Below are 54,185 nucleotides of genomic sequence, written 5' to 3' on the forward strand. Positions count from 1 at the left end.
GGCGTAAGCGCTAACGACGAGTGCCAGCACGACAGGACTGTGTCCGCTTTTAGGTGGGTCTAAAAGCTCGCTAGATGACTGAGTTTGGGCGCGAGCGGAATGGCCGGACTTGGTGGATAGCGGACGTTGCGACCCGCAGCGTCTTCTGACAGCATAGGCTATGGCGAAGAGCATCCAACTGCATCGTGGGACCGCATTCTGGGTGGTGCGCTTCTACACGCTTAACGCTGTCGCCGTCGCTGTCTGCCTCATCTGCTTCATGGTGATGTTTGGCATTTTGACAGCGTCCCTCAGGAATGGGCTGACGTTCCCATTAGCCGTATTCAGCATGGCGGCAGAAGGAAGTCTGTGGGGAGTTTGGATGCTGCCGCCTTTTTACCTCCTGCCGATCGCAATTCTGGCATGGTATCTGCGGCGGCAGGATGATGGCTCCCCTCGATCGACATAAGCTCTGCAGCGTCGGCCATTGGCCCCTTGCCGAAGTCCGCTTTCGGCGTACGCTTTCCTGATCGCGAATGCCGCGATCTGGTGGAGTGCAGACCGTCCGCTTGTGAGTCGCACAGCGTAAGTAACGCCGCAGCCTGATCCCGCGATATCATAGCTAGCGGGAGTGCTGTAGTTCTTTGGGAAGTTATCTGTCGACGAACTCGATTTCTATGGAGACTGGATATCTGCCGCCGTTAATGTTTCGATGATCCCCCATATCGCTCTCACGAAAGGTCAAGAAATCGGCAACTAGAGTTTTGCTGATTCCCATCGAGGCCAGCTGAGACTCCTGACTAGGATGCCATTCCACCGTCCAAACGACCACCCACTGCTGCGGCGCATTTTGTTCAGCCAAACCACTCGCTGGGTCCACATACTTCCATGCACAGTATATGCGTTTGATAACTTCCCTGTTAACGTTACGGAATAGCAAAGATGTCCCGTCGCGCTGAATGTCGAGTTTTAGGAACAGTCGGGGTTCATCACCTGTTGCGTAATCCCAATCGTCGGTTCTCTCAAACATGGTCGCAGGCGGGCCTTTGTTGTTGAGCAACAAGCTGCCACCCATGTCCGGTAACAAGCAAGTCTTCAACCGTCTTAAATGTCGCGTTTTGGGCGCAAGCCGACCGACGGCTTTTGCCAGTAATCCGGCTCCCCGCGAAGACAAGGAGCCGGCGATGGTTATACCTCTACGCCCTCTGCGAGCGCCAACGCATCCTCGACGTCAACGCCGAGGTAACGCACGGTATTCTCGATCTTGGCGTGACCGAGAAGGATCTGAACCGCTCGCAGGTTGCCTGATGCTTTGTAGATGATCGATGCTTTGGTCCGCCGAAGCGAATGCGTTCCGTATTCCTCGCGACGAAGGCCTACACCGGCTACCCATTCATCTACGAGCCGAGCATACTGGCGAGTGCTGAGCGGACGAGCATGATCTACGCGGCTCGGAAACACATAATCGTTTAGAGAACCGCCACGGCGCTCTAGCCAAGCGAGCAGGCTGGCCCGGGCGTCCGGCATCAATTCGAACTGGACCGGTTTGCCTGTTTTCGCCTGAACCACGATCGCTCGGCTGCGGACCTGAGCGCCTAACACAATGTCGCCGATCCTGATCTTAACGACATTGCAGCCACGCAACTTGCTGTCGATCGCTAGGTCGAACAACGCCCGGTCGCGCAAGCGGCGGTGCTGATCAAGGAAGAAGCGGATGGCCCAGACCTGCCGGGGCTTCAACGCACGCTTTGCCCCGATCTTCCTTCCCGCGTTCCAGGGGCGGCGGTCGCTCGCGGTCGGGTCGAACTCTGACATACCCATGTTCCTTCTCCTGCGGCCATCATGGCCAGAAAAGGAAACGGACCCTGGGACATCGCCGTCGTCGCGATCCTCAGCTTTTCGGTAGAGTTCGTAGGAAAGCAGCCGAGCGGCAGTCGCCCAGATTTTGCCGTTTGCTCACTACGAAGGGCGTGGAGCCGCGTATGTGGCTCGGCGTAGCCCGAGCAGAAGAGGAAGTACTGCTTCTCCTGCTGAGGCTTGAGGTCATGAGGACTGTCACGCCACGCGAGACCGGAGTCATCGAATTGCGGATCAGGATCGTTACCAAGGCCCACGAGTGATAACGGTAAGTTGCCATGGACTGTTGGGTGAAATCCATCGGCAGCACCGCTGCGCATAATAGCTACGGCAACTCGTTACATTTGGTAGGAAATGTCACGAGTTGCGCATGGTGACGTCGTGTCGCTCGGTTCTTCATGGTTGATTAGGGGACAGCGTTGCCGATTGGCACGTCGTAAATTTCCGGCGTCGGCTAGAGTATGCCGGCGTTGACGGATTGCGCTGGGATGCAACCCGAGTTCGGGATGAGCATCGAAAAGGCGGGCCCATGCTGCTTGGAGCCCTGCTTCGGTGTAGCCGTGGCCCCGGCTACCCTGGCGCATCACCCAGCGGCGTAAACGGGCGTTGTAGTTGGCTGCTACGGCGGCAGCCTCGGCACCAACCGCGAAAATCGCATCAGCGGGAGTGATCTGCGAGTAAATCTCTGCAAAGCGCAGTGCAGTTTTCAGGTTGAACGCACTATCATCGCCCCGCATGCGTGCTGTGCCGTCGCGCCCCAAAAATCGATGTTTCGCACTGCTAGTAGCTTTGAGAAGATAATAGCCGAGGTGTGCCATCGAGCTTGCGGTTTGATCCTGTCGCGGCTGTGGGCGTTCAAAACCGGGGTACTGGGCTGCAGAAGCCGATCGAGAAACGAACGAAACGCTTGGGGCACCCAGGAGGCTTGGAAATGCCTTTCCGCGTCTAAGCGCCCGTGCTGCACTGACCGGACGGAAGCTCCGATCCCGTGTCCAGCACACAGCGTGGACATGGAAGTGCAGCCGCCGCGCGTGTTCGCCTGCCAATGGATCCGCGAAGACGTCGATTTCGAATGAGCACACGGCGTTTAGCCCAAGCCGTTCCAGTTGCCGGCGTACAGTGCGCTCCATCGCCTCTAGGTTCACCTGGGGTGCATCTGCGAAGGTAAGTCCAGCGTCCCAGGTGAACGTGGCGAGATAGGTGTGGCTATCTGAAACTTTGCGGGTCGAGCCGTAATGATCAAGGAAGGAGTCGATCAGCGAAAAAGCTGCCGCCAAGCGGACCTCGGCATTGGCCAGCGGAAGAAACTCACAAGAGGACAGCGGCCGTGTGGAAAAAACGAGAAGCCGTTGGTCCTTGGTGGCGGGCGGGTAGAAACTTAATGCGCGGCTTAGTTTGGCTTGGAAACTTGCCTCCGCGCCGCGGGCGAAAGCGCGGGCAGCATTGCGAGCGAGGGGGAAATCCATGTGGTACGGGCTCCTGTGGAAAATGCCCTGCCCAACCCCGCAGGCACCAATGCCGGTGAGGAGGATAGGGCATTAGGCAGGGTAGGGTGGGGGTTACAGGCAACATGCTATGGTGAGGCTCTGCAAGGCAGCATGTCGCCGGGCTGGTGATCTGGAACAGCCCGGCAACAGTCGTTTACAGGTTGACGAATGGTGGCGCGTTGCGATTGTTAGCCAGGGCATCCCGCCAGAGGAGATCGATCAATTCCTCACGGCTGATAGAGCCCTCAACCTTTTTTGCGTTCTTCGCCCGCTGCACCGGCGCGGTCAGTGCGATCTTAAGGATCGTCTCTCCAGCACCGGCACCCAGAAATGCCTGTGGCAGTGGCAGCAGAAGATCCATCTGAAAGGTTCCAAGCCGCCGGGCCAGGCGATGCTCTTTGAATGCATGCGACTTGAGCGTCTTGGCGATTTCAGTAGATGCCGCGCGCAGGTATTCGCGCGCCTTATAGAAGCGAATGACGGTAGTGCGGATTGCATCATCATCTGGATCGTCAGTCGAGTGCATCTCGAGGGGTGGTTGATGAACCAATGATCCGATTGAAGTTCGAGGCGTCGTACGTTCGGCCGACGCAGAAGTTTGGCCTTCGCCCAAATCAAGCACCAGGGTTTCAATACGCGCGCAATAACCGAACGCCTCTCCTTCAATCGCTGAAACTCCAGCGGCCGTCACGATCTGAGAGATTGAATCGGGACTCTGTTTCCTGATGGCATTGAGCCTCTTCCGGATCTGCTTGATGTCCAGACGACTTTTCGACCCAGGGCTTTCCCAAGGAGCCTCGCTGCGAGAGACGACAGTCAGTCGACGGAGACGACCACAGGCTCGCAACGTGATTAGCCGCCGGGAAGTCTCCTCTGCCAAGTCTCTCATAGCGCTTCCATCAGCAGTGGACGCGTAATGAAGGAGCGGAAGGTCGTTTGGCAGCGCGGCGTACGCGGGCAACCCAACATCCGGGGTGACCGAAGGGTTCGGGATCGTGCTCATGATCAAGCTTCCCGCGAGGCATTTGCCTCGATCAGACGCTCAATGGACGCCATCGTGATCAGCGTTCGACGGCCGATCTTCACAACCTGCAAATCGCCTCGATGAATCATACCGTAGATGCTGGTTCGCGAGAGAGAAACGATCTCGCGGCATCGCGCGATCGATACTAGAAGGGGGTCCATGATCAGCTCCATTCACAGGTGAATTCCTGTGTACGCAGATGATCACAGCCACCGGCGTCAATGCACGGGGCGGGCACGGTGCCTCTGGAAATAACTCGGGCAAATCGTCCCGCTTTGCGCCTCGCAAGCTCATGGTATCTAATCTGGCGCGGCTGATTGGTGATTGAGGGGGCGACGCCGCGGTCAACGTGCCTGCCTGAGTTCATACTCATTCAGCGGGTTATGGCGGCGTTCCTGATCCATCGCGGCGTCGATCATGGAAGGCGCCGGCACGACACAATTCCTGCTGTCGAGCTAGGTTTGGGAAAGGCAACTGAGCCGCTCTCGCCGAGCTAGTTTGTACCCCGGCTCTTGGCAGACCCGTCGACCTCCGGCAGCCTGCATGTGCTTAAAGTCGGCTGTTACTATTGCAATTGCCAACTCGACTACGGGCCGTCCGCAACGATGTCCAGCCGGCTCACCAGTTAGTCGCACCGAGGCTTCTGGCCAAAGTCGCTCTTTGATTTGGTTGGTGCCGGCTGTAGTCAAAGAAGCGCGATCGAAGCCGCCGTAGAGAAGGACAGCGTGCCCGCTTGTTGGAAAAGCGCGCGCTAGTCACAAGCAATCGGCCGCACCTCTGGTCGCTCGAAGGTAAGGGCCGAGCGTTTACCGACGTCAGCAGCGTTCCGTATACTAATACTTGGCCAGCAAGATCAGCGAACGCAACGTAGCTCCGTAATGTTCGACAAACCGTCGGTGCACTATTCACTCGGACGGGGGCATGACGACGACTACCGCTGCCCTCGCCGCGAGCCAGATGCTGTTCCTGTTGCCTTTCGTGCCGCAACCACCAGCGTGCGGTGGCTGGTGGTGTCTTTATTCTTAAGAGCGCCTCCTCTCACGTCCGGCTTTAACCGCCTGTTGGACCAAGGATACCATGTCAAAATCGTCGTTTAACATCCGACCTACCTCCCAACTCGTCCCATCATAATATTGAACATATGCATGGAACACGGCATCGACATCGTCGCGAATAGTTCGCTCATCCAGTCCCTCTGGAAACATTGCAATTATTTTGGATCTAAGTTCTTGGGAAGTCGGAAATGCCAAGTTATTCAAAATCTTGTTGCGCTCAATCTCTAGCAAGCATAACGTGAGGGCGAGCCATTTGTCGGAAGCTCTGTTCCGTCCGTCCTGGCCGCTGATGGGCCAAAGTAGTTTTCTATTGAGATACGTATTTAGATCTCGATCCTTTAATTCTATTTCGGAAAGAACGTGCCAAAATTCGGGGTCGTTTGGAGGAGCGCACACGATAAATTCGTCGATGTCGATACCCCATGTCTCGTCATGATTTATACTGCGATTAGCGCTTGCCTGATCGCCGCGCTTGTAATCAAAACCACACTTTTCCGGCGGTGTTTTAGATGAACGAGCATCGTATAATGCGTAATCAACTTCATCACTAACAATAGGAATGCGTTCCCTCTGCCCTCGCATCGCGACCTCACCGCTCTTCAGAACAGCGATTAGCAAATCCTCTGGATCAATTCCGGTTGTTAGTCGTTCCGCAATCAATCTACGCGCGTCGGCAAGGCGGATCCAGCTTAATTTTGGCTTCGTCATTATGCACACTCACCTTGCGTCAGGAGGAAAACCTTGCTGACCAGAATGGGTATTTAGGTATTCCGCCCAAGCTTTCATGAGCTCGCGTCGGCGCTCTACTGCGGTGCCGCGTCTATACGCACGTTCTGCCTTATTCGAGATGGTGTGGGCCAGCGCCTGCTCGATGATCTCTCTCGGAAACTCCGTTTTATCGCCAGCCCAGTCACGGAAGGTGGAGCGAAAACCGTGTGTCGTTATATGTCCATAACCCATTCGCCGTAGCAGCATGCTCATGGCCATATTGGATCGTGCCGCCCCATTTACGGCGAATACAGGCGCCTCCAGCTGAATGTCATTTGGGATAACCGTCTTAAGTACGTCGATTGCGGTTGGTGAGAGCGGAACGGCGTGTTCTGCTCCAGCCTTCATGCGCGTAGCAGGTATGGTCCACGTCTCAGCGTCGGGATCCATTTCTCCCCATGTAGCCCCCAACGCTTCGCCGCTTCGGGCGGCCGTTAGAATAGTGAACTCAAGACATCGCGCTGCGGGAGCGTTTCGTGCCCGTAGCTGCGCAAAAAACTTAGGAGCGTCCGCGTAGGGAAGGGCCGCGTGGTGACCCCGTGCGAGCTTCGACTGGCTGGGTAGCAAAAGGGCCAAGTGGCCGCGCCAAGCTGCTGGATTTATGGAGTCCAGCTGACGTAACTTCTTCGCTTTGGCCGCATCGAGTATCTTCTCGATCCGGCCCCGAAGCCGTTTTGCGGTCTCAGCTTTGGCCAGCCAGATCGGGCGTAGTGCAGCGAGTACGTCGTCAGTTTCGATAGCGTCGACGGGCAACTTCGTCAGGTTCGCAGCGTGATCACGCAGGCTGCTACGCCATTGCCGACGATGGATGTCGCTCCTCCAGCCTTCCTCAACCCCTGCTATGTAGTCTTCAGCAAAATCACCGAAGGTCACGACTTTCTTGACTGGCGCAATCTCCGCCGGTGCCAGAACGCTTTTCGGATCCCCTCCGCTCGTGACAGCCTCGCGCATGCGCCCGGCGAGGAGCCGTGCAGATGCAAGCGATATAGAGGTAGCAGAACCCAGCCCAAGTTCGGTGCGCCTCCCATCACTGACATACATGAAGGCCCACGAGCGCGCTCCTGACGGCGAGATCCGTAGGTATAGCCCTCCTCCGTCTGCATGCCTTCCGGGCGCTTTTAGGGTCGCTGCCTCTCGGGCGGAGAGTCGGTTGAACGCACGTCCCAAATTAAGCTCCTCAGTGCTCTTCGTATCGCCGTTATGCCCACTTCCTTGCCCACTTTCAACTTGGTCCTCGCCGCATCTAGGCGACTGACCCCGAACGGATGGCCAACTCAGGTGGCTGCCAAGCCCAGAAAAAACAACGATTTCGGACATGAGCGTTCAGCGACGGACGTTGGAGACAAAGGGAGTTCTAAGGACTCCGTCTCCGCCAAATGCCGACATGCAGCCCTTTTGCATGAGCGCACTTCAGGCGCCAACGCAGCGCTACCTCCAGCATCACCTGCAACGGCCCCGCCCGGTGGTCGCGCCCGCCGGCGCGTTGGCAATGCTGTGCGGCAGCGTGAGTGCAGCCGTTCGGAGCGTGTGGTGAAGCGCCATCGCTCAGGCATAGACCAGCGCGGCGCCGGCGAGTGCTGCAAGATTGGCCGCATCGGGCCGGGCCGTGTCAGCCGCTACGGGCAAGCCCAGCAACTGATCGCTAATCGAGAAAGGCATCAAGCGCTTGCCGGAATAGCGCTGGTTGGTCGAGCATCACGAAATGGGCGGAATCACCGACGGCGACAAAGGTCACGTGCGGGGCGTCTGCATAGGCGGCGCGGTATAGCGCGTCGGCCTGCGACTTGGTGGGGCCGCTCGCCGACCAGGGGTAGACGAGCGTGATCGGCGCCACGATGGTCTTCATCGCCGGGCGCAAATCGGTGGTCATGTCTTCGTACATCGCCTGGCCCGACACCCGGGGGTCTGCCGCCTTGACCCAGGCCGCCACCAGCGCACGCGACTCCGGCTTGGCGGCAAGTCGATCAGCGGTCGCCTGTGCCAGCGCATCGCTGGCGGGTTGGCCATAGCTCGCCACCTGCGCGTCGCGCATTGCCCGGGCGCGCGGCTCGACCATGGCGACGGTCGCAGCCGGCGAAAACAGCGTGCCGATGAAAGGCAAGGAGTCGACGATCATCAGCCTGCCGGCATCGTCCGGATGCGCCTTGGCGAGCATCAGCGCGACCAGCCCACCCATCGAATGGCCGACCACCGCGGCCCCGGCGATCTTCTCCTTGGCGATCAGCCCGTGCAGGTCGTCGACGACGCCGTCGAGGATGCCCGGCGACAGATTGGCGCCCGCGGCGTCGCCGCCAAAGCCGTTGACCTGCACGACATAGACGCGGTGAGCCCTGGCAAGCTCGGGCACGACGCCGTCCCATACCGCGCGTGGGCTGGACAGGCCCGGGATCAGGATGATCGGCGCACCCTTGCCGATCGCGACGACCGACAGGTGCGCCATCTGCGTAGCGGGGGCACTCGCCGCAGCGTGACCGGCCGCGGGGTGGAATGACAGCCCCAGCGTCATGGCGACGGCGGCAAGGCGCAAGCCGAAATAGCGGATCATATCACTTCTCCTTGGATTGGCTGATGAACACGTCTTCGATGGCGAGGGCGAACAGTTCCGCGATCTTGAAGGCGAGCGGTAGCGAGGGGTCGTAACGGCCGGTCTCGATCGCGTTGACGCTCTGGCGGCTGACCTCGAGAAGATCGCCGAGGTGCTGCTGGCTCCAGCCCCGTTCCGCCCGCAGGGCGCGGATGTGGTTGTTCATGCCGCCCCCCGCTCGGCCATTCTGTTGATGCAGCGCCCGGCGCCAAGCCCGGCGAACCACACGCACGGCCAGGCATAGCCGGCCGCATGGGGCGCCAGATCAAACCCCTCGAGGAACCCCCATATTGTCGCGGCCGTCATCGCTATCCCGGTCGCGATGAGCGACTGGCGGGTGAACAGCATGCGCAGATATTCGTCATGCTCATCGACGAGGTACGTCCCCGCCGCGACAAAGAAGCCGACGACCGGCAGCGCCGGCAGAACGCCGAGCGCGATGGCCGTTGGTCCCGTCACCAGGTGACGAGAGAGCAGGAAGACGGTGGGGAAGAGCAAGGCGGCATAGACGACCGCCAGGATCAGGACACGGCGGTTGTAGCGTTGTTGAGCGGGTGAGAAGCGCAAGACGACCTCCTTCGATTCGGTGTGAAGGAAGCTTGTCATGGAAAGGAGGCTTTACGTCAAGTGTGCTTTACGTCTTTTCTACTGTACGGTGCCGATCTGCCTTGACAGCTTGGCCTAAACCACGCCGGGAAGTCGGGCCGTGAGGGCGACTTGCATGATCGATCCGGAGACTCAGCCTTCGTGACGATCAGGTGCGACGGCGTCGCCGCCGGGACGCTTCAGCGCCAAGGCAAGGATCAAGCCTGCGCCAATTTGCAGCAGGCCATACGCCCGGCGGCGTGCCGGATGAGCGGCGAACGGGCGCACGAGAACGTCGACGGCGTTGATGTCCGATCGCCAGAGGCCGACGTGACGCGTGGGTTGGAGCAAGCCCAGCAGTCCGTCCCCGATCATGAACACGGCGGCCATCTCTGCAGATCGTCGGATTCCAAGCTGTACGGCGGTCGGATCGTTCATCGCTGTTCTCCCGGGGCATCAACGCACGTCGCAGCGTCCTGGCCACAGGATTTTGGTCAAGCGACCTGCGTGTGCCGCGCCTGAAACTGTTCGGCTGATCTCAGTATGCAGAGATCGTGAGGCGCATGGCGGTCATCGGTCTACACGGTGCAGGTTCGTACCGCCTGTGTCAGCGCCGACAGCGGGTCGCCTTGCGGCACGAATTCATGCGCGACATAGCCTTGGAAGCCGAGATCGGCGATGCTGCGGGCGACCGCGCGCCAATTCACTTCCTGCGTATCGTCGAGGTTGTGGCGCCCCGGCACGCCGCCGGTGTGGAAATGACCGATCCACTGGATGTTCTTCCTGATCGTGTCGATCAGATCGCCTTCCATGATCTGCATGTGGTAACTATCGTACAGCAGCTTCACCCGCGGCGAGTTTACCTGCCGGGCGACGCTCGCGCCCCAGGCGGTATGGTCGGCCATGTAATCGGGGTGGTCCACCTTGCTGTTGAGCAGCTCCATGCAGATCGTCACGTCATGGTCTTCGGCGATGCGCTTGACCCGGTTCAGGCCGGCAACGGTATTGGCTATACCCTCCTCGTCGGAGAGGCCCCGCCGGTTGCCCGAAAAGGCGATCACGTTGGGCACGCCTGCCTTGGCGGCCTGCGGAATGCCAACACGCAATGCCCGCTCGATCGCTGCGTGATTCTCCCGCCGGTTGAGGCCATTGGGGATGGTCATGATATCGGCGGCATAACCCATGGTGCAGCGCAGCCCGTAGCGGCGTGGCGTGTCGTAATCGGCCGGGTTGAGCAGATCGATGCCTTGCAGCCCGATGCGCGCCGCGGCGGCGCACAGCCGATCAAGCGGGATATCGTTGTAGCACCAGCGGCTGACCGACTGCTTCAGCCGGCCGGCAGGCGCGGCAACGGCGGGAAGCGCCGCGATCGTCAAGGCGGCGGTGGACGAGCCGATAAGGGCGCGGCGTGTGATCATCGCTGTTGCTTCCTGTAAACGCCTAATGCTGTGGCGATCCGCGTGCAGATAGTGGAACCCGACGTTCCGGTTCGGCATTGATGCTCCAGGCTTATGGGATCGTGGATCCGAGGAGGCGTGGATGCTGGACCTGGTGATGACCGCCGCTGCCCTGATGGCGGCGACGCCCATGGTGGGCCAATCGGGCGCGCCCGACACATCGTCGAGACCCGCGGCTGATCGGGAGAAGACCCCGGTCGATGCCGCCGGCCATCCCAAGCCGCGACGCACGCCTGCGCCGACCAAGACACCGCCGCCGCGAGAACCGGACGGCGTGGTCCCGCCGGGCGCACCGGGCACCGGCAATCCAACCATCCCGGGCGCGGCCACGACGCCGCGCTGAGGGCGTCGCGGCAGGCACCTGGGTGCTATGCCGCCGTCGCGCGGAAGGTCTTCACGGCATGGTCGGCGGCGCGGGTCGTCAAGGCCATGAAGGTCAGCGACGGGTTGACGCACGCGGCCGAGGCCATTTGGGCGCCATCGGTGACATAGAGGTTGCTCGCCTCATGCGCCTGGTTCCAGCTGTTGAGGACGGAGGCGCGCGGATCGCGTCCCATGCGGGCGCCCCCCATCTCGTGGATCGAGTCGCCCGGCACGTGCTTTTCCTCGCTGCTGGTGACGTTGGTCAGTCCTGCCCCGCGCAACATCTTCTCGCCCTGCTCGCGCGCGTCCGCCATCATCTTCAGCTCATTGTCGCGGAAGGAGACATCGAACCGCATCAGCGGGACGCCGAAACGGTCGACCTTGCTCGGGTGCAGCGTGACCCGATTGTCCTCATAGGGCAGGCATTCACCGAACGCGCCCATGCCGAACTTCCAGCCACCGTAGCGGCGCAGGCCGTTCTTCATCGCGGCGCCGAACCCTACCGGCGCCGCCACCGGTCGATAAGCACCGCCCTGATAGCCATAGCCGCGCCTGAACCCGAGGCCATCGTCGGTGCCGGCCATGTTGCGGAACCGGGGGATATAGACCTGGCCGGGACGGCGGCCATATTCGATATACTCCTCCATGCCGGGAATATCGCCGCTGACGTTGACGCGGAAGATATGGTCCATGACGTAGCGGCCGAGCGTGCCGCTGGCATCGAAGTGGCTGCGCTCGCTGCCCGGCGCGCGCGAGTTCATCAGGATCTGCACCGATCCGATCGTCGACGCGCAGAGGAAGACGAGGTTGGCGCGGACCGTCTGCGCCTGGCCGGTGTTCGCATCGACATAACGCACGCCGGTGACGCGCTTGGCCGCGGCGTCATATTCGAGGTTCGTCACCACGGCATCGGATTGCAGCGTCAGCCGCCCGGTCGCGCGGGCCGCGGGGAGGGTGACCGCCTGCGTCGAGAAATAGGCGCCGAACGAGCAGCCGTTGCTGCATTGGTTGCGGAACTGGCACTTGGTCCGGTTCTGCTCGGGCTTGTCTTCGGTGATGTTGGACAGGCGCGCGTGGATCAGCTTGCGGCCGGGAAAGCTCGTCTCGAGGCCGCCTTTCATCCACTTCTCGGCGACGTTCATGGGCATCGGCGGCATGAATTCGCTGTCGGGCAGATACGGCAAATTCTCGCGTGATCCCGAGACGCCGATGTACTTCTCGACATAGGCATACCAGGGCTCGAGATCCCCGTAGCGGATCGGCCAGTCGCCGGCGACGCCCTCGCGCTTGTTGGCCTCGAAATCGTCGGGGCTCCAGCGGAAGCTCCACCGCCCCCAGATCAGCGACTTGCCGCCCACCGCCGCCGGCCGGATCCAGCGGAATTCCTTGCCCTCGTCGAACGCATAGGGGTTCAGCCGGTCGTCATTGTAGAATTGCAGGTTGCTGGTCGACACATAGCCGTATTTGGCGATGAAATAATCGCTAGCGACGACCTGCGGCGGGACGACGCCACGCGCGGGGAGCTCGAAGGCGGGCTTGCCGTCATAGGTATAGCCCTCCTGATGCTCGACCATGTGGCCGCGATCGAGCATCAGGACGCGCAGGCCCTTTTCGGTCAGCTCCTTGGCCGCGAACCCGCCGCTGACCCCGGAGCCGATGACAATCGCGTCGAACCGATCGGTCGATGCCATGATGGGTACCTTCCTTCCAGGATCAAAACCGCAGCGCGGCGAGGTTGCGGTAGCTGGTGGCGATGTCGGGAAAATACGGAGCCGGTGCCTCGTCGTTCTCGACAAAGAAGTGCCGCACGCCAGCCGCGCTCGGCAGGCGGAACAGCGCAGCGAAGTCGATCGTGCCGGTGCCCACCGCCGCCATCGATCGATCGGCGCGCATATCCTTGACGTGGAACGAGTAGAGCCGCCTGCCGAGCTTCTTTACCAGGCCCGGCAGATCAGCGCCGGCGTGCGCCGCCCAATAAAGATCGAGCTCGAACTTGACGAGCGTCGGATCGGTTTCCGCGATCAGCCGGTCGTACAGGCGCACACCCTTGGACCGGCCCGTGAACTCGAAATCATGGTTGTGATAGGCAAAGCCGAGCCCTGCCGCGCGTAACCGCTTGGCGAGGGGATCGAGATTGCGCAGGACCGGCTCGAAGCCTGCCTCCGTGCGCTGCTCGTCGGGCAGCCACGGCAGGATCACCGTTTCCGCTCCCAGGGTCTTGGCCATCGTCACCGCGGCGTCGAATCGGTCCGTCAGCATCGGATAGGGGATGTGCACCGACGGTGCCTTCAGCCCCAGCCGATCGAGCGTGCGGCGCAACATGGCATGATCCATGGTGTCATAGCCACCACCGCCGAACTCGACCTCGCGATAGCCGATGCGGGCGATTTTCTCCAAGGTGCCGACCGGGTCCTTCTCGAACACGTCGCGCACGGTGAAGAGTTGCAGGCCCACCGCACCGACCTGTTTGGCCGTGGCGCCTGATGACATGCCCAGCATCGCCAAGGCCGCGGTGCCGCCTAGGCCCATGAGAACATGACGCCGATCCATGATCATGCCGAATACACCTTGTTGACGTTGGAATAGAGGAAGGCGCCATTATACTCGGCTGGCACCGGCAAATATTCGCGCTCCTGCGTCATGCCGATCTCCGACGTGTAATAGCCGGTGATGACGAGCTGGCGGAACTTGTCGAAGAAGTCGGCGCCACCGGCGAAGCGATTGTCCATCGCCGCGGTCAGCAGCGCATCCTGCTGCGCCGGCGTGGCGCGGGCGGCCGACAGCGTGTAATTGGTCATGCTGCGCGCCTCGATGGCATCGAGCCCGGCGATGATCGGCAGGCGCTCTGCCGGCAGCGACCAATCGGCGAGCAGCTTGTCGATATAGTCGGGCACGCCCGCGGCGATCGCGCCTGGCGTGTCGGTGGTCGGGATGACACGGTCGCTGAGCGCGGTCATGGTGGCATGCTGGGCCGGCGTGAATACCCTCACGCTCGGGGCACCGATATCGATGACGGGCCGCGCGTCGCGCCCGGCGGCGCGCGCGATCGGCGCGAACAAGGTGCTGCCGAACATCGCGGCGACGCCGATCAACGCACTTCTGCGATCAATGATCATGCTTCTCTCTCCCGGCTTCCGTGTCTCTGCCGTCCACCGCCGCCGCCTCCGCTATGACGGTAGGCAAGGGGCGGCGGCCATTCGTTATTTTGCGGTTTCGGCCTTCAGATAGGCGATGATCGCGGCCCGCTTGGCCGGGTCGGCGACGCCGATCGGCATGCGTGTGCCCGGAACCAGTTTCTGCGGGCCCGCCAGGAAGGTCGACAGGGTCTTGTCGTCCCATTTGAGCCCCGCCTTCTTCAGCGCCGGCGAGTAAGTATAACCGGGCGCCGAGGCTGCCGGGCGGGTGAAGACGCCGTTGAGGTTCGGCCCGATGCCGTTGCGCCCGCCCTTCTCGACCGTGTGGCACGCGCGACATTGCCCGAACACCTGTGCGCTGGATGCGGGAGCCTGCGCGATGGACGGCGCGGTCACGAGGCCGAACACCCCGATCCCGATTGCCGCTCCGGTGAACGCCAACAGCAGCTTCATTCAGTCTCTCCTGTGTTCTTTATCACGATCGATCGCATGCCATTTGCTGTCCGACGCGGCGTTCGCCACGACCGCCTCGACGAAGCGCATCGTGCGCAGGCCATCGGCGATATCGGGAAAGCGCGGGTGCTTCTCGCCGCGAACCGCCGCAGCCAGGCCGCGGTAAATGTTCGCGAACGCCTCGATATAGCCCTCGGGGTGACCGGACGGCGTGCGGAACTGCGCGGCGACGCTCGGGTCCAGAGACGGTCCACCGGCGCGGACCTGCTCGGTCGGCCGGTCAAGCCAGCGCAGGGTGAGCGTGTTCGGCTCCATCTGCGACCATTCCAGCCCGCCTTGCGCGCCATGAATACGCAGCCTCAGCCCGTTTTCCTCGCCGGCCGCGACCTGCGTCACCTTGAGCACGCCGCGCGCACCACCCTCGAAGCGGAGCAGCGCGCTGACATCGTCGTCGAGCCGGCGCCCCGCGACATGGGTGGCAAGATCCGCGCACAGCGTGTCCGCCCGCAAGCCGGAGACATGCTCGGCCAGCTGAAACGCATGGGTACCGATGTCGCCGAGGCAGCCGCCGGCGCCGGCCCGTGCCGGATCGGTGCGCCATTCGGCCTGACGGTTGCCCTCGCGATCGATCGCCTGGCTCAACCAGCCCTGAAGATACTCCACCTGGACCAGGCGGATCGGGCCGAGATCGCCCCGGCTGACGCGCAGCCGCGCCTCCTCGATCAGCGGATAGGCGGCATAGGTGAAGGCCAGCGCGAACTGCCGCCCGCTGGCCGACACCGCTGCGGCAATCGCCTCCGCCTCCGCGACGGTCATCGCCATCGGCTTCTCGCACATCACGTGAAACCCGGCTTCGAGCGCGGCGATCGCCATCGGTGCATGAAGGTAATTGGGGGTGACGATCGCGATCGCATCGATGCGCTCGGCCGCCGGCAGGGCGTGCTCGCCGGCGATCATCGCGTCCAGCGTGGGGTAGACGCGTCGGGCGTCCAGCCCCAGGGCGTCGCCGGTGCGGGTGTTGCGGCCGGCATCGCTGCTGAACGAGCCGGCGGCCAGCCGCCAGTCGCCATCCAGCGCCGCGGCACGGCGATGCACGGCGCCGATGAACGCGCCTTCGCCGCCACCGACCATGCCCAGGCGAAGCGGCTGCCGCGGCATCAGCGGTCCTTTTCCAGGCCGAGAAGAGCACGGATCGCACCCGCATCCGCGCCGCTCGCGGCAAAGTCGTCAAACGCATGTTCCGTGCGCCGGATGATGTGGTCGCGGATGAACGGCGCGCCTTCGCGTGCACCGTCCTCCGGGTGCTTCAACGCGCATTCCCATTCGAGCACCGCCCAGCCGGCATAATCATATTGGGCGAGCTTGCTGAAGATCGCGCCGAAATCGACCTGACCGTCGCCGAGCGATCGGAAGCGACCGGCGCGGTCCACCCAGCTTTCATAGCCGCCATAGACGCCGGTGCGCCCATTGGGGTTGAACTCCGCATCCTTGACGTGGAAGCAGGCGATGCGGTCGTGATAGCGATCGAGAAAATCGAGATAGTCGAGCTGCTGCAGCACGAAATGCGACGGGTCGAACAGCAGCCGCGCACGCGGATGCTCGTTGACGGCGCCGAGGAACCGTTCCCAGGTCGCACCGTCGAACAGGTCCTCGCCCGGATGGATCTCGAAAGCGCAATCGACGCCGGCCTCGTCGAACGCATCGAGGATCGGCGTCCAGCGCCGCGCCAGCTCGGCGAACGCCTCCTCGACCAGGCCAGCGGGGCGCTGCGGCCAGGGATAGACATAGGGCCAGGCAAGCGCGCCCGAAAAGGTTGCATGGGCTGCCAGGCCGAGGTTGGCGCTCGCCCGCGCCGCGAGGGTGACCTGCTCCACCGCCCAGCGCTGCCGCTCGGCCGGACGGCCGCGAAGCTCGGCCGGCGCGAAGCCGTCGAACAGCGCATCATAGGCTGGATGCACGGCAACGAGCTGACCCTGGATGTGCGTCGACAGTTCGGTCGGCTCGATGCCGTGTCGCGCCAATCGCCCGCGCAGCTCGTCGCAATAGTCCTTGCTGCTGGCGGCGAGCGAGAGGTCGATGAGCCGTGGGTCGCACGGTATCTGCACCCCGACATAGCCCAGGCCCGCGGCCCATTCGGCGAGGTGGTCCAGCGTGTCGAACGGCGCCGAGTCGCCGAGGAATTGGGCGAGGAAGATGGCGGGGCCCTTCATCGCGGTCATGGCCTTGCCTCCATCCGCGACCTGTCCTTGAACGTCAGCTGGAACAGCAGCGCGATCGCGGCCGCGGCGATCGCGGGATACCACCACATGCCGTGCCAGTCGGCGATCGACGGCGCCGCTGGCAGCTGTGCGTAGAGCAGCCCGCCGATCTGCGAGCCGAGCAGCATGCCGACGCCATAGGTGAACAGCGTCAGCATACCCTGCGCCTGCGCGTTGACGCCCTTCGGCTCGGCGATAGTGCCGGTGTAGATCGCGCCGGCGACGAAGAAGAAGTCGTAACATACGCCATGCAGCGCCACCCCGAGGTAGACCGCCCAGAGCGATGATCCGCCGTCACCGATCGCGAACAGCGCATAACGGACTGCCCAGGCGATCATGCCGACGAGCAGCAGCGGCTTTACCCCGAACCGGCGGTAGAGCAGCGGCATCGAGAACATGAACAATAGCTCGGACATCTGCCCGATCGCCAGCGTGCCGCCGACATTGCTGATCCCCGCCGCCGCGACATAGGGCGAGGCATAGGCGTAATACATCGCCAGCGGGATCGAGATCAGCGTCGCGCAGGCGATGAAGACCAGAAACGAGCGCTGGCGCAACAGCGCGAACGCGTCGACGCAGAGCACCTGGCGAACCAGGCTGCCGCCGGGCGGCGCATCGGCGGCGACGTTGGGTAGGGTGAAGCTGTAGAGACCGAGCGCGACCGAGACGATCGCGGCGACGCGGAAGATCTCGGCGCTGGCGGACAGCTGCGCCCAGCCGATGAGCAGCCCCGCCGCGATCCAGCCAAGCGTGCCGAACGCGCGCACGAACGGAAAGCGGTCGACGCGCTCGCCGAAGCTCTTCAGCGCGATCGTGTTCGCGAGGCCGACCGTGGGCATGTAGAGGATCATATAGCCGAGCAGCAGCCAGACGAACTCGCCGCCATGCGCCGGCGTCACCAGCGCGGGCAGGTAAAACAGGATCGCGCCGCCGACGAGGTGCAGGATCACCATCAGCAATTTGGGGCTTAGATAGCGGGTCGCGGCCATGCCAAGCAGGAAGGATCCGGCGATCGAGGCGATCGGGCCCACCGAGAAGGCGTTGGCGATCATCGAGCCGAGCCCGGCCGTCTGCATGACGAGGCCGAGCGTCACGTTCCACGCGCCCCACACGAAGAACTGCATGAACATCAGCGCGCTCAGGCGGCCGGTCAGCCGCCGCGGCATGCCTTGGGGAACAGTCGAGCCCAGCGTGGCCATTCCTCACCTCTCCCGTGCGATTTGCTCGCCTCTGAAAGTTGACTATGGCGCGCAAACGCGGATGTAAAGGATTACATCTGGCGCCTGGGGGAGAGGGGAGATGCCGACGATCATCGATGTCGCCGCCGCCGCCGGTGTTTCCACCGCAACCGTGTCGCGCGTGCTCAGTCGCCCCGAGCGTGTCCTGCCGCACACCCGCAATCGCGTGCTGCAGACGGTGGAAGCCCTGGGCTATCGCCCGAACGTCGCCGCCCGCTCGCTGCGCACGCTGCGTGCCGCCAAGATCCTGGTCACGGTTCCCGACATCTCCAATCCGTTCTTCGCCAGCGTCATTCGTGGCGCGGAAGAGGCGGCACGCGATGCCGGCTACGGCGTGGTGCTCGGCGACACGCGGCACGATCCCGACATCGAGGATCAATATGGCGCGATGCTGCTCCGGCGCGAGGTGGATGGCCTGGTCTTCCTCGGCCATCATCTCCCGGACAATCTGGCGGCGCTCGCCGCAGGCGAGCGGGCACCGATCGTCAACGGCTGCGAATATAGCGCGGATCTCGGCGTGCCGAGCGTGCACATCGACAATGCCGCGGCGGGTGCCGATGCGATCGTGCATCTTGCCGGCCTCGGGCATCGCGCGATCGGCGTGGTCACCGGCCCCGACGTCAGTCCGCCCAGCCGCGACCGGCTCGCCGGGGCAAGCGCCGCCGCCGCGCAGCGCGGTCTCGCACTCGGCATCGCGCGCGGCGACTATTCGGCGCAATCGGGGTTCGACGGCGCGGCGCGGCTGATCGCCACCGGCGTCACCGCCATCTTCTGCTTCAGCGACGTGATGGCGCTCGGCGCGATCGGCGCGATCAGGGCCGCGGGCCTGTCCTGCCCGGATGACGTGTCGGTGGTCGGGTTCGATGACCTGCCGCTCGCCGCATTCTTCCAGCCGGCGCTGACCACCATCGCCCAGCCGACCGAAGCGATCGGCCGGCGCACGGTGGAGCTTCTGGTCGACCTGCTGCGCGGAACCGGGCAGGTTGCCGCACCAGAGCCATTGCCGCACGCACTGATCGTGCGGCGAACAACCGGAGCGGCGCGATAAGCCGTCCGATAAGGAGGAGAGCGATGTGGAGGTAACCGCCATCTCACGACGAACCATGCTGGGCGCCGCCGCCTCGCTTGCCGTGCCCGCCGCTGCCGGCGCCCGGCGCATCCGGCCGAGCGATCGCGTCAACATCGCGGTGATCGGCGGCGGCGGCATGGGCGCGAGCAACATGAGCAAGTTGACCGGGCAGAACATCGTCGCGGTCGCCGATGTCGATTTCGATCATGTCGCCAAATCGTTGGTCGACGCCAAGGGCGCGACCAGGCCCGAGATGGCACCGCTGCGCGCCGCCTATGACCGCGCCACGCGCTACGCCGACTATCGGCGCATGCTGGACAAGCAGCGCGACATCGACGCGGTGCTGATCGCCACCCCCGATCAGCACCATGCCGTCGCCGCCAAGATGGCGATGGAGCGGGGCCTGCACGTCTATGTGCAAAAGCCGCTGACCTACACGGTCCGCGAGGGCAGGGTGTTGAACGCGCTCGCGGCGGCGAGGCCCAAGCTCGTCACCCAGATGGGCAACCAGGGCCATTCGGGCGATGACGGGCGGCGGGTGGTGGAGCTGATCCGCGGCGGCGTGATCGGCCGGGTCAGCGAGGTTCATGCCTGGACCAACCGCCCGGTCTGGCCGCAGGGGATCGCCCGGCCGGCGCCGATCCCGACGCCGCCAAGCCTCGACTGGGACCTGTGGCTGGGCCCGGCGACGGTGGGCTGGGGCTACCACCCCGATTATGCCCACTTCAACTGGCGCGGCTGGGTGCCGTTCGGGGTCGGGGCGCTGGGCGACATGGGCGCACACCTGCTCGACTTTCCGCTATGGGCGCTGTCGCTCGGGCTGCCCACGGCCGTCGAGAGCCGCCACTCGATGTGGGGCGGAGATGACAATCTCTGGGACGACAAACCGCCGGCGGAGATCGGCAGCTATCCGTTGGCCGGCACTACCTTTTTCGACTTCGGCAATGCGCCCGGCGGAACGATCAGGCTCACCTGGTATGACGGCGGGCTGATGCCGCCGACCCCGGCCGGTTTGCCAGCGGGCGTGGTGATGAACCCCGGCGGCGGCGTTCTTTACGTCGGCGACAAGGGCATGCTGATGCACGAAACCTATGGCGAGAAGCCGGTGCTGATCGGCGAGGGCACGGCGGCGCGCGCGGCGGCGATCCCGCCGAGCCTGTCGCGCATTGCCGGTGGTCGCGACGGCCACGAGCTGAACTGGATCGCGGCGATCCGGGGCGAGGCCAAGGCATCGTCGCCGTTCGCCGATGCCGTGACGCTGAACGAGACCATGCTGCTCGGCATGGTCGCGATGCGCGCCGGCCAGGCGATCCGCTACGACGGCAACGCCGGGCGCATCACCAACATCGCCGACGCCAACCAATATCTCGACCGCCACTATCGTGAAGGATGGACGCTGTGAAAACGCTATTCATCATGGCGACGCTGCTCGCCGGTCAGGCAGCGCCGTCGGCCAAGCCTGAGGATACCGAAGTGTGGACGCCCGAACCGCCCGTCGTGGTGCCCGGCGCGTTCGTTGCCGCCCCGCCACCCGCCGACGCCATCCGCTTGTTCGATGGGCGGGACCTGTCGCAATGGGTCAGCACCAAGGATGGCTCCCCCGCACGCTGGGTCGTCACCGACGGCATCGTCACCGTCGCCAAGGGCACCGGCAACATCGAGACCAAACGCCGCTTCGGCAGCTATCAGCTGCACCTCGAATGGCGCGTGCCGGCGGGCATCACCGGGACGGGCCAGGCGCGCGGCAACAGCGGCCTGTTCCTCGCCTCCACCGGCAAGGGCGACGACGGCTATGAGCTGCAGATCATGGATAGCTACCGCAACAAGACCTATGTCAACGGGCAGGCGGGCAGCATCTACAAACAGCTCATCCCGCTCGCCAACCCTGCGCGCGCGCCCGGCGAATGGCAGAGCTACGACGTCGTGTGGACCGCGCCGGTCTTCGCCAGCGATGGCGGCGTCAACCGCCCGGCGAGCGTGACCGTCCTCTTCAACGGCGTGCTGGTGCAGGATCACAGCGTGCTGAAGGGCCCCACCCAATATATTGGCCAGCCAAGTTACAAGGCGCACGGCCGGGCGCCGATCAAGCTCCAGGATCACGGCGATCCCAGCGCGCCGATCAGCTTCCGGAACATCTGGATTCGCGACCTTCCCTGATGACGACGCAGCCGGGTTTGCCACACGGTGTGTTCAGGTTGTTCTGCTACCATGCGCCATTCGCTCAGGAACAATCCTCAAGGATGAAGATGCGCCTACCCCTGTATCGCCTGCTTCTGTCCGGTATCGCCGCAAGCCTGCTCATCTCGGCACCGGCGAGTGCCAGCTCACCCGAGCTGATCGGGCTTGAGCAAGCGCTGAGCACGTTGATCGCCGGACATGCCGGTGAATATGGCATTGCCGCGATCGACCTTCGCGATGGCTCGGCCGTGGCCATCAACGGCGATACGCCGTTCCCGATGGCGAGCACGGTCAAGGTCGCCATCGCCGCCGCCTATCTTACCGAGGTCGATCTGGGGCAACGCAGCCTCGGCGACACGATCGCCGGCCGTCCCGCCGCGAAGGTGATGGAGCTGATGATCGTCCACAGCGACAATCAGGCGGCCGATCAGCTGCTGGCGGCGGTCGGTGGCCCCGCCGCGGTCCAGCAGTGGCTGTGGTCGCACAAGATCACCGGCATCCGGGTGGACCGAACCATCGCTCAGCTGCTGCGAGAGCGCGGCCACCTCGCCGATAGCAAGGATGTGGCGACGCCGATCGCGATGGTCGCGCTGTTGAACAAGCTCGACACCGGCAGCGTCCTGTCCGCGCAAAGCCGGTCGATCCTGCTCGATCTGATGAGCCGATGCGCGACCGGTACGCGCCGCATCCGCGCGCTGCTGCCCGCCGGGACGCCGGTGGAGGACAAGACGGGTACGCTCGACGGCGTCACCAACGATGTCGGGTTCATCACCATGCCCGATGGCCGGCGCCTGGCCGTCGCGGTGTTCGCGCGCGGGGGACGCGATCGCCAGCCCGTCATCGCCGAGGTTTCGCGCATGATCTACGATCGCTTCGCCGACAGCGTCCGCAACGCGCTCACGCTGTTCATGCGCCTGCGGTGAACCGAGCCGACTTCCGGTGGGATGGCTAGCGGTCACTTAGCAGCCGACGGCCAGCGGCACGACCGGCAGGGCAGGGAGCCAGCCGTTTCGTCGGATGCCACGAACTGGTTGCCCAGGAGGCGGCGGACGTGTCATCGATGCTGTTAAATAAGAATGATCCGGAGAGGGGCGCATGAGGTCCAACATTCTACGCGTGGCGGCACTGGCGGGCATGATGACGGCGGGTGCGGCGGTCGCCCAGACCGCGCCGGTGGTGCGCACCACTTATGGGCCAATCCGCGGCGCGAACGAGGCGGACGTGGTCTCGTTCAAGGGCATTCCCTTCGCCGCGCCGCCGGTCGGGCCGCTGCGCTGGCGCGCGCCCCAGCCGGCGAAGCCCTGGAGCGCGGTGCGCGACGCGAGCGCCTATGCCGCCGATTGCATGCAGCTGCCGTTCCCGAGCGACGCGGCGCCGCTCGGCACTGCGCCGGCGGAAGACTGCCTCTATGCCAACGTCTGGCGGCCGGCGGGCGCGGCGAAGACGCTGCCGGTGATGGTGTGGATCTATGGCGGCGGCTTCGTCAACGGCGGCTCGTCGCCGCCGACCTACAGCGGCGCGGCGCTGGCGCGGGCGGGCATCATGGTGGTGAGCTTCAACTATCGGCTTGGCCGGTTCGGCAGCTTCGCGCACCCGCGGCTCGTGCCCGCGGATGCCGACTACGGGCTGCTCGATCAGCTCGCCGCGTTGCGCTGGGTGAAGGCCAATATCGCGCGCTTCGGCGGCGACCCGGCCAATGTCACGATCATCGGCGAGAGCGCGGGCGGCATGTCGGTCCATGCGCTGCTGACATCGCCGGCGGCGACCGGGCTGTTCCGCCGCGCCGTGGTGCAGTCCGGCGGCACCGCATCCAGCAACGGCGCGTCGCTCGCGACCGCCGAAGCTGCGGGCATCGCCTTTGCCGCGAGCAACGGCATCGCCGCCGATGATCCGCGGGCGGCCGCGAAGCTGCGCGCCTTGCCCGCCGAGCAGGTGATCGGCGGGCTCAATCTCGCCTCGATGGCCCGGGGCGGCTACAGCGGCCCCGTTCCCGATGGCCATACCTTCGTCGACAGCCTCGCCGCCTATCGGGCGGGACGGTTCGCGCACGTGCCGGTAATGATCGGCGCCACCAGCGACGACATCGGCGGCGCGACCGGGCCGATGATCGCCGGTGCCCATGACCTAGCCGGGCTGTTCGCCGGGCAGAAGGTGCCGGTCTATTATTACCGGTTCGACTATGTCGCGACGTCGGCGCAAACGCCGCAAACCAAGGGCGCGGCGCACGCCACCGATATCCCCTTCTTCTTCGACACCGCCGACATCAAATATGCCGCGGCGACCACCGCCACCGATCGCGCCGCGGCGCGCGCGATCAGCGGTTATCTGGTCAATTTCGTGAAGAACGGTGATCCCAATGGCGGCGCCGCACCGGCGTGGCGGCCCTATAGTGCCGCCGATCGTGCGATGATGACGCTGACCCGCGCCGGCACTGCCCAGGTCGCACCCGAATAGGCCGAGCGCCTGGCCCCCCACCTGCATCAACGAGGCATCGGATGATCGGACGAGCATTGATCCTGGCGGTTGTCGCCGCTCTAGCCGGAACGGCACCCGCGGCGCAGCCGGTATCGCGCCCGGCGATCACCGGCGTGTCGCACTTGGCGGTCTACACCGCCGACCCTGTCGCGTCCGACGATTTCTACCGGCGCGTGCTCGGCGCCAGCAAGGTCGCCGATCCCGAGGATCAGGGCGGCGTCCGTTATCTGTTCAGCGACCGGCAGTATGTCGAGGTGCTGCCGCTGCCGGCGGGACATGGGCCGAGCCGGCTGGCGCATGTCGCCTTTACGACCGCCGATGCCGCGGCGCTGCGCCGTTATCTGATCGGCCGGGGCGTCAAGGCGGTAACGGCGCTGGCGACCGGCGCCACCGGCGAACGCTGGTTCGCCACCCGTGATCCCGAGGGCAACGAGATCCGCTTCGTGCAGCCGGCCGGCGGCGCGGCGCAGGTGACGCCCGGTGCGATCAGCGGGCGGATCATCCACATCGGCTATGCCGTGCGCAACCGTGCGGCCGAGGACGGTTTCTACCGCGAGCTGCTCGGCTTCCGGCCCTATTGGCACGGCGCGATGAAGGAGGGCGCCACCGACTGGATCTCGCAGCAGGTCCCCGACGGTCACGACTGGCTCGAGTATATGATGGTCGGCCCGGGCTCGACCACCGACGAGGCCCGCATCGACACCCGCGAGCTTGGCGTGCTCAACCACCTGTCGCTCGGCGTCGCCAACATGGAGGCGGCGGTGACCAAGCTGATCGCCGAGGACCGGCTCAGCCCGCGGCACGACGGCCCGCAGATGGGGCTTGATGGCAAGTGGCAGGCGAACCTCTACGATCCCGATGGCACGCGGGTGGAACTGATGGAGTTCCAGCCGGTGACCAAGCCCTGCTGCTCGCCGTTCACCGCGGACAGCCCGACGCACTGACGGCGCCGGCCGCCCGCTCGCGACCGCTCAGGAGATGGGTACGCCGCCGGTCACGGCGATGACGTTGCCCGACATGTAGCTGCCCTCCGCCGATGCGAGCAGCACATAGGCCGGCGCGAGTTCAGCAGGTTGACCGGCGCGTGCCAGCGGGGTGTTGTGGCCGAGCGTCTCGAGCTCGTCGGGTGACTTGGCGATCGGCTGGATCGGCGTCCAGATCGGGCCGGGGGCGACCGCGTTAACGCGAATGCCGTCGGCCGACAGCAGGTTCGACAAGCCGACCGTCAGGCTGGAGATCGCGCCCTTGGTCGCGGCGTAGACGATCATGCTCTTGCCGGCGACTTTCGCCTGCTCGCTGGTGGTGTTCACGACCGCCGAGCCCGGCTTCATGTGCGGCGCCGCCGCCTTGGCGAGGTGGATCATGGCGAAGATGTTGACCGCGAACGCTGCCTGCATCTCGTCGTCGTCGATGCTGTCGAGCCCCTCGTTCATGGTCTGCGCGGCGGCGTTGTTGACCAGGATGTCGATACCGCCGAGTTCTGCCACCGTGCGCTCGACCAGCGCGCGACAATGGTCGCGATCGCGCAGGTCGCCGGGCAGCAGCAGGCAGCGGCGTCCCGCCTGCTCGACCCAGCCGCGCGTCTCCTCCGCATCGGGCTGCTCGTCGGCGAGATAGGCGATCGCGACGTCGGCGCCTTCGCGGGCATAAGCGATCGCGACCGCGCGGCCGATGCCCGAATCACCGCCGGTGATGAGCGCCACCTTGCAGGTCAGCAGGTCCTTGCCGACGTAGCTTTGCTCGCCGTGATCGGGCTTGGTCCTCATCTTCACGGTGAGGCCGGGGCTGGGTTGCTGCGGCTCGTCGGGGAAGCTCGTCGGCTGGCTGGTGCGCGGATCGTCGGTCATGTCGGCTCCTGTGGAGCAGGCTGAACGGCTCGCGACCGATAACGTGCCCTCGCCCCCACGATCCAGGCCGCGCTCAGCGCCTCAGCGTCAGGAAGGCGATCAGACCGGCGGCGATGGCGAAGCCAGCCGCGACGAGGGCGGCGACGTGGAACACCCCGGCGAGCGCGCCGGCCGGGACCGCGATGACCGCGCCGGCGAGCGCCGTGGCGATCAGGCCGCCGGTGCGCGCGACCGCGCTGTTGAACCCCGAGGCGGTGCCGGTATGGCGATCGTCGACCGAGGAGAGGACCGCGGTGGTGAGCGGGGCGACGGCCCCCGCCATGCCGAGCGCGATCACCGCCAACCCGGGGAGGATGCTGGTCCAGTAGCTCGCCTGCGGGTCCGCCCGGACGAGCAGCGCAAATCCCGCGCCGGTGACGACCGGGCCGATCGTGAGCGGCCAGCGCGGGCCGATCCGCTCGGCGAGCCGCCCCGCCAGCCGCGACATCGTGCCGATCACGATCGCAAAGGGCAGCAGCGCCAGCCCCGCCTGCGTCGTGCTGTAGCTGCCACCGACGATGAGCAGATAGGGCAACAGCACGAGCAGGCCGCCGAGCGCGCCATAGAGCATCAGCGTGAGCAGCGTCAGCCCGATAAACGGGCGCGACGCGAACAGCGCGAGCGGCATCATCGCCCGGTCGCCGCGCTGCCGCTCGTTCCACACGAAGCCGAGCAGCAGCAGCACGCCGGCGCCGAGGCCGGCCCAGCTTGCCGCGGACGCGCCATGGCGGGACGACCACAACGTCAGCGCCCAGGTCAGGCTGCCGAGCGCCGCCGTCGCGAGGAGCGCGCCGGACCAGTCGAGCGGCTTGTCCTCGGGCTCGCTCTCGGCGACGTAGCGCGATGCGATCAGGATCGCGGCGACGGCGACGGGCAGGTTCAGGTAGAAGATCGAGCGCCAGCCGACGGCGTCGATCAGCCAGCCGCCCAGCGGCGGGCCGATCGCACTGGCGATCGCGCCGGCGGCGGCCCAGGTGCCCACCGCACGGCCGCGCGCCTCGCCGGCGAACGAACTGCCGAGGATCCCCAGGCTGTTGGGCATCAGGATCGCAGCACCGATCCCCTGCAGCGTGCGCGACGCGAGCAGGACGTGCAGATCGGGCGCGAGCGCGCAGCCGACCGAGGCCAGCGCGAACAGGAGGATGCCCGCAATCAGCATCCGGCGCCGGCCGACATGATCGCCGGACGCGCCGCCGAGCAGCAGCAGCGCGGATAGCGGCAGCAGATAGGCGTTGATGATCCAGGGCAGGGTCGCCGCGTCGCCGCCGAGGTCCTTGCCCATCGCCGGCAGCGCGACGTTCGTCACCGAGCCGTCGATAAAGGCGAGGCTGGAGGCGAGCATCGTCGCCGCGATCGTCCAGCGGGGATGGGCGACCGCGCCGGGCTCGCCCCGCGCCACATCGTCACGCTCGTGCGCCGTCGTCGCCGCGGGGTTCATGCCGCCGCGTGTCGCCGGAAGCACGAGGCCTCATGATCGTCGACCAGCCCGCACGCCTGCATCCAGGCGTAGACGATGACCGGCCCGACGAACTTGAACCCGCGCTTCTTGAGCGCCGCCGACAGCGCCTCGGATTCGGGCGATCGGGTGAGCGCCTTGTGGCCATCGCCGACGATTGGCGCGCCGCCGACGAACCCCCACACGAACGCCGCGAAGTCCTCTCCCGCCGCCTGCATCGCGAGGTAAGCGCGCGCGTTGCCGATCGTCGCCTCGATCTTGGCGCGCGAGCGGACGATGCCCGCGTCGCCGAGCAGTCGGGTGACGTCCTTCCCGCCGAACCGCGCCACCGCCTCGGGATCCAACTGGGCGAACCCGGCGCGGAAGGCGTCGCGCTTGCGCAGGATGGTGATCCAGGCGAGCCCCGCCTGGAAGCCGTCGAGCATCAGCTTTTCCCATAGCGCGCGGCCATCATGCTCGGGCACGCCCCATTCGTCATCGTGATAGCGCGCCAGCAGCGGGTCCGACTGCGCCCAACGGCAGCGCGGTGGCTCAGACAGGGTCATCGTCCGGCCTGCCAGGTGGGATCGTTGCGGAGCATGCCGATCAACCGATGCCCGGCTTGCGCCGCCATGTCGATGGCTTGCTGCGGGTCATGGCTCGACCGGCGCGACCGCTGCCCTCGCATCGCAGGATAGGTAGGCAAAGCCCGCGCGACCATGCGATCAACAGCAGCGTGCATCTGGCATGGGCGTCGAGATGCTTTCCGCCGAAGCCGTCGGATTGGCGGGATAGCGATCGGGACGGGCGCGTTGAGGCGTGCAGACCCGAACAGCAAGGTAGACGATCATGATCAAGGCCACCGGCTATGCCGCCAAGCACAGCTTCTCGCGGCTGAAGCCGCTCGAGATCGAGCGCGACGAGCCCAAGCCCAACGAGGTGCAGATCGAGGTCCTCTACTGCGGCGTCTGTCATTCGGACGTGCATCAGTGCGAGAATGACTGGGGCAACACCGTCTATCCATGCATGCCCGGGCACGAAGTCGTCGGGCGGGTCGCCGCCACGGGATCGGCGGTCACCAGGCATGCCGTCGGCGATCTGGTCGGCGTCGGGTGCATGATCGACAGCTGCCACGAATGCGCGCCGTGCAAGGCAGGCGAGGAGCAATATTGCGAGGGGCCGAACAGCTGGCTCGCCACGTACAACGGCCCGATGAAGCCTGCGTCGCAGGCGAAGACGGGCGAGAACATGTATGGCCGCGACAATACGTTCGGCGGCTATTCCGACGTGATCGTCGTGCGCGAGGATTTCGTGCTCAAGATCCCCGCCTCGCTGCCGGTCGAGGCGGCGGCACCCATCCTGTGCGCCGGCATCACCACTTATTCGCCGCTCAAGCATTGGGGCGTGAAGGCAGGGCATAAGGTCGGCGTGGTCGGCTTCGGCGGGCTTGGCGACATGGCGGTCAAGCTGGCCCGGGCGATGGGCGCGGAGGTGACGGTGTTCACCACCACCCGCGAGAAGGTAGCCGAAGCGGAGAAGCTGGGCGCCAAGGGCATCGTCGAGGGCGACAAGGAGGCATTTGCGGCACTGGAGGCGCAGTTCGACTTCATCCTCTCGACCATTCCCGAAAAGCACAAGGTCGATCCGTTCATCCCGCTGCTGGCGCATGGCGCGTCCTATGTCTCGGTCGGCGCGCTCACGCAGATGCCCGGCTGGAACCACCAGGAGCTGATCATGGGCCGCAAGACGATCGGCGGCTCGCTGATCGGCTCGATCGCCGAGACCCAGGAGGTGCTCGACTTCTGCGCGGAGCACGGCATCGCGCCCGATGTGCAGCTGATCCCGATCCAGGAGATCAACGAGGCGTATAAGAAGGTGAAATCGGGCGACGTGCGCTTCCGCTACGTGATCGATGCCGCCAGCCTGGCGCAGGACAAGGCCGAGGCCGCATGAGCGGCCGCCGGTTCGCCGGCGCGATCGCCGGCGGCCTCGTCGCCGGCCTCGGCATCAGCGCGCTGCTGATCGCCGGCGAGCGCAAGAGCGGCGAGCCATCCGAGCTCGCCACGCTCGAGCGCGCGTCGGCTCGCCGGGTCGGCCTCGATACGCCGGATGCCACGGCGCTGCCGAGCGCGCGCGAGCAGGCGGTGATCCAGGGTGGTCACCTGGCGCTGTCCGCGCTGGCCGCCGCCGCTTATGCCGCCGCGACCGACGAGGATGCGGCGGTGATCCCGAGCGGGCTGGCGTTCGGCCTTGCCTTCTACGTCGCGGCGCATTGGCTCGCCGGTCCCGCGCTCGGCGTGAAGGAGCCGGAGTGGCGCGCCGATCCGGCGACGATCGGCATGCACGGCGTCAACCACCTGGTCTTTGGCCTTGTCACCGCCGCCGCAGCCAAGGCGGCGAGCCGGGCCTGATGGGGTCGCGGGCGATCAATCCTTCGCCGTGGCGAGGGGTGTCAGCCAAGCTGCGATGTCGGTAAGCAGGTCGTGCGTCCGGTCGATCGCGCCGGCCATCTGCAGGAAGGCATGGATCATGCCGGGGTAGCGATGGTGAACCACCGGCACGCCTGCCGCAGCGAGCCGCTGGCCATAGCCCTCGCCTTCGTCGCGCAACGGATCGCATTGCGCGGTGGCGACGAACGCGGGCGGCAGGCCGGCGAGGCCGGCGAGGTCGGCGAGCATCGGTGAGGCAAGTGGGTCGGTGCGCGCGGCGTCGTCGCCCAGGTACAGATCGATCTGCCGTTCCAGGTCATGGCCGGCGATGATGTTGCCATCTTCGCTGCGCCGCGAGCCATATGGCGCGTCGCGGCGAAGATCGGTGTTGGGGTAGAGCAGCAGCTGTCCGGCGATCGAGGGACCGCCGCGATCGCGGGCCAGCATCGCCAGCGCGGTGGCGATCGTCCCGCCGATGCTGTCGCCCGACACCACGATCCGCGGCGCATCCTTGGCGATTGCGAGCAGGGCCGCATAGCATTCCTCCAGCATGGCCGGAAAGCGACTGTCCGGCGCAAGCCGATAGTCGGGCGCGGCGACCTGCCAGCCGCTGTGATGGGCGAGCAGCCGCAACGCCGGATCATGGATGTCGAGCGACCCGGCGATCCCGCCCCCGCCGTGGATGTGGAAGAGGACCGCGCCCGAGCGCGCCGGGGGATTGAACAGTCGGATTGGCGTGCTCCCGGCCATCACCACCGCGGTGCTGTCGAGCGGCATCGCGGCCCCGCTGAATTCGCGCAGCAGCGCGGTCTGGTAGCGGAAGGTGGCGAGCCACGTGTCATCGTCGGTATCGGGATCGCTCGCGGGTACGAGGGCTGCCAATCGCTTGAGCACCGCTGCTGCCTGAAGGTCCATGCAACTCTCCTTGTCGAGGCATGAACGCGACGGCGCGTGCGTGGTGCCGGAACCGCAGCCGGGGCCGCCGATTGAACAGGAGTATCGGCAGGAGTGACGGCATGGATCTGGGTATCAAGGGGCGCATCGCGCTGGTCAGCGGCGCGGATTCGGGAATCGGCAAGGAAACCGCACGGCTGCTGCTCGCCGAGGGCGTGCGGGTCGCGATCACCGACAAGCCGGGCGGCGATCTCGCGGCTGCCCATGCCGAGCTCGCCGCGCTGGGCGAGGTGATCGCGGTCGAGGCCGACGTCACCGATCTGGCCGATGTCCACCGCCTGTTCGACGCGGCCACGACCACGCTCGGCGCGCCCGACATCTACGTCAACGCCGCCGGCGTCACTGGCGCGACCGGCGATTTCCTCGATGTCGACGACGCCGGCTGGCACGACACGCTGGAGACGAACCTGATGGGCGCGGTGCGGATGTGCCGCGCGGCGATCCCGGCGATGCGGCGCAACGGCTGGGGACGGATCGTGCTGATCGCGTCCGAAGATGCGGTGCAGCCTTATGTCGACGAGCTCGCTTATTGCGCGTCCAAGGCCGGTATCCTCAGCCTCGCCAAGGGCCTGTCCAAGGCCTATGGCGCCGACAACGTGCTGGTGAACAGCGTCTCGCCCGCCTTCATCGCGACGCCGATGACCGATGCGATGATGCGCAAGCGCGCGGACGAGCAGGGCAGCAGCTTCGACGGGGCAATCGAGAGCTTCCTCGCGGAAGAGCGCCCGGGCATGACGCTCAAGCGCCGCGGCAAGGCCGAGGAGGTCGCGGCGGCGATCGTGTTCCTGTGTTCGGAGCAGGCGAGCTTCATCAACGGCGCGGGGCTGCGGGTGGATTCAGGGTCGGTCGCGACGATCTCTACCTGACGCGCGCCTGCCTCGCAGGCGGGCCGACCTCCGGACCGGCATCATTGGCGCGGGTGATCGAGCCAGGAAAGCAGGGAAAGACTGCGCAACGTGATCGGCTTGAGTATGAAGGGCCATGGTGCCCACAATCTTATCCACGCTTGTCCTGCTCGCCTCGGCCAGCACTGCCAGTCCCGCGATGGCGCCGGGCCGGTGGGACGTGACGTCGACCGTCGCCGAGGTGTCGCTGCCAGGCGTGCCCGGCTTCATCGTCCGGATGATCCGCGGCAAGTCCAAGGCGGAGCACAAGCGGCTGACGGCAGGGCAGGGCGTCGAGGCGCTGATCGCGCCGGACCCGAAGGCGCAATGCCACGTCGACAGCCAACGGATCGAGGACGGCCGCTACAGCCAGGCACTGACCTGCCCGCAGAAGAAGGGCGCGCCGCTCCGCATTCTGCGCGCCGGCACGTTCGACGCTAGTGGCTTCGCGGGCCGCGCCTCGATCACCGGGACGTCGCCCAAGGGGCCGATGTCGATGGTGCTGACCCAGCGCGCGGTGCGGATCGGCAACTAGCGCGGCGAGTGACGCGGCTGGCGGGCTGACCTCGGCGTGGCGCGCGCGCTTGTTTTCCGACGCGGGTGGAGGCACGTCGAACCCGCATGGCTGTCGACGGTGATCTGGAAACCAAGCTGCTCGGGCCCGTCCTGCAGGATCGTGGCTGCGGCGACTGCACGGTGTGCTGCACCGTGCTGACGGTCGATGCGCCCGATCTGGTCAAGCCTGCGGGAACGCCCTGCGTCCATCTCACGCCCCGGGGGTGCGGCATCCACGCCATTCGGCCCGGCATCTGCCGGACGTGGTTCTGCGCGTGGCGACGCGTCGCGGGCCTGCCGGATGATGCCCGGCCGGACCTGAGCGGCCTGCTGGTGTCGCTCAATTTTGTGCGCGAGCCGCAGAATTGCCTGGAAGGCGTGTCGATCAACGTCCGCCTGCTCGCGGGCAGCGCCGCGATCGAGAATGGCATGGCCGCCGCCGTGCTCGACCAGCTGTGCGACCAGCTGATCCCGGTCTGGTTCAGCGATGGATCCAAGAAGATGTTGATGCACCCGGCCGACGACGTCGCCCGCTTGATCGTCTCGGGCGATCCCGCGCCCGCCGATCTCCGCGACGAGGTTGCCGCCTGGCGCGAACGCTATGGCGGTTTCGCCGCGGGCGGGCCGCTGTCGCACGGGTGACGCGCGCCGCTGAGCCGCCCGTCAACCCGTCAGCGTCGCCTGCTAGGCGGCGCCGACCTTGACGGTGGAGGCGCGAAAGATCTGGTCGGTTGCGGCGGCCAGCGCGGCATCGAATGTCGCATCGTCCATGTCGCGGCGCAGATCGCCGATCAGCGCGCGCGAGAAGCTGGCGATCACGCCATCGTTGACGGCAAGGCGCGCGCACGCCTCGTCGCGGCTATAGCCACCCGACAGCGCGACCACGCGCATCACCCGGTCGTGGCGGACGAGGGGGGCGTAATGATTGGCCTCCTCGGGCAGGGTGAGCTTGATCATGATCTGTCGATCGGCGGGCAAGCGGTCTGCCGCGCGCAGCAGCTCGTCGCGCAGGATGCGCTCCGCGCCCGCCTTGTCCGGGCTGGTGATCAGGATCTCGGGCTCGAGGATGGGGAGCAGGCCGTGTGCGGCGATCGTCTCGGCAAGCTCCACCTGCTGCGCGACGATCGCGGCGATGCCGCTCGGCGAGGCGAGGCGGATGGTGGAGCGCATCTTGGTGCCGAAGATCCCGAGCCCGACCGCGCGGTCGAGCAGCGCATCGAGGCCGGGAATCGGCTTCATCAGGCTGACCCCGTCGGCTTCTTCCTCCAGCCCCTTGTCGACCTTGAGGAACGGCACGATCCCGCGATTCTCCCACAGGAAGGTCGGCACCGGCGTGCCGTCGACCGCCCCGCCCATCGTGGCCTCGAACAGGATCGCCGCGATGACCTCGTCGCTGCGGAACGATGGCGCCGTCATGATCCGGACGCGCATGTCGTGGATAAGCCGAAACATTTCGGCGTCGCCGTGGTAGTCGCTGTCGGCGATGCCATAGGCGCGCAGCGCGCCGGGGGTCGAGCCGCCGCTCTGGTCGAGCGCGGCGATAAAGCCGGCCTTGCCGGACATGTGGGTGGCCATCTTGCTGTTCATGATGTTCGCTCGTTAGGGATCCGGCGGGGTGAACGTTCCAGGTCGGATCATGGCGCATCCCGGCCGCGTGAAAAGCGCGATCATGCGACCAGCGGAAAAAAAATGTCGCTGCGGCGTGACCGATCGGCGATCCGTGGCGAATAAGGCTGCATGCACCTGAGCCTTCCTGCCAGACTGATGCCGCGATCCCCGCGCGCGACGGCGCCGGGTGCAGATCGTGCGCCCGTGGCAGTTGATGGATGGGGCGCGCTGATGGCCGCCGCCCAGGATGGGCATGCGGGGGCCTATCAGCGCCTACTCACCGAGGTGACGGCCTGGCTGGAGCACTATTTCCGGCGCCGGCTGCCGGCCGGCGAGGTGGACGATGCGGTGCAGGAGACGCTGCTCGCGATCCATCGCCGTCGGCATACCTATGATCCGCGGCTGCCGCTCGGCCCCTGGCTCGCCGGCATCGCCCGGCGCAAGTGGATCGACCAGCTCCGCAGCCTCGGCCGCCGTCCCTCGGAACCGCTCGGCGATGCGCTGGCGGTCGACGATCATGAGCGGTCGGTGACGAGCGCGACGGTGCTGGCGAGCCTGCTCGGCAGGCTGGCGCCGGCGCAGGCGCAGGTCATCAGGCTGGTCAAACTGCACGGCTACAGCATCGAGGATGCGTCGCGCGAGACCGGCCTGTCGGCCTCGGCCGTCAAGATGACCATCCACCGCGGGCTCAGCCGGCTGACCGCTTTCATCGAGAAGACCCACGATGTCGAATAGCGCCCTGATCCTCGATCTCGCCGCGGACCTGCGGCCGGTCAGGCGACGCAGCATGGCGCGCGAGGCGCTGCTGCTGCTGGGCCTCGCCGTTGTCGAGGCGCTGCTGATCGTGGCGCTCGGCCTGCTGCGGCCGGACATGGCCCGAATGGCAGGTTCGCCCCCGTTTCTATGGAAGATCGCCAGCCTCGCCCTCCTCGCCGGCATCACCTGCACCACCGCCCTACGCTCCTTCTCCCCACCAGACTCGCCGCGACGCGGGCTGGTCGTCGCGCTTGGCGCGGTGGGTGTGGAGATGCTTGCGGGCGGGTTCCTAGCATCGGCAGCCGACACTCACCGCGGGATCTTCGTCCGCCTGGCGCCGGCCCATGGCCTGCTGTGCGCGGTGTCTATCATCGTGCTCGCGCTGCCGCTCCTCGCCGCGCTAACGCTCGCGATGCGTCGGGCGGCGCCGGTGCACCACCGGGCGAGCGCGCTGGCCGCAGGGCTGGCCGCAGGCACCAGCGGCGCGCTGGTGTTCACCTTGTGCTGCCCGATGAACGACCCGCTCTACATTGTCGTCTGGTATGCCGCGGGCTGCACCGCCGTCGCCGCGCTCAGCCGATGGCTGCTGCCGCGGCACTTCCAGCTGTGACCTGATCCCGCGGCGCGAGCCGTTCACCGTTCTTCCCCCTTTAGGCCGTCCTTCCGCGCTCATGTGCGGAGCCGGTCTCCTGCGCCTTCCTCACATCGAAAGATTTATCGACATGGGTACCACCGCCGCACCTTCTCACGCCGCCGACCGCTGGTTGATGCGCTATTACACCGTTCGTGCGCTGTTTTCGGCTGCCTGGGTGATCTTGGCAGTCACGGCCGACCGGTCACCATCGCCGATCGCGGTGGCGCTGATCATCGCCTATCCGCTGTGGGATTGCATCGCCAACTATGTTGACGCCAGCCGCACCGGCGGCTTGCGGGCCAATCCCACCCAGCTTCTCAACACCGTCGTCAGCGGGGCGGTGACGCTCGCGGTCATACTTGCCGTGCCGCACGGGTTTCACCCCGTGGTCGCGGTGATCGGCGTCTGGGCGACGCTCGCCGGCGTCCTCCAGCTTGCGACCGCGATCCGCCGCTGGCGCACCGCCGACGCGCAATGGCCGATGATCCTCAGCGGTGCGCAATCAGGACTGGCAGGGGTGTTCATGGTGAGACGAGCGGCCGACGCGTCGCTCACCCTCAGTGTTGCGGCTATCGCGCCTTACGCGGCCTTTGGCGCGCTCTACTTCGCGATATCGGCCGTGGTTCTTGCCGTGCGGCGGCGGCGGTCGGGTCGGGCGGGCTGATGCGGATAGGCCCTGGGATCGTCCGGATGAGCGAACCGGCTGGCATCTGCCGGCATTCGCCCGTATCCGCGCCCGATGGGTGAGATCGAGAGACTGGTTCCGTCGGGGGTTATTGAACAGTGGGTGTTTCACCTGCGGCGCCAGCGCTCACGCGCACAGGATGCGCTCTGGTTGCTTGACCAAGGCTATACCATTCATGACGGCCGCAACGGTGTGCCGAGCGCCGACGCCAGCGATCGCTGGCGCGGCGAACAGCAGGCGATCGTGGAAGAGATCAATCACCTGCTTGAGCTCTACGATCGCATCAACCTGCGCTCGTCCGAGTTCATCGTCGCCGAGCGGACCACCGGGCGCCGGTCGACCGACGCCAAGAACTGACGGGCGGCCGAACCTTCGCCCGATCGAGCCGGCCGAGGGACGGTTCAAGCCGCCGGCAGGGTCAGCGCCGCCCGCAACCCGCCGAGCGGCGACCGCACCAGCTTCAGCGCGCCGCCGTTCAACTCCGCGAGTTCCTGGGTAATCGGCAGGCCGAAGCCATGGCCGTCGCCGCGCTCGTCAAGCCTGCGACCGGGTACCAGCGCCTCGCCGATGGCCTCATCCGTGAGGCCGGGCCCGTCATCCTCTATCGTCAGCTCGATCGCCGATCCGCTCGCGACTGCCCTGAGGGCGACTGCCGTGCTTGCATGTCGCCAAGCGTTGTCCAGCAAATTGCCGAGCATCTCATCGAGATCCTGCGGGTCTGCGGCGACGGCATGGTCCGGCGCCACCTCGATCGTCACCGCCAGCGCACGCTCGGCGTTGATACCGCGCATCACCGCGGTGAGGTCGGCGATCGCCGGAGCGAGCACCGTCCGCGCCCGATAGCCGCTGCCCGGTGCGGCGGCGCGAGCGCGACCGAGGTGGTGGCGAACCCGGCGGTCGATGTCGGCGACCATCGCGCGCAAGCCGCCGTCGGGGTCGCGGCCGCGTGTCGCCAGCTCGATGCCGAGCGCCGCAAGCGGCGTCTTCAGCCCATGGGCAAGGTTGGCGACATGGCGTCGCGCATGCTCGAGCTGTGCCTGGTTCTGATCGACGAGGGCGTTGAGCTCGGCGGCAAGGGGGGCAAGCTCGGCCGGCTGGTCTTCGGGGACGTGGCGCGCGCGGCCGGCGCGGACCTCGCCGAGCGCCACCTGCAACGCGCGTAACGGGCGCAGCCCGATGCGCAGCTGAATGGTGGTGGCAAGCGCGAGCACGAGGCCGAGGATCGCGAGCGAGCCGAGCAGCGGCACCATCGCCGCCCGCAGCGGCGCCGTCGCGAGACGGCGTGGGCCGCCGGCGACCACCGTTACCTCGCCGGCGGAGGTCGACACCGTCAATTCGCGAGCGTGGACGTGTTCCCCGGTCGCGGTGATGCCTTCGCCGGGCATGCCTGCCGTGCGCCCTTCGAAGCGACGACCTCCACGGTCGGGCAGGGCGGGCGGCGCGGGGCGGATCGTCATCGCATCACCGCCGGTCCATCGTCCGCGGGGGCTCTCGACCTGCCAGCCCCAGCCCTGGCCAGGGTCTTCGAACACCGGCAGGTTGACGATGCGGGTCCGGTCGAGCGTGCCGTCGCTGCGCACCGCGCGCTGCAACATGCCGACTTCCGCCTCCAGCTGCTGATCGAGCCCGCGGATGACGAACCGCTCCAGCACATGGGCGATGCTGACGGCGGCGAACGCCAGCGCCAGGATCGTGGTCAGCGTCGAGATCGCCAGCAGCCTGCCCGACAGCGAGCGCGGCAGCAGCCTCATGCCGCGCCGGCGGTGACGCGATAGCCGCGCCCGCGCACCGTCTCGATCATCGCGGCGCCGATCTTCTTGCGCAGCCGGCCGATGATCACCTCTACCGAGTTTGAATCGACCTCGGCGTCGCCCTCATACACCCGCTCGATCAGCTCGCCGCGGTCCACGACCACGTCCTTGCGCAGCATCAGGACGGACAGCACCCGCCATTCGAGCGCGGTGAGCTTCAGGGGCAAGCCGTCGAGCTCGAAGGTGCCGAGCTGCGCATCGAACGTCAGTCGGCCGCAGGTGACCAGCGCGCCAGCATGACCGGCGGCACGGCGCACCAAAGCCCGCAGTCGCATGATCACCTCGTCGACGCGAAACGGCTTGGTGAGATAGTCGTCGGCGCCGGCCTTGAACCCGGCGACCTTTTCCGACCAGCCGTCGCGCGCCGTCAGGATCAGCACCGGCAGATCGCGTCCTTCGGCGCGCCACTCGCGCAGCACGGCGATGCCGTCCTTTCGGGGCAGGCCGAGGTCGAGCACCGCCGCATCGTAACGCTCGGTCGAGCCGAGATGGCCGCCATCCACGCCATCGGTGGCGATATCGACCGCGAACCGCTCGGCGCGCAGCGCGCGGGCGATGCCGTCGGCCAGCGTCGCGTCATCCTCAACCAGCAATATGCGCAAGACCGATCCTTTCGACGGCGATCTATAGTAGCAAGCCCAACCCAAACTGAACGGGGCGGTTCAGCGGGGTGGGGGCGGCGGGCGTGTAACCAGGCTTCATCAACAAAAGGAGCATCCCATGTCCGATCAACAACATCGCCCACGTTTCCCTTTCGGCCGCCGGGCCGGACTTGCCGCCGTCGGCGCCGTGCTGCTGGCGGCGGGCGGCGCCACCGGCGCGATCGTGGTGGCGGAGACCCGCCCGTCGGCGACGATGGCACCGATCGTTCCAACCGCGATCCGCGCGCTCTCATCCACTGGCATCGTCACGATCCGCGGGCGGGTCGTCGAGGTGTACGGCAGCAAGTTCGTGATGGAAGATACCACCGGCCGCGCGCTGGTCGTTACCGGGCATGAGGGCGACCGGCGCCAGCTGGTCGCGATCGGCCAGCCGCTCATCGTCCAGGGCCGTTTCGACCGCGGCTTCGTGCACGCGGCCTTTCTGGTCGGGCCGGACAGGAAGGTGGTGGCACTGGGGCCGCTTGCCGGGCCGCCACACGGGCCACATGGACCGCACGACGGCCGCGGCGATGGTCCGGATGCGCCCTTGCCGCCGCGACCTGACGCGGCCGGCGTGGCTGCGACGCCACGCTAGGCGCCGGGCCCATCATTGCCCGCCGTCTGTTGCGGGGCTTCGGGGGAGCGGTCGTCCGCCGCTCCCCCGCGCAGCTACGCGTCAGTCGTGCCGATCGCCGCCGTCGTGATCGCCGCGATGATGGCCATGGTGGCCGGAGCGGTCGCTGTCGTGGCCGGGACGGCCATAGTGGCAGCCGCTCACGGTCAGGCCAACGGCGAGCAGGGCGGCAAGGGTCGCAATCTTGGTACGCATGGGCACTCTCCTTCAGGAATAGGTGCAACCGGCGGCGACGCGACATCGTTCCTGCCGCGAAATCCGCCACGCGACAGCGCTGAGACCGCGGCCGGCACGCAGCGGCCAACTTACGATGCCGTGATCGGCGCCGAACGGTGTAGTGGCCTTGTCGGGGCGTCTCGCTCCAAAGGATGACGACATGGCAAAAAGCCAGCAGAAGTCGAACAAGGAAGTTCGCAAGCCCAAGGCGGAAAAGGTCAAGACGATCGCTGCCAATGCCTCCACCAAGGACAATCCGGTCGCGATGGTCACGATCCGCAAATAAGCGGCGATCGTAAGGGGAGGTCCGGCACGTCAGAGGGGACGCGCCTTGCCCTTTGATGCATGCGCGCGGATCGCGCCACGTGCCGTTGTGACGATCGTCGGCGGACGCTGAAGGGCCAACCCGGAACGATCACCAGCCTGGTTTATCCATCGATCGTTAAGCCTGTGGGCAGATGCCGGCACTGCCATGCACAGGATCGTCACGCCGCTCGCTCGTATCGCTCTCGGGTTCATCATTGTCGGCAGCCGCTGTCGCGTCGGGTTGACGCGGCGGTGGCTGGCGCCGGCGATGCTGCTGGCCGCGATCGTCTATGCCAGGGCCGCCACGGCGTGCACCGTATCGGCGACGAACGCGGCGCTCGGCACTTACTCTCCCAGTGCGGTCAAGGCCAAGGTCGTGCCGGTCACCAGGGCACGGGCAGGGCTGCAATGCAGCTTCGCGCTGCTCAACCTCCTCGGCGGCGACTATGTGAGGGCGACGTTCTTCAGCGCCAACACCTTCAAGCTGGTCCGGGACGGCGGCGGCGGGAGCATCGGCTATAAGGCATCGGCCGACGAGGCTGGCGCCTATGCCGCCGTCCAGGGCTCCACGGTCGATTACACCCAGAACAATTTGCTCAACCTGTTGGGCCTGCTCGGTAGCAGCAACGCCGATCTGCCGATCTTCATCAAGCCCGACGATGCCGTGTTCCCGCCGGTCGGCGTGTACAAGGATACGATCACCATCGCCTGGAGCTGGAACATCTGCACCGGCATCGGCCTGCTCGGTGCCTGCGTCGGCACGCCTGACAAGAGCATCGGCACCTCCGTCATCGACGTCACGCTCACCGTCACCCCGGTCGCGGCGGTGATCACCACCAGTTCGGCCACGACCTGGGATCCGGTCAACAAGGCCATCAATCCCCGCGATCTCCCCGGTAGCCGGCGCGCGCTATCGGTGACATTCCGCAATCCGGACATCGCGCCGTTCGACAGCCCGTTCGTCGACGTCATCGTCGGCACCCCCGGCGGGACGGTGATCGCGCTCGACGGCGATGGCACGTCGCAAGCGGCGGCGATCACCTACGCCGATGGCTCGCCGGCCTCGTCGCTCGCCGTCCGCTATATCAATCCGTCCGATCTGGGCGACGATGTCGATTTCTCCGCGGACGGCGGCGCCAGCTGGAGCTACGTCCCCGTGGCTGGCGATCTGGCATCGCAGGGCGCGGTGACCAACGTCAGGATCCGCGCGCGTGGCACGATGGCGGCCGGCTCATCCTTCTTGGTGCGCATCCCCTATCTGGTGCGATAAGCCGGGAAGACGGCAGGGACCGTGCGCGATCCTGGCGCGTTATGCCCTTGCTATCGGTCGCAAACTCCTCCCGCGGCCGGTCTTCCAAAGGATGTGAATGACCGAATTCGTCTGCGACGTCGCGGTGATCGGCGCCGGCACCGCCGGCCTTGCCGCCGAACGCACCGCGCGTCGCGCCGGCGCCAAGACCCTGCTGATCGACGACGGCTTCACCGGATCGACCTGCGCCACCGTCGGCTGCATGCCCTCCAAGCTGCTGATCACCGCGGCAGCCGCCGCCCATGGCGTTCGCACCGCCGGTACCTTCGGGATCGACGTGGCGCCGCCCCGCGTGGACGGTGTCGCCGTGCTCGCACGGGTCCGCACGCAGCGCGACGCCTTCGTGTCGAGCATGCTCACGTCGATCGAGAAGCTGCCCGAGGAGATCAAGGTAAACGCCCGCGCGACGTTCAGCGGCGCCGATACCCTCGCGCTCAGCAACGGTGATACGGTTCGGGCCAAGGCGATCGTCATCGCCACCGGCTCGCATCCACAAGTGCCCGAGCCATTTGCCGCATTGGGCGATCTGGTACTGACCAACGAGACGATCTTCGATCTCGCCGATCTTCCCCGGTCGCTGGCCGTGATCGGCGCCGGCGCGCTGGGGATCGAACTTGCCCAGGCGATGGCGCGCCTGGGAGTCGAGGTCGCGGTGTTCGACAAGGGCGATACGCTGGCGGGGCTCAAGGACGCGATGGTCGCCGATGCGCTGCACACGATCCTGGCGCGGGACATGGATGTGCACCTCGGCGTCGACACCACGCCGAGCCGCGAGGGCGAGCAGGCGGTGCTGCGCTGGACCGGCGCCAGCGCGGGCATGCGGGCGTTCGACAAGGTGCTGGTCGCCGCCGGGCGGCCGCCCTCGCTCGACGGCCTGAGCCTCGATAAAACCGGGCTCGACCTCGACGACCATGGCGTGCCGCTGTTCGACCGCACGACCATGCAATGCGGCCGATCGGCGATCTTCCTCGCCGGCGACGCCGATGCGGATGCGCCGGTGCTGCACGAGGCATCGTCGGAAGGCGCGATTGCCGGCCGCAATGCCGCCAGCTTTCCCGACGTCCACCATTCGGAGCGCAGCGTCGCCTTTTCGATCACCTTCACCGACCCGCCGGTCGCGGTGGTCGGCAAGCCGAGCCAGGAAGACAGCGTGATCGGCGTCTCGCCCTATGATGACCAGGGCCGCGCCAAGATCATGGCGCAGGCCGAGGGGCTGGTGCGCCTCTATGCGTCGCGGCCCGACGGTCGGCTAACCGGCGCGGCGATGGTGGGGCCGGGGATGGACCATATCGGCCATCTGCTCGCCTGGGCGATCGGCCGCGGCGAGACGGCGACCAGTCTGCTCGATCTGCCCTTCTATCATCCGACGCTCGAAGAGGGCCTCAAGGCCGGGCTGCGCGAGATCTGCCACACCGTTCACGCGCCGATCCCGGACGACCAGGACGAGGGCAGCCCCGCCGGCGGTTAATCCGGGCACGTACTTCAGTTTGAGGACATTTCCATGCTCACGCTCCACATGCTTGAATATTCCCGCGGCCTGCGCATCGTCTGGCTGCTCGAGGCGCTCGGCACGCCCTATGAGGTCGTCACCTACCAGCGCGACGCCGAGATGCACGCGCCGCCCGCGCTGAAGGCGATCCATCCGCTCGGCAAGTCGCCGGTGATCGTCGATGGCGACCTCACCCTTGCCGAATCCGCGACGATCCTGCGCTATCTCCACGATGCCTACGGGGATGGCCGTTTCGCGCCCGCCAAGGGCAGCAATGCGCACGCGCTTCACGAGGAATGGCTCGATTACGTCGAGAGCTCGGCGATGCAGCCGATGATCATCGCGCTGATGGACCGGCTGCGCGGCGGGGTCGGCGCGACGATGACCGGCATGGCCGATGCCGCGATCCCGCGGTCGCTGGAGTACATTGCCGATGGCGTCGGCACCAAGCCGTTCCTGATGGGCGACACGCCGATGCTCGCCGATATCCAGATGACCTATCTGTTCGCGATCGCTGAGCGCGGCGGCGTGCTGGCCGATCATCCGCGCGCCGCCGCTTATTGGCAGCGGTTGCAGGATCATCCAGGCTTCCGCCGCGCGGTCGAGGTCGCCGGCCCGATCATGCCGCCAAGCGCCTGAGGAGACACGCCATGCCCATCCCCATCGACCGACTCGATGTGATCCGCGCCGACTGCCGGCGGCTGGTGACCAAGCGATCGCTGATGGCAGCCGGCGCCGCGGTGGTGCCGGTGCCCGGCGTCGACATGGTCGCCGACGTCGGCCTGCTGGCCAGCCTGCTGCCCGATATCAGCCAGCGCTTCGGCCTCGACGCCAAGCAGGTGGCGAGGCTCGAACCGCATGTCGCCGAACGGGTGTTCGTGATCGCGTCGAGCATGGGCAACACCGTGATCGGCCGCATGGTCACCAAGCGGCTGGTGACGGCGCTGCTGCGCCGGGTGGCGACCCGCGTCGCCGCGGCGTCGGTTGCCAAATATGTGCCGGTGGTGGGGTCCGGGATCGCTGCGGGGATCAGCTTCGGCGCCATGAAGCTGGTCGGCAACGCCCATATCGAGGACTGCTACCGCATCGCCCGGGACCTGCCCTGACCCGATGGCAAAAGGGAGCGACCAGGCATCGCCCGGCCGCTCCCACGCCGTCGGGATCCGTCAGATCAGGACTTGAGCGCCTTGGCCATGTTGAGGTGCGCCGCGACGGTCGGCACCAGGCCGGTCGCGAACGTCTTGAGCGCGGGCACGTCGCCGGTCGCGGCATAGCCCTTGAGCGTGTCCAGCGTCTGCTGATGCGCCGCGGTCTGCTCGGCGATGTAGTCCTGATCGAAGTCCGCACCGGTCTTGGCGGTGAGCGCGGCGAGCTTCTGCTCCTGCTCGGCGTTGAGCGCCGGGTTCGGCGTGATCGCCGGGGTGAGGCTGGCGGCGGTCGCCTTGAGCTTGGCGGTCGAGGCGGTGTGCGCGTCGATCATCTTCTGCGCATACTTCTTGATCGCTGCCGACGACGAGGTGGCGAGCGCCGCCTTGGAGGTGGCGATCTCGAACGCATCGCTGGCCGCTGCCATATTGGCGAAGGACTGGCCGCCCGACGCGACCGGCATCGCCGCTGTGTCGTTGTCGATCACCGTGGTATCATTGGCGACGACGGTGTTGCTGGTCGTCGTCTCTTCCTTGTGGCCGCAGGCCGCGAGGCCCAGGCTCGCCGCTGTCAGCAGCATCACGCCCTTGATCATTGTCATCATCCCTGACTGTTTCGTCGCTACTCGAACGTCCATCCCGCGGCGGCGTTCCGACGCGGTCTACGACGCCCGGTTCGGACCTTTGTCCAGCGCTCCTCGTTCTAGCCAGCAACTCGCGGGGTAGCTCCGCGGGATCAGCGCAAGGAACCGACAGATGAGCATTTTCGGCAGCATCATGAACAAGATCTTCCATCATTCGAGCGCCGCAGCCGCGACCGCGTCGACTCCTGACCAGGCGTCGACCCCCGCGGTGCCGGCAGCAGCAGCGCCCGCCGCTGCCGCGACGCCAGCGGCCGCTGCCGCCCCGCAGTCGGTCGACGTCGGCGCGGTGCTGGCGGAAATGGCAGCGATGAAGGACGGCGGGGGCAATTATCAGAGCTCGATCGTCGATCTGCTCAAGCTGCTCGATCTCGATTCCAGCCTTGCCGCCCGCAAGGAACTCGCAAACGAGCTTAACGTCCACGCCGGCGCGGACGGCAGCGCTGAAGAGAATATCGCCCTGCACAAGGCGGTGATGGCCAAGCTCGCCGACAACGGCGGCATCGTACCGGACAGCCTGCGCAACTGACCGGTCTTCGTTTGGCCGAGGGGCAAGCTGCTCAGGCCGACACAACATGGGTACGATCGAGGGGACAGCGAAGCGTGCTTTGCTGTCCCCTGATGCGTTCAAGCTTGTCCACCAAGCCAGACTGATGCAGATCAATGGAATATCGAGGGAAATTGCGGCGATTGAATGAGTTGGGGCAGCCAGGAGATTGCCATGCCCCGCTACCATTTCCGTGTCGAAGGCGACGGACCGCCCGTGGACGGGGATTATTTCGAACTGCCCAACATCGAAACCGCTCGGTCCCAGGCCGTGATCCTCACCGGCGCGATGCTGCAGGAGGTGGATGGTGCGTTCTGGCAGGAAAGCTATTGGCGGCTCGACCTGCTCGACGACACCGGCCTGCTGCTCTCGTCGATCGAGGTCCAGGGCTCGACGGCGCCAGCCGCTCATCCGGCGGTGTTGCCACAACCGGGCGCCAGCTGAGCAGGCGCAGCATAGCTTTCGTACTGAGCGGTATAGAAAGCCTGAATTGAGCCATGGCCGGTGAGGTCTATTTCCACAGCATTCCTTGTGGAGATACACGATGACGGATCTGAACGGCAAAATCGCGTTGGTTACCGGTGCCTCGCGCGGGCTCGGCCGCGCCACCGCGGTTGCTCTTGCGGCGCGTGGCGCCCGGGTGCTGGTCCACTATGGCGCGAGCAGCGGGGCGGCGGACGCGGTGGTCGCGCAGATCCGCGACGACGGCGGTGATGCTGAGGCGATCGGCGCCGATCTTGCCGCAGCGGACGGTGCGCATCGGCTCGCGGCGGCGGTGCGTGATCTTGGCATCAACCAGCTTCACGTGCTGGTCGCCAACGCCGGTATCGCCGATCTCGCATCGATCGAGGGCCAGACAGTCGACTCGTTTGATCGCCACTTTGCGGTCAACGTCCGTGCGCCTTTCTTTCTGGTTCAGCAGCTTCTTCCCATCCTCGGCGAGGGCAGCAGCGTAATTTTCCTGTCGTCGGTGGTGGCGCGCGTCGCCTTCGACGGCACTGCGATCTATTCGGCGACCAAGGGCGCGGTCGAGGTGCTCACCCGCAACCTTGCCAAGGAACTCGGCCCCCGCGGGATCCGCGTCAACGCCATCGCGCCCGGCGCGATCGACACCGACATGGCGCAGGTGTTTCTCGGCACCGAGGAAGGCCGCGAGTTTATCAAGAGCGTGCAGGCGCTGAAGCGGATCGGCCAGCCCGACGACATCGCCGATGCCGTGCTGTTCCTCGCCTCCGACCAGTCGCGCTGGGTGGACGGCCGCTCACTCGAGGTCAGCGGCGGCGCCAATCTCTGATGAGAGCGGGCAGCGACAGCGACGTCGCTGCCCGCTTCATTGGCTCAGGCCGATTGCGGGATGACGCTGATCAGCTCGTCCTCGCTCGGCTCCTTCGCCGGCTTCAGCTTGAGCGCCTGGTCCGGCTGCACGTAGCGGCTGCGCTGGAACGGCTCGAGCGTCACCGTCTCACCGCTGTCGAGCGATTGCTCCACTGCGGCAAGTACGCGCATGTCGCACCAGCCTTCCTCGCCATCGGCCTGCGGGGCACGATCCTCGAGGATACAGGCGGAGAAATACTGCGTCTCGTTGCCGAACTGCTCGACGGGATCGAAGCTGTGCTTCTTGCTGCCCTCCTCGGTGGTCTCGGTATAGGCGATCCCCACCTTGGGGCCGAACATGAAGCAGGGATCGGCGTGGACCGTGGCCTTGGTGCCGACCAGCGTGAAATTCTCGGCCGAGGCACTGGCGTAGCTGACGGTGAACTGCGCCACCCGCTCGCCCGGAAAGCGTAGCGTCACCGCCACCGTGTCGTGGAAGTTAAAGCCGCGGCCGGGCGTCTTGGTACCGATGGCGTGGACCGCGATTGGCTCGGCGGCGAACAGATTGCGCACCGCGTTGAGCGGATAGGTGCCCATGTCCGGCACCGGCCCACCCCAATAACCGTTGTGGCCGCGCGAATTGGCCTCGGCGACATTCTGCGCGAACACGCTCGTGAACGCGAGCAGCTCGCCGAACTCGCCGGCCTGGGCGCGGGTGAACATCTCGACATTGCCGGGCTCGTGGTGGAGCCGATAGGCGACCATCAGCTTGGCGCCGCTCTGGCGTTGCGCGGCGATGATCTGCTCGGCCTCGGCGACGCTGGAGGCCATCGGCTTTTCGAGCAGCACGTGGATGCCCGCCTCCAGCGCCTTCACGGCATAGGGCGTGTGGAGGAAATTGGGGGTCGCGACATAGACCGCATCGATCTCGCCCGAGGCGAGCAACTGATCATAATCGTCATAGGACCAGGCCTTGATGCCGTAATCGCCGGCGAGCTTGTCGGCCTTGACCGGGTCGTCGGTGACCAGCGCGACCAGCTCGGAATTGTCGGTGCGCGCGATGCCGGGCATGAACGCCTGCTGCGAAATCTGGCCGCCCGCCACCACGGCATAGCGGATCTTCTTGGTATGTCCGAACATGGTATTCTCCGGTGCTGCATGCTGGATAGCTGTCGACCCAACGAGGCGCCGCCGCGATCGTTGCGCTGCGGGGGAGATGCACCACCGATCGCCAGCCCTTGTCCGAACCGGCGATTTGCGCTCAACATCACCACGTCCCTTCCGGCCGGGAGAGCCGGGAGCGGGGCACCAGCGCGAGCAACGCGCGGCGAATAGGGGAGAGAGATGGCCGGACGATTCAACAGGCTCCTGATCGGGGCGTCGATCATCGCGACCGCCGGGAGTGCCACGGTGGTGCTGGCGCAGCGATCACCGCCGACGGCCGCGGCCGCCCGCGCGCGCGCCGATGCGCTGGTTGCGCGGATGACGCTCGACGAGAAGATCGCGCTGGTCCACGGGCTGTTCCCGCCGATGGCGGCGGGCAAATCGGCCAATGAACTGATTCCCTCGGCCGGGCATATCGATGGCAATGCCCGGCTTGGCGTGCCGCTGGTGCGCGAAAGCGATGCCTCGCTCGGCGTCGCCAACCAGGTCGAGCAGCGCAAGGGCGATGTCGCCACCGCGCTGCCGTCCAGCCTTGCCACCGCGGCGAGCTTCGATACCGAGATCGCCCGCGCCGGCGGCGCGATGATCGGCGCCGAGGCGCGGTCCAAGCGCTTCAACGTGCTGCTGGCGGGCGGCGTCAACCTCACCCGCGATCCGTGGAACGGGCGCAACTTCGAATATCTTGGCGAGGATCCGCTGCTCGCCGGCACGCTGGCAGGTGCGCATATCGCCGGGGTGCAATCGAACGGCATCGTCTCCACGGTCAAGCATTTCGCGCTCAATGCGCAGGAGACCGGGCGGACCGTCGCCGATGCGCGGATCGGCGAGGCGGCGTTCAGGATGAGCGACCTGCTCGCCTTCGAGCTCGCGATCGAACAGGGCCACCCCGGCGCGGTGATGTGCGCCTATAACAAGGTCAACGGCGACTGGGCGTGCGAGAATGAATTCCTGCTCAACCAGGTGCTCAAGCGCGACTGGCATTATCCCGGCTGGGTGATGAGCGACTGGGGCGCGGTCCATTCCACCGTCAAGGCCGCCAACGTCGGGTTCGACCAGCAATCCGGCCAGGAGCTCGACCGTGCGCCCTATTTCTCGGCGCCGCTCAAGGCCGCGGTGGAGAGCGGCAAGGTGTCGCCACGGCGGCTCGATGACATGGTCGCGCGCTATCTCACCGGGTTGATCGAAACCGGCGCGTTCGACCGGGCGATGCCCGCCAAGGCGGAGACGCCCGATTATGCGGTCCATGCGCTGGTCGCGCAGCGCGCCGCCGAGGCAGGGATCGTGCTGCTCAAGAATGACGGCGATCTGCTCCCGCTCGCGCGCACCGCCCGGCGGATCGTGGTGATCGGCGGCGCCGCGGATCTCGGCGTGCTCTCGGGTGGTGGGTCGAGCCAGGTCCGTTCGGTAGGCGGCGCGCCGATCGAGATCCCGTTGGCGACCGGCGGCTCGGCCTCGTTCGCGCGGATCACCTATCATGCCTCCTCGCCGCTGAAGGCGCTGCGCGCGGCATTGCCCGATGCCGAGGTGACCTTCGTCGACGGTCGCAACCTCAATGCGACGCTCGATGCCGCGCGCCGTGCCGATCTCGCGATCGTCTTCGCGACGCAATGGACCACCGAGGCCGACGACGTGCCCGATCTGCGCCTGCCCAACCAGCAGGATGCGCTGATCGCCGCGGTCGCCGCGGCGCAGCCGCATACGGTGGCGGTGCTCGAGACCGGCGGGCCGGTGCTGATGCCCTGGCTCGATCATGTGCCCGCGGTGGTCCAGGCCTGGTATCCCGGCCAGCGCGGCGGCGAGGCGATCGCCAGCATCCTCACCGGCAAGGTCAATCCTTCCGGCCGGCTGCCGATCACCTTCCCCGCGCGCGAGGCGCAGGCACCGCGGCCCCGCCCGGTCGGGCTTGATCGATTGTCGGCGGCCGAGGCGCAGGCGGCGGCGGATCCCGGCAGCGGCGCTCACCTCGACCTGCCGAGCTTCCCGATCGACTATGTCGAGGGCGCCGACGTCGGCTATCGCTGGTATGAGCGCAAGGCCCAGCAGCCGCTGTTCGCCTTCGGCCATGGGCTGAGCTACACCCGCTTCGCCTATTCGAACCTCACCGTCACCGGCGGCAAGACGCTCACCGTCGCGTTCGATGTCGCCAACACCGGCCAGCGCGCCGGCGCCGACGTGCCGCAGGTCTATGTCCGCCGCAACGGCGGCGATGCGCCGATGCGGCTCGCGGGCTTTCGCCGGGTGACGCTCCAGCCCGGCGAGGTCCGCCACGTCACGCTCGCCGCCGAGCCGCGGGTGATCGCCGACTATGACACGGGGCTGCCCGGCTGGCGGATCAGGCCCGGCGCCTATACCGTCGCGCTCGCGCATGATGCCGCGGACCGGACGATGACTGCCACCGCGACGCTCGCCGCGGCGACGATGAAGCCCTGAACCCCTGGCCGACGCCTTCTCCTTCGCCTGGGAAGGCGTCGGCCGCGGCCACGGTTGGCCGCGCGGTCAGCTGCCGCGGCCGGCCTTGGGCGAGGTCGCGATCTCGATCGTGCAATGCACGCCATCGGCGGTGAAGGCGTAGGAGGTGCGCGCGCCCAGTTGATAGGGCAGCGCCCGCTCGATCAGCTCGCGCCCATAGCCGCCGCCGCGTGGCGGATCGCCGGGCGCGGGCACGTCGGCGACACCGCTCTCGCGCCAGTCGATCTGCAACCGGCTGCCATCGCCGCCTTTCACCATCTGCCAACGGACCGCGAGCCGGCCCCCGGGGCTCGCCAGTGCGCCATATTTGGTCGCGTTGGTCGCCAGTTCGTGCAGCCCCAGCGCCAGCGTCTGCACCGTGGACGAGGGCATCGGCACCTCGCGCGGGCCGCTGGTCGTCACCTGGGTGCCATTGCCGTCGCCATCCAGCTCGACATGCGCGGCGAGCTCCTCGCGCAGCAGGTCGCCGAACATCACCTTGCCCTCGCCGCGGCGCGACAGCATGCCCTGGGTGCGCGCCAGCGCCTCCAGCCGCCGCGACACCCGCTCCTCGAAATGCGCCAGCGAGTCGCTGCTCTTGATGGTGCGCGCCACCACCGTCTGCACCACCGCCATCAGGTTACGGGTGCGGTGCTGCAGCTCCTGCCACCAGCACCTCCTGGCGCTGCTGCAGCTGGAGCAGCGCGTCGACATCGGTCGAGGTGCCGAGCCATTCGATGACGCTGCCATCGGCGTCGCGCACCGGGGTGCCGCGCGACTGAAAGTGCCGGTAGCGCTGCTCGGCGAGGTGGAAGATCCGCCCCTCGCATTGAAACAGGTCACGGCCCTCGGCGGCCCGCCACGCGGCGATCACCGCGTCGCGATCGTCGGGGTGGAACACCGCGAGCCACCCGCGGCCCAGCGCCTCTTCCGCCGGCTGGCCGGTATAGGCCGCCCATTGCGGGCTGGACCAGCTCCACTGGCCCTCGCCGTGCGAGCGCCAGGCGAGCTGCGGCATGCCTTCGACCAGGGTGCGGAACGCCAGCTCGCTGATCCGCAGCGCATCGCTTGTCCGCCACAGCTCCTGCGTGCGCTCCGCCACGCGCGCCTCCAGCGCCACGTTGGTCTGCTGCAGGCTGGCGTTGGCGACCTCAAGTTCTTCGGTGACGACCTGCAGTTCTTCAAACGCGACCCGCAGTTCCTCCTCCGTCTGGCTGTGGCGAAGGTCGCGCTCGATATCGATGATGTCGGCCGGCGGCGGCGGTGGGGGCGTATAGGCTGCGCCGGCCGCATGCAGCTCGCGTGCCAGCACCGTTACCCGCAATCGCAACCGGTCGCGTTCTTCCGCCAGCCGGCTATTTTCCTCCAGCGACGATTCGAGCGCGGTATGAAGTTGCTCGATCTCGTCGCGCAGCCGATCGCTGTCATCTGTCGTCATGGTATATCCCTTTGACGCCGGGAAGGTTAGTAACTGCGCAAGGCGCCGGCAACGGTGCCGTCCCCGCTGGTGCGCAACATCGGTGCTGGCTGGTTGCAGCTTGTGGGACAAGCACTTCGTTGGGCGAAGGTCAGGAGCATCCTATGCCAACCCGTGATATCGTCGTGATCGGCGCGTCGGCCGGCGGCGTCGAGGCGCTGCAACGATTGTGCGCCGCGCTGCCCGCCGATCTGCCGGCGACGATCTTCGTCGCCCAGCACCTGTCGCCGGTCGGCCGCAGCATGCTGCCGGTGTTGCTTGATCGCTGCGGGCCGTTGCCGGCTCGCTCGCCCGAGGATGGCGAGGCGTTCAAGCGCGGCACCATCTATGTCGCGGCACCCGATCATCACATGCTGGTGCGCGATGAGATCGTGCTGATGCGCCGCGGCCCCAACGAGAATCGCACCCGCCCGGCGGTGAACGCGCTGTTCCGCTCGGCGGCACTGGCGCATGGCGGCCGCGTCATTGGCGTGGTGCTGACCGGACTGCTCGACGACGGCACCGACGGGCTGATCGCGATTACCGCGGCAGGCGGCCTGTCGGTGATCCAGGACCCCGAGGATGCGCAATGGCCGTCGATGCCGCGCAACGCGCTCAAGCGCGATCATGTCAGCCATGTCGTGCCGCTCGCGGATCTGGCGGCGTTGCTGACGCGGCTTGTCACCGAGGAGGCGGGGCCGACCAAGGCGCTGCCCGATGCCTATCGAGTAGAAGACCAGATGGCTGCACAGGAATTCGCCGTGATGGAAAGCGACATCGTCACCCCCGGCTCGCCGAGCCACATCTCCTGCCCGGATTGCGGCGGGGTGCTCAACGGGATCGAAAACGAACATGAGGTGCGATTTCGTTGCCAAGTTGGCCATGCCTTCACCCCGTCGGGGCTGGCCGCGGCGCAGAGCGACGAACTCGAGCGCGCGCTGTCGATCGCGGCGCGCACCCATCGCGATCGCATCCGCCTGTTCCGCCAGATGGGTGATAGCGCCCAGGCGCGCGGGCTCGGCCACGCCGAAAGTCGCTGGAAGCAGGCAGCCAAGGAATCCACCCGGATGATCGAGGTGCTGGAGGATGCCATTGCCTCGCTGCGCAAGCCGTCGATGAACGGCGAGGCCTGACGGTGCCAAGGAGGGGGCAAGGAAGCGGGAAGGGCAGGGCGATGCGCCGCGCCCGCGCCATCACTCCCCCAGCTTGTGTCGCTCGCGGGTGTCGTGGACGATCGCGACCAGGATCGGTGGCTGCTCGTCGCGCAGGTAGCGCAGCGAGATTTCCGCAGGGTAGCTCGTGCCATCGGCGGGCTTGATCATGGTCTCGAACAGCACTTCCGCCTTGGCGCCTGCTATCAGCGGCGCCAGCAGTTCGCGCACATCGCCGGCGGAGGCGGGGGGAAGCACGTCGGTGAAGCCGAGGCGCAGCAGCTCTTCTTCGGCATAGCCGAGCTTGCGCTGGGCGCCCGCGTTGGCGAGCACGAAGCGCAGCGAGATGGGATCGAGCAGATAGATCTCGTTGAGCGCGCGCTCCATGATCCCGCCGAGGTAGCGGGTATAATCGTCGCGGCGACGCTCGTCGGTGATGTCCTGGAACACCATCACCAGCCCGTGGTGCTCGTCACTCTCGTCGACCAAGGCCGAGCTGCGTACCCGGCACAGAATGCGCCGGCCGCGCCGGTCGACGCCGGCCAGCTCATTATCCATGAAGGCGCTTTGACCGATCTGTACGGCGGCAAAGCTCTCCTCCAATGCCTGGAGCGGCACGCCGATTTCCAGCGCGGCAAAATCGGTGCCGATCACTTCCTCGGCGCGTAGCCCCCAGGTATTCTCGCTCCAGCGGTTCCACACCTCGATCTGCCGCCGTCGGTTGATGACGATGATCCCGCCGTTCATGCTGCGCAGCACCGATTCGAGGTGCAGCCGCGAGCTGGCCGCTTGCTCGGCCTGGATCCGCAGTTCTTCGTTGACCGCCTCCATCTCCTCGTTGCTCGATCGCGCTTCCTCGTTCAGCGTCTCGAGTTCTTCGTTGGTGGATTGCAGCTCCTCGTTGGTGGTCTCGAGTTCCTCGTTGGTGGATTGCAGCTCCTCATTGGTGGTTTCGAGCTCTTCATTGGCCGATTGCAGCTCCTCCACCGAATTTTCGAGGCCCTCCTGCGCGGTCTCCAGCTCGCGCTCGAGCGAATGGAGGCGGGTGGTATCAGTTGAACAGCAGCAGCGCGGCATAGGTACTGCCGTCGGGCCGGGTGAGAGGGCGGATGTCGATCGTCAGCCGCATCACTGCGATCTGGGTGAGGCGATACTCCTGATCCTCCAGCTTGACGCTGCGGCCGTGGCGGAACACGTCGTCGATCGGCCCGCGCAGCTCCATCGGCCGGTAGGAGACGGGCAGGTCCTGGAACGGGCGGCCGATATCGGCCTCGCCGATCCCGAGCAGATCGCGTGCCGCGGTGTTGGCGAGCGCGACCATGCCGGTATCGTCGACCACCAGCAGCGCCGATCCGGTTTCGTTGATCACCGCCTCGAGCAACAGCGCGGTGGACGGCGGCAGGTCGCCGGCCGGGCGGGTGCCGGCGAGGCTGCCCGGCATCGGCCGCCGCCATTCCTGCGCGACCTTGCTGAAGATGCGGTGGCGCATCTCCACCGGGCGGAACAGCGGCGAACGCGCGAGCTGGGTCTCGGCCTTGCCGAGGAACAGGAAACCGTCCTGGTTGAGCGCATAATGCAGCCGCGGCAGCACCACCGCCTGCGTCTCCCCTTCGAGGTAGATCAGCAGGTTGCGGCACACCAGCAGGTCGATGCGCGAGATCGGCGCGTCATGGACCACATTGTGGCGGCCAAAGATCACGCATTTGCGCAACGTCCGGTCGAACACATAATGGTTGTTGGTCCGCTCGAAATATTTGTCGAGCATCGCGGCAGGCACGCTTTCCACGTCGCGCGGGCTGTAGATCGCCAGCCGCGCGGTCTTCAGCGCCTCCTCGTCGAGATCGGTCGCGTAGATCTTCACCCGCTGGCAGAATTCGGTGATGCCGAGATATTCGGCGAACAGCATCGCGATCGAAAACGGTTCCTCGCCCGAGGCGCAGCCGACGCTCCAGATCCGGATCGGCCGGCTCGGCTCGGCGCGGGCAATGATGGCCGGCACCACCTGCGTCTTCAGCCGCTCCCAGGCCTCCTCGTCGCGGAAGAAGGAGGTGACGTTGATCAGCACGGTGTTGAGCAGGCTTTCGAACTCGCCCGGGTCGGCCTCGAGCTGCGCCTGATAGGCC

The 54,185-nt window shown here is 66.4% G+C and carries 62 protein-coding genes and 1 pseudogene (1 of these 63 running past the window's edge); 29 read left to right on the forward strand and 34 right to left on the reverse strand.

Annotated elements, in window-relative coordinates; all coding sequences use genetic code 11:
• The first annotated feature begins 160 nt into the window (after positions 1–160).
• Positions 161–448 carry a hypothetical protein gene (locus tag OXR60_RS14115; protein ID WP_267396571.1) on the forward strand — a complete coding sequence of 96 codons (288 nt, stop codon included), beginning with the start codon at positions 161–163 and terminating at the stop codon, positions 446–448.
• 183 nt (positions 449–631) lie between these two features.
• On the opposite strand, the gene OXR60_RS14120 is transcribed toward OXR60_RS14115, so the two are convergent.
• From OXR60_RS14120 to OXR60_RS14180, 13 genes and pseudogenes are all read right to left on the reverse strand, one after another.
• Positions 632–1,054, reverse strand: a complete 423-nt coding sequence (locus OXR60_RS14120; protein ID WP_267396572.1) for a hypothetical protein — start codon at positions 1,052–1,054, stop codon at positions 632–634.
• 113 nt (positions 1,055–1,167) lie between these two features.
• Positions 1,168–1,800 (reverse strand): tyrosine-type recombinase/integrase, encoded by a 633-nt coding sequence (locus OXR60_RS14125; protein ID WP_267396573.1) that lies wholly within the window; start codon positions 1,798–1,800, stop codon positions 1,168–1,170.
• A gap of 374 nt (positions 1,801–2,174) precedes the next feature.
• Positions 2,175–3,302, reverse strand: a complete 1,128-nt coding sequence (locus tag OXR60_RS14130; RefSeq protein WP_267396575.1) for a hypothetical protein — start codon at positions 3,300–3,302, stop codon at positions 2,175–2,177.
• A gap of 175 nt (positions 3,303–3,477) precedes the next feature.
• Positions 3,478–4,326 (reverse strand): hypothetical protein, encoded by an 849-nt coding sequence (locus OXR60_RS14135; protein WP_267396577.1) that lies wholly within the window; start codon positions 4,324–4,326, stop codon positions 3,478–3,480.
• A 2-nt stretch (positions 4,327–4,328) separates the two neighbouring features.
• The gene (locus OXR60_RS14140) at positions 4,329–4,520 is read right to left on the reverse strand and encodes a helix-turn-helix domain-containing protein (RefSeq protein ID WP_267396578.1); all 192 of its coding nucleotides are present in this window, start codon (positions 4,518–4,520) and stop codon (positions 4,329–4,331) included.
• 849 nt (positions 4,521–5,369) lie between these two features.
• A complete protein-coding gene (locus OXR60_RS14145; RefSeq protein ID WP_267396579.1) occupies positions 5,370–6,110 on the reverse strand; it encodes a hypothetical protein in 741 nt (246 codons plus the stop codon).
• Positions 6,111–6,119: 9 nt separating this feature from the next.
• Positions 6,120–7,043: a site-specific integrase gene (locus OXR60_RS14150; protein ID WP_267396652.1), complete on the reverse strand. Its 924-nt coding sequence runs from the start codon at positions 7,041–7,043 to the stop codon at positions 6,120–6,122.
• A gap of 51 nt (positions 7,044–7,094) precedes the next feature.
• Positions 7,095–7,487: pseudogene (locus tag OXR60_RS20030) on the reverse strand (Arm DNA-binding domain-containing protein); the annotation flags it as partial.
• 325 nt (positions 7,488–7,812) lie between these two features.
• Entirely contained in the window at positions 7,813–8,715 is a 903-nt protein-coding gene (locus OXR60_RS14160; protein WP_267396580.1) for an alpha/beta hydrolase, read from the reverse strand.
• A 1-nt stretch (position 8,716) separates the two neighbouring features.
• Positions 8,717–8,920, reverse strand: coding sequence for a helix-turn-helix transcriptional regulator (locus OXR60_RS14165; RefSeq protein ID WP_267396581.1), 204 nt, complete (start codon positions 8,918–8,920; stop codon positions 8,717–8,719).
• A complete protein-coding gene (locus tag OXR60_RS14170; RefSeq protein WP_267396582.1) occupies positions 8,917–9,321 on the reverse strand; it encodes a hypothetical protein in 405 nt (134 codons plus the stop codon). Before OXR60_RS14170 ends, OXR60_RS14165 begins: the two co-directional genes overlap by 4 nt.
• Before the next feature lie 171 nt (positions 9,322–9,492).
• Positions 9,493–9,777, reverse strand: coding sequence for a hypothetical protein (locus tag OXR60_RS14175; protein ID WP_267396583.1), 285 nt, complete (start codon positions 9,775–9,777; stop codon positions 9,493–9,495).
• Between the two features lie 140 nt (positions 9,778–9,917).
• Positions 9,918–10,757 carry a TIM barrel protein gene (locus OXR60_RS14180; protein WP_267396584.1) on the reverse strand — a complete coding sequence of 280 codons (840 nt, stop codon included), beginning with the start codon at positions 10,755–10,757 and terminating at the stop codon, positions 9,918–9,920.
• Positions 10,758–10,878: 121 nt separating this feature from the next.
• On the opposite strand from OXR60_RS14180, the gene OXR60_RS14185 reads away from it, so the two are divergent.
• Entirely contained in the window at positions 10,879–11,139 is a 261-nt protein-coding gene (locus OXR60_RS14185; RefSeq protein ID WP_267396585.1) for a hypothetical protein, read from the forward strand.
• Between the two features lie 25 nt (positions 11,140–11,164).
• Here the strand turns inward: OXR60_RS14185 and OXR60_RS14190 are convergent, their stop codons facing one another.
• From OXR60_RS14190 to OXR60_RS14220, 7 genes are all read right to left on the reverse strand, one after another.
• The gene (locus tag OXR60_RS14190; RefSeq protein WP_267396586.1) at positions 11,165–12,850 is read right to left on the reverse strand and encodes a GMC family oxidoreductase; all 1,686 of its coding nucleotides are present in this window, start codon (positions 12,848–12,850) and stop codon (positions 11,165–11,167) included.
• 22 nt (positions 12,851–12,872) lie between these two features.
• Entirely contained in the window at positions 12,873–13,715 is an 843-nt protein-coding gene (locus OXR60_RS14195; protein ID WP_267396587.1) for a sugar phosphate isomerase/epimerase, read from the reverse strand.
• Positions 13,712–14,275 (reverse strand): gluconate 2-dehydrogenase subunit 3 family protein, encoded by a 564-nt coding sequence (locus OXR60_RS14200; protein WP_267396588.1) that lies wholly within the window; start codon positions 14,273–14,275, stop codon positions 13,712–13,714. Before OXR60_RS14200 ends, OXR60_RS14195 begins: the two co-directional genes overlap by 4 nt.
• Positions 14,276–14,359: 84 nt before the next feature.
• Positions 14,360–14,746: a cytochrome c family protein gene (locus OXR60_RS14205; protein ID WP_267396589.1), complete on the reverse strand. Its 387-nt coding sequence runs from the start codon at positions 14,744–14,746 to the stop codon at positions 14,360–14,362.
• Positions 14,747–15,904: a Gfo/Idh/MocA family oxidoreductase gene (locus OXR60_RS14210; protein ID WP_267396590.1), complete on the reverse strand. Its 1,158-nt coding sequence runs from the start codon at positions 15,902–15,904 to the stop codon at positions 14,747–14,749. It lies immediately after the preceding gene.
• On the reverse strand, positions 15,904–16,965 hold the full coding sequence (locus tag OXR60_RS14215) for a sugar phosphate isomerase/epimerase (RefSeq protein WP_267396591.1): 1,062 nt from the start codon (positions 16,963–16,965) through the stop codon (positions 15,904–15,906). Before OXR60_RS14215 ends, OXR60_RS14210 begins: the two co-directional genes overlap by 1 nt.
• The gene (locus tag OXR60_RS14220) at positions 16,962–18,203 is read right to left on the reverse strand and encodes an MFS transporter (RefSeq protein ID WP_267396592.1); all 1,242 of its coding nucleotides are present in this window, start codon (positions 18,201–18,203) and stop codon (positions 16,962–16,964) included. Before OXR60_RS14220 ends, OXR60_RS14215 begins: the two co-directional genes overlap by 4 nt.
• Before the next feature lie 100 nt (positions 18,204–18,303).
• Here OXR60_RS14220 and OXR60_RS14225 point away from each other — a divergent pair, with 100 nt between their 5' ends.
• The 6 genes from OXR60_RS14225 (at position 18,304) to OXR60_RS14250 (ending at position 24,908) form a co-directional block, all read left to right on the forward strand.
• Positions 18,304–19,290, forward strand: a complete 987-nt coding sequence (locus tag OXR60_RS14225; protein ID WP_267396593.1) for a LacI family DNA-binding transcriptional regulator — start codon at positions 18,304–18,306, stop codon at positions 19,288–19,290.
• Between the two features lie 55 nt (positions 19,291–19,345).
• A complete protein-coding gene (locus tag OXR60_RS14230; RefSeq protein WP_267396594.1) occupies positions 19,346–20,713 on the forward strand; it encodes a Gfo/Idh/MocA family oxidoreductase in 1,368 nt (455 codons plus the stop codon).
• Positions 20,710–21,468 carry a DUF1080 domain-containing protein gene (locus OXR60_RS14235; protein ID WP_267396595.1) on the forward strand — a complete coding sequence of 253 codons (759 nt, stop codon included), beginning with the start codon at positions 20,710–20,712 and terminating at the stop codon, positions 21,466–21,468. The genes OXR60_RS14230 and OXR60_RS14235 overlap by 4 nt, the downstream gene beginning before the upstream one ends.
• An 89-nt stretch (positions 21,469–21,557) precedes the next feature.
• Entirely contained in the window at positions 21,558–22,412 is an 855-nt protein-coding gene (locus OXR60_RS14240) for a serine hydrolase (protein ID WP_267396596.1), read from the forward strand.
• A 172-nt stretch (positions 22,413–22,584) separates the two neighbouring features.
• Positions 22,585–23,943, forward strand: a complete 1,359-nt coding sequence (locus OXR60_RS14245; protein WP_267396597.1) for a carboxylesterase family protein — start codon at positions 22,585–22,587, stop codon at positions 23,941–23,943.
• 56 nt (positions 23,944–23,999) lie between these two features.
• Positions 24,000–24,908, forward strand: a complete 909-nt coding sequence (locus tag OXR60_RS14250) for a VOC family protein (protein WP_267396598.1) — start codon at positions 24,000–24,002, stop codon at positions 24,906–24,908.
• 27 nt (positions 24,909–24,935) lie between these two features.
• Here OXR60_RS14250 and OXR60_RS14255 read toward each other — a convergent pair whose 3' ends face one another.
• From OXR60_RS14255 to OXR60_RS14265, 3 genes are all read right to left on the reverse strand, one after another.
• The gene (locus OXR60_RS14255) at positions 24,936–25,811 is read right to left on the reverse strand and encodes an SDR family oxidoreductase (protein WP_267396599.1); all 876 of its coding nucleotides are present in this window, start codon (positions 25,809–25,811) and stop codon (positions 24,936–24,938) included.
• Positions 25,812–25,884: 73 nt separating this feature from the next.
• On the reverse strand, positions 25,885–27,288 hold the full coding sequence (locus OXR60_RS14260; RefSeq protein ID WP_267396600.1) for an MFS transporter: 1,404 nt from the start codon (positions 27,286–27,288) through the stop codon (positions 25,885–25,887).
• Positions 27,285–27,851 (reverse strand): DNA-3-methyladenine glycosylase I, encoded by a 567-nt coding sequence (locus OXR60_RS14265; RefSeq protein ID WP_267396601.1) that lies wholly within the window; start codon positions 27,849–27,851, stop codon positions 27,285–27,287. Before OXR60_RS14265 ends, OXR60_RS14260 begins: the two co-directional genes overlap by 4 nt.
• A 283-nt stretch (positions 27,852–28,134) precedes the next feature.
• Between OXR60_RS14265 and OXR60_RS14270 the strand changes: the two genes are divergently transcribed.
• Positions 28,135–29,238 (forward strand): NAD(P)-dependent alcohol dehydrogenase, encoded by a 1,104-nt coding sequence (locus OXR60_RS14270; protein WP_267396602.1) that lies wholly within the window; start codon positions 28,135–28,137, stop codon positions 29,236–29,238.
• The gene (locus OXR60_RS14275; protein ID WP_267396603.1) at positions 29,235–29,696 is read left to right on the forward strand and encodes a hypothetical protein; all 462 of its coding nucleotides are present in this window, start codon (positions 29,235–29,237) and stop codon (positions 29,694–29,696) included. Before OXR60_RS14270 ends, OXR60_RS14275 begins: the two co-directional genes overlap by 4 nt.
• Before the next feature lie 15 nt (positions 29,697–29,711).
• Here the strand turns inward: OXR60_RS14275 and OXR60_RS14280 are convergent, their stop codons facing one another.
• Positions 29,712–30,629 carry an alpha/beta hydrolase gene (locus tag OXR60_RS14280; RefSeq protein ID WP_267396604.1) on the reverse strand — a complete coding sequence of 306 codons (918 nt, stop codon included), beginning with the start codon at positions 30,627–30,629 and terminating at the stop codon, positions 29,712–29,714.
• A gap of 101 nt (positions 30,630–30,730) precedes the next feature.
• Between OXR60_RS14280 and OXR60_RS14285 the strand changes: the two genes are divergently transcribed.
• The 3 genes from OXR60_RS14285 to OXR60_RS14295 all read left to right on the forward strand — a co-directional run bounded on the left by OXR60_RS14285 (position 30,731) and on the right by OXR60_RS14295 (position 32,749).
• On the forward strand, positions 30,731–31,534 hold the full coding sequence (locus tag OXR60_RS14285) for an SDR family oxidoreductase (protein ID WP_267396605.1): 804 nt from the start codon (positions 30,731–30,733) through the stop codon (positions 31,532–31,534).
• Between the two features lie 115 nt (positions 31,535–31,649).
• Positions 31,650–32,087 carry a DUF3617 family protein gene (locus tag OXR60_RS14290; RefSeq protein WP_267396606.1) on the forward strand — a complete coding sequence of 146 codons (438 nt, stop codon included), beginning with the start codon at positions 31,650–31,652 and terminating at the stop codon, positions 32,085–32,087.
• A gap of 86 nt (positions 32,088–32,173) precedes the next feature.
• On the forward strand, positions 32,174–32,749 hold the full coding sequence (locus OXR60_RS14295) for a YkgJ family cysteine cluster protein (RefSeq protein ID WP_267396607.1): 576 nt from the start codon (positions 32,174–32,176) through the stop codon (positions 32,747–32,749).
• 42 nt (positions 32,750–32,791) lie between these two features.
• On the opposite strand, the gene OXR60_RS14300 is transcribed toward OXR60_RS14295, so the two are convergent.
• Complete coding sequence (locus tag OXR60_RS14300; protein ID WP_267396608.1) at positions 32,792–33,694, reverse strand: fructose bisphosphate aldolase; 903 nt, start codon at positions 33,692–33,694, stop codon at positions 32,792–32,794.
• A gap of 252 nt (positions 33,695–33,946) precedes the next feature.
• Between OXR60_RS14300 and OXR60_RS14305 the strand changes: the two genes are divergently transcribed.
• The 4 genes from OXR60_RS14305 (at position 33,947) to OXR60_RS14320 (ending at position 36,147) form a co-directional block, all read left to right on the forward strand.
• Positions 33,947–34,450: a sigma-70 family RNA polymerase sigma factor gene (locus OXR60_RS14305; protein ID WP_267396653.1), complete on the forward strand. Its 504-nt coding sequence runs from the start codon at positions 33,947–33,949 to the stop codon at positions 34,448–34,450.
• Entirely contained in the window at positions 34,440–35,081 is a 642-nt protein-coding gene (locus OXR60_RS14310) for a DUF1109 domain-containing protein (RefSeq protein ID WP_267396609.1), read from the forward strand. Before OXR60_RS14305 ends, OXR60_RS14310 begins: the two co-directional genes overlap by 11 nt.
• Before the next feature lie 112 nt (positions 35,082–35,193).
• The gene (locus OXR60_RS14315) at positions 35,194–35,769 is read left to right on the forward strand and encodes a DUF308 domain-containing protein (protein WP_267396610.1); all 576 of its coding nucleotides are present in this window, start codon (positions 35,194–35,196) and stop codon (positions 35,767–35,769) included.
• 75 nt (positions 35,770–35,844) lie between these two features.
• Positions 35,845–36,147 carry a hypothetical protein gene (locus OXR60_RS14320; RefSeq protein WP_267396611.1) on the forward strand — a complete coding sequence of 101 codons (303 nt, stop codon included), beginning with the start codon at positions 35,845–35,847 and terminating at the stop codon, positions 36,145–36,147.
• A gap of 44 nt (positions 36,148–36,191) precedes the next feature.
• Here the strand turns inward: OXR60_RS14320 and OXR60_RS14325 are convergent, their stop codons facing one another.
• Positions 36,192–37,541: a HAMP domain-containing sensor histidine kinase gene (locus OXR60_RS14325; RefSeq protein ID WP_267396612.1), complete on the reverse strand. Its 1,350-nt coding sequence runs from the start codon at positions 37,539–37,541 to the stop codon at positions 36,192–36,194.
• Positions 37,538–38,203, reverse strand: coding sequence for a response regulator transcription factor (locus OXR60_RS14330; RefSeq protein ID WP_267396613.1), 666 nt, complete (start codon positions 38,201–38,203; stop codon positions 37,538–37,540). The genes OXR60_RS14325 and OXR60_RS14330 overlap by 4 nt, the downstream gene beginning before the upstream one ends.
• A 118-nt stretch (positions 38,204–38,321) precedes the next feature.
• On the opposite strand from OXR60_RS14330, the gene OXR60_RS14335 reads away from it, so the two are divergent.
• Positions 38,322–38,837 (forward strand): hypothetical protein, encoded by a 516-nt coding sequence (locus OXR60_RS14335; protein WP_267396614.1) that lies wholly within the window; start codon positions 38,322–38,324, stop codon positions 38,835–38,837.
• An 81-nt stretch (positions 38,838–38,918) separates the two neighbouring features.
• On the opposite strand, the gene OXR60_RS14340 is transcribed toward OXR60_RS14335, so the two are convergent.
• Entirely contained in the window at positions 38,919–39,071 is a 153-nt protein-coding gene (locus OXR60_RS14340) for a hypothetical protein (protein ID WP_267396615.1), read from the reverse strand.
• 181 nt (positions 39,072–39,252) lie between these two features.
• Here OXR60_RS14340 and OXR60_RS14345 point away from each other — a divergent pair, with 181 nt between their 5' ends.
• The 5 genes from OXR60_RS14345 (at position 39,253) to OXR60_RS14365 (ending at position 43,302) form a co-directional block, all read left to right on the forward strand.
• Positions 39,253–39,378 carry a hypothetical protein gene (locus tag OXR60_RS14345; RefSeq protein WP_267396616.1) on the forward strand — a complete coding sequence of 42 codons (126 nt, stop codon included), beginning with the start codon at positions 39,253–39,255 and terminating at the stop codon, positions 39,376–39,378.
• 186 nt (positions 39,379–39,564) lie between these two features.
• Complete coding sequence (locus OXR60_RS14350; RefSeq protein WP_267396617.1) at positions 39,565–40,668, forward strand: spore coat protein U domain-containing protein; 1,104 nt, start codon at positions 39,565–39,567, stop codon at positions 40,666–40,668.
• A 97-nt stretch (positions 40,669–40,765) separates the two neighbouring features.
• The gene (locus OXR60_RS14355) at positions 40,766–42,175 is read left to right on the forward strand and encodes a dihydrolipoyl dehydrogenase (protein WP_267396618.1); all 1,410 of its coding nucleotides are present in this window, start codon (positions 40,766–40,768) and stop codon (positions 42,173–42,175) included.
• 33 nt (positions 42,176–42,208) lie between these two features.
• Positions 42,209–42,835: a glutathione S-transferase gene (locus OXR60_RS14360; RefSeq protein ID WP_267396619.1), complete on the forward strand. Its 627-nt coding sequence runs from the start codon at positions 42,209–42,211 to the stop codon at positions 42,833–42,835.
• 11 nt (positions 42,836–42,846) lie between these two features.
• Complete coding sequence (locus OXR60_RS14365) at positions 42,847–43,302, forward strand: hypothetical protein (protein WP_267396620.1); 456 nt, start codon at positions 42,847–42,849, stop codon at positions 43,300–43,302.
• Between the two features lie 65 nt (positions 43,303–43,367).
• Here the strand turns inward: OXR60_RS14365 and OXR60_RS14370 are convergent, their stop codons facing one another.
• Positions 43,368–43,946 carry a DUF4142 domain-containing protein gene (locus OXR60_RS14370; RefSeq protein ID WP_346015438.1) on the reverse strand — a complete coding sequence of 193 codons (579 nt, stop codon included), beginning with the start codon at positions 43,944–43,946 and terminating at the stop codon, positions 43,368–43,370.
• A 151-nt stretch (positions 43,947–44,097) separates the two neighbouring features.
• Between OXR60_RS14370 and OXR60_RS14375 the strand changes: the two genes are divergently transcribed.
• The 4 genes from OXR60_RS14375 (at position 44,098) to OXR60_RS14390 (ending at position 45,823) form a co-directional block, all read left to right on the forward strand.
• Positions 44,098–44,511: a DUF3597 family protein gene (locus tag OXR60_RS14375; protein ID WP_267396621.1), complete on the forward strand. Its 414-nt coding sequence runs from the start codon at positions 44,098–44,100 to the stop codon at positions 44,509–44,511.
• A gap of 46 nt (positions 44,512–44,557) precedes the next feature.
• Complete coding sequence (locus tag OXR60_RS14380; protein ID WP_267396622.1) at positions 44,558–44,680, forward strand: hypothetical protein; 123 nt, start codon at positions 44,558–44,560, stop codon at positions 44,678–44,680.
• Between the two features lie 23 nt (positions 44,681–44,703).
• Positions 44,704–44,973 (forward strand): hypothetical protein, encoded by a 270-nt coding sequence (locus OXR60_RS14385; protein WP_267396623.1) that lies wholly within the window; start codon positions 44,704–44,706, stop codon positions 44,971–44,973.
• Between the two features lie 100 nt (positions 44,974–45,073).
• Positions 45,074–45,823, forward strand: a complete 750-nt coding sequence (locus OXR60_RS14390; protein WP_267396624.1) for an SDR family oxidoreductase — start codon at positions 45,074–45,076, stop codon at positions 45,821–45,823.
• 44 nt (positions 45,824–45,867) lie between these two features.
• On the opposite strand, the gene OXR60_RS14395 is transcribed toward OXR60_RS14390, so the two are convergent.
• On the reverse strand, positions 45,868–46,983 hold the full coding sequence (locus OXR60_RS14395) for a Gfo/Idh/MocA family oxidoreductase (protein WP_267396625.1): 1,116 nt from the start codon (positions 46,981–46,983) through the stop codon (positions 45,868–45,870).
• A gap of 204 nt (positions 46,984–47,187) precedes the next feature.
• On the opposite strand from OXR60_RS14395, the gene OXR60_RS14400 reads away from it, so the two are divergent.
• Positions 47,188–49,437, forward strand: a complete 2,250-nt coding sequence (locus tag OXR60_RS14400) for a beta-glucosidase (RefSeq protein ID WP_267396626.1) — start codon at positions 47,188–47,190, stop codon at positions 49,435–49,437.
• A gap of 66 nt (positions 49,438–49,503) precedes the next feature.
• Here OXR60_RS14400 and OXR60_RS14405 read toward each other — a convergent pair whose 3' ends face one another.
• Complete coding sequence (locus OXR60_RS14405) at positions 49,504–50,091, reverse strand: HWE histidine kinase domain-containing protein (RefSeq protein WP_267396627.1); 588 nt, start codon at positions 50,089–50,091, stop codon at positions 49,504–49,506.
• A 4-nt stretch (positions 50,092–50,095) separates the two neighbouring features.
• The gene (locus OXR60_RS14410; RefSeq protein WP_267396628.1) at positions 50,096–50,893 is read right to left on the reverse strand and encodes a PAS domain-containing protein; all 798 of its coding nucleotides are present in this window, start codon (positions 50,891–50,893) and stop codon (positions 50,096–50,098) included.
• A gap of 143 nt (positions 50,894–51,036) precedes the next feature.
• Between OXR60_RS14410 and OXR60_RS14415 the strand changes: the two genes are divergently transcribed.
• The gene (locus tag OXR60_RS14415) at positions 51,037–52,044 is read left to right on the forward strand and encodes a chemotaxis protein CheB (protein ID WP_267396629.1); all 1,008 of its coding nucleotides are present in this window, start codon (positions 51,037–51,039) and stop codon (positions 52,042–52,044) included.
• Positions 52,045–52,104: 60 nt separating this feature from the next.
• Here OXR60_RS14415 and OXR60_RS14420 read toward each other — a convergent pair whose 3' ends face one another.
• Together OXR60_RS14420 and OXR60_RS14425 are read right to left on the reverse strand one after the other, a co-directional pair.
• On the reverse strand, positions 52,105–53,139 hold the full coding sequence (locus tag OXR60_RS14420) for a PAS domain S-box protein (RefSeq protein ID WP_267396630.1): 1,035 nt from the start codon (positions 53,137–53,139) through the stop codon (positions 52,105–52,107).
• Positions 53,114–54,185, reverse strand: the 3' portion of a protein-coding gene (locus OXR60_RS14425) for a CheR family methyltransferase (RefSeq protein ID WP_267396631.1). It continues 152 nt past the right edge of the window; the window shows 1,072 of its 1,224 coding nt (coding positions 153–1,224); its start codon lies beyond the right edge, outside the window; it ends in the stop codon at positions 53,114–53,116. The genes OXR60_RS14420 and OXR60_RS14425 overlap by 26 nt, the downstream gene beginning before the upstream one ends.

The organism is Sphingomonas sp. GC_Shp_5, from assembly GCF_026540855.1.
Lineage (GTDB): Bacteria > Pseudomonadota > Alphaproteobacteria > Sphingomonadales > Sphingomonadaceae > Sphingomonas.

Coding starts and splice junctions, on each gene's coding strand:
- OXR60_RS14200 (WP_267396588.1), bottom strand. CDS start 14,275: ATGATCATTGATCGCAGAAGTGCGTTGATCGGCGTCGCCGCGATGTTC.
- OXR60_RS14190 (WP_267396586.1), bottom strand. CDS start 12,850: ATGGCATCGACCGATCGGTTCGACGCGATTGTCATCGGCTCCGGGGTC.
- OXR60_RS14210 (WP_267396590.1), bottom strand. CDS start 15,904: ATGCCGCGGCAGCCGCTTCGCCTGGGCATGGTCGGTGGCGGCGAAGGC.
- OXR60_RS14145 (WP_267396579.1), bottom strand. CDS start 6,110: ATGACGAAGCCAAAATTAAGCTGGATCCGCCTTGCCGACGCGCGTAGA.
- OXR60_RS14360 (WP_267396619.1), top strand. CDS start 42,209: ATGCTCACGCTCCACATGCTTGAATATTCCCGCGGCCTGCGCATCGTC.
- OXR60_RS14115 (WP_267396571.1), top strand. CDS start 161: ATGGCGAAGAGCATCCAACTGCATCGTGGGACCGCATTCTGGGTGGTG.
- OXR60_RS14240 (WP_267396596.1), top strand. CDS start 21,558: ATGCGCCTACCCCTGTATCGCCTGCTTCTGTCCGGTATCGCCGCAAGC.
- OXR60_RS14265 (WP_267396601.1), bottom strand. CDS start 27,851: ATGACCCTGTCTGAGCCACCGCGCTGCCGTTGGGCGCAGTCGGACCCG.
- OXR60_RS14180 (WP_267396584.1), bottom strand. CDS start 10,757: ATGATCACACGCCGCGCCCTTATCGGCTCGTCCACCGCCGCCTTGACG.
- OXR60_RS14135 (WP_267396577.1), bottom strand. CDS start 4,326: ATGAGCACGATCCCGAACCCTTCGGTCACCCCGGATGTTGGGTTGCCC.
- OXR60_RS14300 (WP_267396608.1), bottom strand. CDS start 33,694: ATGAACAGCAAGATGGCCACCCACATGTCCGGCAAGGCCGGCTTTATC.
- OXR60_RS14405 (WP_267396627.1), bottom strand. CDS start 50,091: ATGGCGGTGGTGCAGACGGTGGTGGCGCGCACCATCAAGAGCAGCGAC.
- OXR60_RS14385 (WP_267396623.1), top strand. CDS start 44,704: ATGCCCCGCTACCATTTCCGTGTCGAAGGCGACGGACCGCCCGTGGAC.
- OXR60_RS14290 (WP_267396606.1), top strand. CDS start 31,650: ATGGTGCCCACAATCTTATCCACGCTTGTCCTGCTCGCCTCGGCCAGC.
- OXR60_RS14310 (WP_267396609.1), top strand. CDS start 34,440: ATGTCGAATAGCGCCCTGATCCTCGATCTCGCCGCGGACCTGCGGCCG.
- OXR60_RS14320 (WP_267396611.1), top strand. CDS start 35,845: ATGGGTGAGATCGAGAGACTGGTTCCGTCGGGGGTTATTGAACAGTGG.
- OXR60_RS14365 (WP_267396620.1), top strand. CDS start 42,847: ATGCCCATCCCCATCGACCGACTCGATGTGATCCGCGCCGACTGCCGG.
- OXR60_RS14400 (WP_267396626.1), top strand. CDS start 47,188: ATGGCCGGACGATTCAACAGGCTCCTGATCGGGGCGTCGATCATCGCG.
- OXR60_RS14125 (WP_267396573.1), bottom strand. CDS start 1,800: ATGGGTATGTCAGAGTTCGACCCGACCGCGAGCGACCGCCGCCCCTGG.
- OXR60_RS14175 (WP_267396583.1), bottom strand. CDS start 9,777: ATGAACGATCCGACCGCCGTACAGCTTGGAATCCGACGATCTGCAGAG.
- OXR60_RS14130 (WP_267396575.1), bottom strand. CDS start 3,302: ATGGATTTCCCCCTCGCTCGCAATGCTGCCCGCGCTTTCGCCCGCGGC.
- OXR60_RS14230 (WP_267396594.1), top strand. CDS start 19,346: ATGCTGGGCGCCGCCGCCTCGCTTGCCGTGCCCGCCGCTGCCGGCGCC.
- OXR60_RS14120 (WP_267396572.1), bottom strand. CDS start 1,054: ATGGGTGGCAGCTTGTTGCTCAACAACAAAGGCCCGCCTGCGACCATG.
- OXR60_RS14285 (WP_267396605.1), top strand. CDS start 30,731: ATGGATCTGGGTATCAAGGGGCGCATCGCGCTGGTCAGCGGCGCGGAT.
- OXR60_RS14160 (WP_267396580.1), bottom strand. CDS start 8,715: ATGATCCGCTATTTCGGCTTGCGCCTTGCCGCCGTCGCCATGACGCTG.
- OXR60_RS14410 (WP_267396628.1), bottom strand. CDS start 50,893: ATGACGACAGATGACAGCGATCGGCTGCGCGACGAGATCGAGCAACTT.
- OXR60_RS14205 (WP_267396589.1), bottom strand. CDS start 14,746: ATGAAGCTGCTGTTGGCGTTCACCGGAGCGGCAATCGGGATCGGGGTG.
- OXR60_RS14415 (WP_267396629.1), top strand. CDS start 51,037: ATGCCAACCCGTGATATCGTCGTGATCGGCGCGTCGGCCGGCGGCGTC.
- OXR60_RS14345 (WP_267396616.1), top strand. CDS start 39,253: ATGGCAAAAAGCCAGCAGAAGTCGAACAAGGAAGTTCGCAAGCCCAAG.
- OXR60_RS14420 (WP_267396630.1), bottom strand. CDS start 53,139: ATGCCGCGCTGCTGCTGTTCAACTGATACCACCCGCCTCCATTCGCTC.
- OXR60_RS14340 (WP_267396615.1), bottom strand. CDS start 39,071: ATGCGTACCAAGATTGCGACCCTTGCCGCCCTGCTCGCCGTTGGCCTG.
- OXR60_RS14140 (WP_267396578.1), bottom strand. CDS start 4,520: ATGGAGCTGATCATGGACCCCCTTCTAGTATCGATCGCGCGATGCCGC.
- OXR60_RS14295 (WP_267396607.1), top strand. CDS start 32,174: ATGGCTGTCGACGGTGATCTGGAAACCAAGCTGCTCGGGCCCGTCCTG.
- OXR60_RS14315 (WP_267396610.1), top strand. CDS start 35,194: ATGGGTACCACCGCCGCACCTTCTCACGCCGCCGACCGCTGGTTGATG.
- OXR60_RS14370 (WP_346015438.1), bottom strand. CDS start 43,946: ATGATGACAATGATCAAGGGCGTGATGCTGCTGACAGCGGCGAGCCTG.
- OXR60_RS14195 (WP_267396587.1), bottom strand. CDS start 13,715: ATGATCATGGATCGGCGTCATGTTCTCATGGGCCTAGGCGGCACCGCG.
- OXR60_RS14260 (WP_267396600.1), bottom strand. CDS start 27,288: ATGAACCCCGCGGCGACGACGGCGCACGAGCGTGACGATGTGGCGCGG.
- OXR60_RS14220 (WP_267396592.1), bottom strand. CDS start 18,203: ATGGCCACGCTGGGCTCGACTGTTCCCCAAGGCATGCCGCGGCGGCTG.
- OXR60_RS14185 (WP_267396585.1), top strand. CDS start 10,879: ATGCTGGACCTGGTGATGACCGCCGCTGCCCTGATGGCGGCGACGCCC.
- OXR60_RS14225 (WP_267396593.1), top strand. CDS start 18,304: ATGCCGACGATCATCGATGTCGCCGCCGCCGCCGGTGTTTCCACCGCA.
- OXR60_RS14270 (WP_267396602.1), top strand. CDS start 28,135: ATGATCAAGGCCACCGGCTATGCCGCCAAGCACAGCTTCTCGCGGCTG.
- OXR60_RS14215 (WP_267396591.1), bottom strand. CDS start 16,965: ATGACCGCGATGAAGGGCCCCGCCATCTTCCTCGCCCAATTCCTCGGC.
- OXR60_RS14305 (WP_267396653.1), top strand. CDS start 33,947: ATGGCCGCCGCCCAGGATGGGCATGCGGGGGCCTATCAGCGCCTACTC.
- OXR60_RS14325 (WP_267396612.1), bottom strand. CDS start 37,541: ATGAGGCTGCTGCCGCGCTCGCTGTCGGGCAGGCTGCTGGCGATCTCG.
- OXR60_RS14335 (WP_267396614.1), top strand. CDS start 38,322: ATGTCCGATCAACAACATCGCCCACGTTTCCCTTTCGGCCGCCGGGCC.
- OXR60_RS14255 (WP_267396599.1), bottom strand. CDS start 25,811: ATGACCGACGATCCGCGCACCAGCCAGCCGACGAGCTTCCCCGACGAG.
- OXR60_RS14380 (WP_267396622.1), top strand. CDS start 44,558: ATGGGTACGATCGAGGGGACAGCGAAGCGTGCTTTGCTGTCCCCTGAT.
- OXR60_RS14355 (WP_267396618.1), top strand. CDS start 40,766: ATGACCGAATTCGTCTGCGACGTCGCGGTGATCGGCGCCGGCACCGCC.
- OXR60_RS14390 (WP_267396624.1), top strand. CDS start 45,074: ATGACGGATCTGAACGGCAAAATCGCGTTGGTTACCGGTGCCTCGCGC.
- OXR60_RS14165 (WP_267396581.1), bottom strand. CDS start 8,920: ATGAACAACCACATCCGCGCCCTGCGGGCGGAACGGGGCTGGAGCCAG.
- OXR60_RS14375 (WP_267396621.1), top strand. CDS start 44,098: ATGAGCATTTTCGGCAGCATCATGAACAAGATCTTCCATCATTCGAGC.
- OXR60_RS14395 (WP_267396625.1), bottom strand. CDS start 46,983: ATGTTCGGACATACCAAGAAGATCCGCTATGCCGTGGTGGCGGGCGGC.
- OXR60_RS14245 (WP_267396597.1), top strand. CDS start 22,585: ATGAGGTCCAACATTCTACGCGTGGCGGCACTGGCGGGCATGATGACG.
- OXR60_RS14280 (WP_267396604.1), bottom strand. CDS start 30,629: ATGGACCTTCAGGCAGCAGCGGTGCTCAAGCGATTGGCAGCCCTCGTA.
- OXR60_RS14350 (WP_267396617.1), top strand. CDS start 39,565: ATGCACAGGATCGTCACGCCGCTCGCTCGTATCGCTCTCGGGTTCATC.
- OXR60_RS14275 (WP_267396603.1), top strand. CDS start 29,235: ATGAGCGGCCGCCGGTTCGCCGGCGCGATCGCCGGCGGCCTCGTCGCC.